A 44,480-nucleotide genomic window follows, 5' to 3' on the forward strand; every position below is an offset into this window, starting at 1 on the left:
GGAACATGCCGGCCTGCAGTATTATGGCGGTCCCACACAGGCCTGTGAGAGGTTCTTGTTGTCAGGCTGGACCGCCAGCATTCTCATGGGCGCGCGTGGTGAAAGAAGCCCACTGAGCCTGCCCTCTGAAGTCCGCATCCCCTGGTTTACTGTCCTGATAGCGGATTTTGACGGGCTGCTGATCCGTTCGGGCGATATCCTGATAGACGATTTGGGCCGCCGGTTTATCGCCGGGGGCACCGAACTGACCCACATGGGCTGGCGCATCACCGCCATGCTGGCGATGGTGTGATATGGCAGACGTTTCGGATGTCAGCCAGTTCATTGCGCAACGGGTCGCCGCATCACTGTACCCTGACGGTGAAAGCGAAACCTCGCTGGCAGGCGTTCCGGTAAAAATCTATCCGGGCTGGCCTGTGCCTGATGCGCTGCAGCGGGATATTGAAGCGGGTGCTGCCCATGTGACCGTCTGGCCATTGCCAAGCGAGCGCAAAGTCAGCACGGGTTTAGGCCGACCTTTTCGGACAGTGGCAAAGGGTAAGCCGACACTGCAGGTGAACGTGAATGGCAGCATCATTACTCTGTCAGGTGAGGTCACGGCTGACACCAATGTGCAGATAGCGCTGGGCAGTAAGGTATTCCGGTTCCATTTTCCAGCCGGCATCACACTTAGCAGCGTCAAAGCTCGTTTGTCGGAAACATTACCCCTGGCATCTGTTATTTTCGGCCGCGTCGTGGTCCTCAGCGCAGGACACATCACTGCCACCGTCACCACTGCCGGGACAGTCGTGCGCGAGCTTCGCAGGCAGGTAAAAGAATTTCAGGTAACCGTCTGGGCACCCATGCCTGTGCTGCGTAACCGCATCGGTACGCTGGTGGATGTGACACTATCCGAACAGCACCATATCGACCTGGGCGACCATGTCCCGGCTCAGATGCTGTATGCCCGGCAATCTGAATCCGATACGGGCGGCAACTTTCACGTCTACCGCCGCGACCTGATATTCAGCGTCAACTTCGCACTCACTCAGCATTCAACGGCATCCGAAGTCATCGCCACTGCGTTCAGCCTGAACAGCCACTGAATTTCCTTTCGAATAATCGTATCCGGAGTCTCTTATGCCCATTTATCAGGCGGGCAGCCTGAACACGGCCGCATTATCCGCGCCCGACCTGTATGTCCAGATTGTTCCGCCACGTACGCGGTACATTAACGGGGTGCCCACTGACGGTCTGGGTCTGGTTGGGGTCGCCAGCTGGGGGCCGGTCAACCGGCCGTTTCGTATCACTTCGGATACCGATATGGCGTTCTTTCTGGGCGCGCCGCAGAATCGCCGGTATGACCTTGCCACGGCTGTAGCGGTTTCCCTGCAGACGGGTGCTGCAAATCTTAATTGCGTCCGTGTGACCAATGGCAGTGAAAAAGCGGCCTGCGGTGAATTCAGCCACAAAAAGACGAAGAAAAAGCTCTGTCTGACAGCGCTCTACAGCGGAACACGCGGCAATTTAATCAAAGCAGGGCTTAGCAAGGGGGCTGCGGCGAAGTCGATCAAACTCACCATCAGTTTACCCGGCGTCATCGCGGAGGTATTTGATAATCTGAGCACGGAAGTGCCGGACATTTGCGCAGTCATCGCTGACGCTGTTAATCATGGACAGCATGCCTTCAGAGGGCCGAGTCAGATTATCCTTGCGGGTGTTGAAGCGGATGAATCAACGACGGCATCAGAGGCTGCAGTCATTGTAGACCACTTCACCCGCAATGAAATTGCTTTCGCCGGGGGTAACGACGGCATAGACCAATGTACAGTTAAGATCGTTGATAAAGATAAAAAAACTGTGGAAAAGGTACTTGGCCCGATTACTGATTCACAGGTAGTGGGTGAAGACAGCGCTGAAGGGCTTCGCTCGGGGATGTATGCCCTGAGGAGCACCGGTTCGCAGGTCATCAATCTGATTGATGTGTCCACAGCAGAACACTGGCCAGCTATGACGGCATTCTCTCAGTCTGAGGGCGCGTTCATGATCACGCAGGGCGCTGAATCCACCGATTTCAGAGCACTGTCTGATGCACTGAATAAGTCTGGCGTGGATGACTGGCACTTTAAACTTCTCATCGGCGACTGGCCTTACTGGAAAGATACGACCAACGGGATAAACCGGCTAGTTGCCCCCGCCACGTTTGAGGCAGCGAATATTGCAGCACGATCACCACATATCTCCACGCTCAATAAACGCATACCTGGCATCATCGCAACACAGCGTCAGCTGGATCGGCGCATCTACACCGGTACAGAAATTGGCCTGATCAACGCAGCCCGACTGGATGTCATCACGAATCCGTGTCCCGGTGGTAACTACTTTGGTATGCGATCGGGCCGTAACTGTTCATCGAACCCCACGCAGAATGACGACACCTATACGCGCATGACCAACTTCCTGTCACTGACCATCGCGGCCAGTTTCGGCAGCGTGGTGGGCGACAATCAGACAGTCGACCTGCGCCGGGAAACCAAAAGCACACTGGAATCCTTCCTGTCGAATCTTGAAACCCTGAAGATGATCGGTAATCCAAATGGCGGGCCGGCTTTTGCTGTGCGTCTCGATGAGACCAACAACCCGGACTCGCGTGTGGCGCTGGGGTACATGACCGCCGACATCCAGGTCAAATATCTGAACGTGGTGCGGTTCTTCCTGGTCAATCTGGAAGGCGGTGGCAGCGTGTCCATCTCCGTTTCAAATCACTGATGCTCTCGCGCTGCGGCAGCAGCACTATCCAATCCGGAGATAATCCATGCCAACCCTTGGCTACACCGTCGGCCGTGATATCGCCGTTGATATCAACACGCCCGCGGGCAAGCTGCGCATCCCTAAAATCATGAGCTTCGACTCAAAACCACAGGTCAGCACGCAGAAAATTACGCCGCTCAACGGCATTACCGACGAGTTGCAAATCCCCACTGGCTGGCACGGCACCATTACGGCAGAGCGAATGGACGCCACGCTGGATAACTTCTGGGCAAAGTGGGAAGACAACTACTACAACGGTATCGATCAGCCGCGCGGCACGATTACCGAGACTATTACCGAAGCGAACGGCACTGTCTCCGTTTTCCGCTATGAGGGGGTGTCATTTCATCTCACCGATGCTGGCAACAAGCAGGGCGAAAAGACCGTGAACCAGACACTGACATTCACCGCCAGTCGCCGTAAGAAAGTTAACTGAGGTTCATCATGGTAAAAGTCACAATACACGAACAGTCCGAAGCATTACCTGTCTCGCCGGACATGCCCGACCAGGTCACAGACTCTCGTGGCCGGACCATCCGATACCGCGAACTGGATCCGCTACAGGAGTCCAGGCTGATTCTGGCCATTGGCGCTGAAGCCGCCATGAATCCGGTGTATGTGAACGTTTATGCCATTCCCGCCGCGCGCGTCTCTGAGATTGACGGTGACGAATACGCCATTCCCCAGACGCAGGCGCAGGTCGATGCGATGATCAGCATACTCGGCCGCGAGGGGATGGATGCACTGGCGAAGCGATTTTTTCCGACCGCGGACGCCGCCGGAGCTGACTCTGCCAGCAGGGCCGCTACAAAAAACTCGCTCTGAACCCTGATTTTCGCAGCCGCTGCTGGCTGGTTAAAAACGGGGTTCCGTTCGGGATGGTGTTTAATGCCGGTGACCTGTCGGGACATGAGCGTCATGCCATGGCCATCGTCTTTACAGAACTCGAAGGCGCGACGTTCAACTGGCACACGTGGACCTGGGAAAAGCAGGAATGAAAGAGATTGAAGGGCTGTTAAACGCTGCGGTGACGTTTGCATCGATGGAGATTGCGGTCCATAAACGTCTCACCGAAGGGCTGGAAAAAGTCGCTGAACATATTGTTCAGACGGCCAAAGACGAAATCGGGTTTTACCAGCCAGCTATTGGTCCATTTCAGGACTGGGCAGAACTGGCAGAAAGTACCGAAGCTGATAAAACGCGCAAGGGTTTCCCCTCGGAAGCGCCGCTGCTACGCACCGGAGAGTTCCGTGATACGTGGGAGCACGAAACGCAGGGGTTCGAAGCCGTTATCGGCTCAAAAGACAAAAGGGCATTGTGGTTTGAGTTCGGTACAGTGAACATGCCACCCCGTCCGGTACTGGGGCCAGCCGTCGTTCACAATGAGCATAAAATTCGTAAGATTCTGGGCCGTGCTGCGGTCAGAGGTATCACCGAGGGAGTAGCCATCCATAAATCACTGGGATATCACCGCAGTATCTGAAATCTTGCAGAAACTTTATCGCGGAAATTTGTTCATATTTACGCCTGGCTTATCAGGCATATTTGTCGGATAAGCCGCTTACTTTGCGATGAAGAATGGAGAGGGTTACAATGCTGAAAATTCTGATTGCCTCAATGATGCTCATGACCGGAAGTCAGGCATATCCAAAACCGCCAGCCGACAGGCCGCATCATTTTTTACACGTTCCGCTCTCAGAGTTGGTGGCTTTCACGCCTGAAAGAGTGCCAGAGACGGAGGCTCTCATTCGTCGTAATCTTCTCAACGATCCGTGGTCACCTCGCACTGGTGCAAAGAATCCTGTACTCACTCTGGTGTGTTTTACCGATTACAACAGCCGGCCCTGCAGACAGTTAGATGTCAGCCTTAGTCGGCTTATCAGGTCAAACCCCCGAATCGCAGTCACCTATAAATTTGCCCCGTCACCCCGTCAGCCAACTGAAGCAGCACGGATGGCCCTGACGGTATGGCAATTCCAGCCTGAGAAGTTTGAAGCCTTCCACCACGCACTTATGGCTTATGAAGGGATGATTGATGGCTACAGTATCCGGGCGGCTATGCGAGCGGCGGATGTGCACATCTCAAGGGTCAGTCCCGATACGCTGTCCCCGCTGGCAGTTAACCGGTCATTAATCATGAAGCTCAGTCTGACAGAAATCCCGTCCTTGCTGATTGGCGATAAAGTCATGACCGGTTCTGCGAAATACAGCGAGCTGGAGGGGGCTGTTAATGCTGCACTCAAAAACTCTTAACCTGAGGAGCATCAGGGGAACACTGCAGTGAATATTTTCGCCTGCTTTCTGGCTGTAGCCATTGTTCTGGCCGGTATGTGCCGGATCCTGCTGTGGCGAAACCGTGCGGCTAGCAAAAGCCACAATGCACTGCCTCCAACTCCCACTCAAAAACGAAAGTTACCCCAGTCCAGGCTGGAAACAGGTGCATCTCTGTTGCCTCTGCTGTTGCTGATATTACTGATTCGCTCTTTTGGCTGGGAGTCGTTTCACATTCCGTCAGGCTCAATGACACCGACGCTGCTTAAAGGTGATTTTGTTCTCGCAGATAAATTTACGTACGGCTTTAAAAACCCTTTCAATCAGAGAACACTAATACAGCGAGGCCATCCGCAACGGGGCGATATCGCGATTTTCCATTATCCGGCAGACGACTCACAGCTTTTTATTAAGCGCGTCATCGGACTACCCGGGGATCATGTGAAGTTTGAACCGGAAAGTCAGACATTATCCATTCTCCCGGTATCAGCACGGGCGGGGGATGATCGCATGCCTCTCCCAATCAGCTACACACCTCCGGTACCGGCAGACCACTTAGGTTCATTTAATTACGGTCAGCACCTTGTTGAGCGGAATGAAACGCTGGGAGGCATCACCCATAAAATCCAGCAAGACGCTGCCAGAACGGCTGATACGGGTCAGTTCTTCCACCAGGAAGGGCTACCCGCAGGTGAGTGGTTGGTGCCTGAAGGTCAGTACTTTATGATGGGAGACAATCGCAACAACAGTTATGACAGTCGCTACTGGGGATTCGTGCCAGAGCGCAATCTGGTGGGTAAAGCTGTCGGCATCTGGCTCAGCCTTGTAAAGCAGGATTGGCCGTGGCCGACCGGCTTGAGACTCAGCCGTATCGGGCCTCTGAATTGACGCTGGCCGTCATCACCTCAGTTGAAACCGTCTGCACAGGGAAGTCATTTTGATTACAGAAAACCCCCGGTATTTACACGCTGGTCTGGAAGAGCCTGATGAGGACGGCGTCACCGCCCTTGTCGCGTACGGAATGACAACCACTGATGGTGAAGTGGTGTATCTCATCATTCGCTACTTCGACTATGAAAATAATTCGGTGCAGGGCGACCATTTATACATGTCATTTAATGAAGCGATGGATGATGTGTTTAAAGACTATGCCCTGACCAGAAGCAGCTGGCGTGAGCTTTCCACAGAGGAAATTTTACGCATAGATGCCCGGATTGGCTGAGCACTGAGCCAGTGAGGCGCGGTTTTCGATTTTTTAATACTCTGTCACAGCCTTTGAAAATTGCGGGAAACCGTATGCCATTAATGGCAGCGTTAAGCCTCAGCGTGATTTCGGGGGCGAAGGCTATGAAAACCTTAACGGTAATATCCCTCCTGGCACTGACGCTCGGGGCCGCAGAGAGAGATGGACGTGAATGACAGTGACACTTATTACGGTGACAGCTGGGATAACATCATGGCCAAAGTGCACGGAACATGCACGCGTTTCACCTGTCCGCCTGGCACCCGGGTCAAAGTGGATGCCGTTCCGGGTGATACCGGCATAGCGGAAACATGGGACCGGCAGGTCGTTGAACTGCTGGAGCTGGTCGGGATGAAATTCGTGGTCATGGGCACGGACGGGCATTCCTCTTCAGCCTGGGTTCTGGCACCCGGCGGGATCGCCTACAGCATTCAGTGGATGTTCCTGAAGAAAGTGGCAGAAAAAAAATGAAAGGCTAGAAAACAAAAAGCCCGGGAGTGGTGGCAACCGGGCTGGCACAATCCTGTGCCCAACATTTCCAACGAGAGATTGGTCTCATCACAGGGAAGTAGGAGACACATAGAGCATAGCTGATGTGATCGCAATTGCATGCGAAGCGGCAAGCGATGAGTGGCAATATGAGAGCAGGGCCCTAAAATCGGGCCCTGTAATTATGTTCTATTCACGATGATGTTTGAGGCAAATTCAATTGCTGAACGGTGATCGTTTGCAGGAATATGCGTAATTTTATGCTTATCAAGGCTTAGCTTAATAGAATCAAGTACCCTAACTTGAGCGAGTGTGGGTGATAATGGCTCTTCGATAGTGAACAAGACATCTTCCACTTTCAGTAGCTTTTCTTCTGCAGCCCGAGTAACCCTCATAACCCAAGTGTCACCATGCTCCATCATTTTACCCGGCTCAGATTGCTCAAACGCCAGGGGCTTTATAGCACGTGTTATTACGTCATTTCTTTTAGCGACAAGAGGCATCGAAAACTTAGACAATGTTCCATTAACTATTTGAGGTTTATAGAGGTTTTTGAGGGCATCTATTCTGTCAATGCTTCTTTTAAGCTCTTTGGCTAAAACTTCTTCTCTTCGCGCTTTAGTGTAATCGCTATGATTTACATATCGATCATATATTAGATTCATTTCTTCTTTAGGATTGTTTGTAAGCACAACCCTGGCCTGGCTGAAATGAAAAATTGATTCGCGTTTGGCTGTGAAATAGTGGAAAAACTGAGAAAGAGACTGCGCTCCGCTAATTTGGATAGCAGTGTTTTTGGCAAATCCAAGTTCTCTAAAAAATGCATCTTTAGCTAAAGGGAAAATGCAATCATCGTGAAAAAACTTCCTAACACGCGAGTCATTTCGATTTGTCATCATAAAATCGAAATAATTTTCCTTTGGAGCGCAGACGACAACACCTACGTTCGCAAACTCTTCAGTTTCCGGGTAGGGTGAATATCTAACGATGCTGTATAAGCAAGGCGTTGTCATATGATGCTGCTCCAAAATTCATCTGTTTCTGCTCTAGTGAGCGTAGTCTCAATGCTGTTGATGAAATCCTGATCAACACACCAGTCCTCTGGTACATCTTCCCAGAAGTGGGGCATACGGCAATAGGCGTTTAGAAGTTTTTCTTTCTGAACGACGCGATCGACCATGTCAAATGCCCACTCCCTCGATTTGTGGGAGTAAACGTGATAGTCAAAATCTCCTGCGTCAGCATTCTGATCAAAGGCCAGATTGTGGTCAATAAGGTAATACCTATCATGCTGAACGTCGTAGAGCATGTTTACATTGCCACCTTTTGCAGTGAGGCTCCTATCGCCATTCATGACCCATCGGTCAAAAAGGTAAATTCTCTTTTGCTCATCGACCGGGATAACTCGTTCATTCCTTGATTGGGCAAATGTCAAAGAAACGGCATTTTCAATGTAAAGTGTAGCGAACGCATAGCCTGATTTTATCTCGTCTTTCAATTCGGGAGAAAATTCCAGTAGCTCTTCAGGAATATAGACGACATTAAAATCTGGCAATGGCAGGCCAAGATCGCTAGCCAAGCAAGCAGAAATGAATTCAGCTAAAAGATGCTTAGGTGGCATCAATGGCATTGATTTTACGATGTATTTTTTTCCATCATCGCATCGGCAGAGGATTGGCTTGGTGCTGCCTTCTTTTATGCGTCGGATAAATTCGACGACGCTGATTTTTGGGGAATCCAACGTTGAGATCATCCATGCGTTGATTAGTTAGGCAAAGATACACGGATTGTTCTTAATGCCATATCCTGACAAATGAACAGTGCTTATCGATAAGGGGCAGTCGGCCACTTCTTGTAGGCAAAGACGTAAAGCATAATGAAATGGATACCTGGACAAGAGAGGAGAAGTGCCATTTTCCATCCGAATCCAGCCTTCTGAGCCATGCGAAAGCAGGGTATGAACATCAGAAACCAGATGATTAAGGACAGTGCTGCAAGAGGGTTTGGCTGTTCCATTAAAAGATCTCCGTGAATTGTTTGCGTTTAGTTATCGGCTAACAACTGTGAGAATTTAACTGGCATGCCATTCTGAGGATCTTCCCCCATCGTTATCTTAAGAAATAGCCCACCTGAGTGGGCCTTGTCTTTAGTTGCCGCCCGGACGAGCGTCTGCAGAACGATTCCCGCAACGTGACCCATCTGCAGCTGTATCGCCGTTATGCTGACAATTGCCCGCGAATGCACTCACTGAAGCACCCATAGATAGAATGAGGCAAAAAATAGCCATTACCTTTTTCATCATGTTTCTCGCTGTGTGATTGTGTTGCCAAATGGCGAAATCACATTACGACTAGGGTGCTAAATTATCAATAAAATTTATAGGAATATTCCTAGTTAATGCAATGGTTCTAATCTCCTCACTGACATCAAAAAACATTGTCTGGTTTATAAAGTCATATCTGACCTAGTCTCAGAAGAGTTTGCTGCATTTGCTTTAGGCTGCTGATCAAGATTAAGCATGAAATGGTTCTTTTTCACACGATTGCTTTGTGTCAGGTTGGTCTAGCTTGTCCCTCTAATCATAAGGAGGGATTCATGAAAACACGCAATATCAATATTTCAATGGCCATGGCCATCACTTTACTTTTTGTTGGCGCAGCAGAAGCGAAATCAACAAAACAGACCGACGACCAGATTCGTCAGTTGATCATCGAAGATTCAATTGCGTCTTACCCGGGTGTCTGCGCCTGCCCATTTAACTCTGCCCGCAACGGCAGCAGTTGTGGCAGGAGGAGCGCATGGAGCAAGCAGGGAGGGTTTGCGCCGATCTGCTATAAGAAAGAAGTGTCACGAGAAATGGTCGATGAATGGCGTAAAAACCATGCAGCATAACTGAACCCGCGAATGCGGGTTTTTTTATTGATTAAAACGGAGTGTGGATGGATTTCGAGGCTTATAAAGTCGCAGTCAGGCTCAGCCTGACTGAAAACATCTCCGCTGGCCTGCTCGCCGTATCCCGCAAGTTCGCGGACACCAATCAGCAGGCTGAGCTGTTTCAGCAGAGAATGAAGCAGATTGGCCGGATGACGATCGCAGGAGGAGCCTTCACCGCGGCAGGTCTGGTTATCACTAAGGGGCTGGATGCGACACTCCATGCTGCAAAAGACCTCGTTCGCGCGCAGAATGATTTCAGAACGCTGAACCTCAGCACTTATGAAAACGCATCAGTCACTGCACAGGCGCAGTCCCTGACCCATAAGACGCTGGGCACCACGATCGCCGGCAACATTCGCCTCATCCAGGACCTGCATACTGCTTTTGGTGACCTGCACCACGCCATCGAGGCCGCACCTTCCTTTGCGAAATACGAAGCCACTGTGCGCATGGCGCTGGGCAAGGGCGCAACGGATGGGCTGGTCAATGCCGCGGCTAAGGCGCTTGAACACCGTGGCGGCGGTGTCATCAACAATACCGCTATGTTCGAAAAAGAACTGGCCATGATGTCCCAAGTGCAGCTGGCATCCCGCGGTCGCGTCAGCCCCAAAGACTATCTCGCGGCATCACAGACCGGCAAAATTTCTTACATGATGCTTGCGCCTGACTATCTCTACGGCGCATTCGCCGGACTGATGAGCATGGACAAGGGGGGCAACAAATCCGGTACCGCCATGATGACAGGATTCAGTTCGCTGATTGGTGGTCATATGGACCGCAAAGCGAAAGGGTTCCTGACTGAAATTGGCATGCTGGATGAGGTAGTCAGCCTCGAGCGTCTGAAAATGATGCGCGAAGCGATGTCAAAGCTATCTCCAGCCGAACGCGACATTTACCGTCAGAGCCTGGGGAGTGAATCCGTCATCAGTGGGGGACTTAAGCCAGAATACGCCCGTCTGTTTTCCCATCCTGACCAGCTGGCCGCGGCGATGGCCGACCGCATTCGTCAGCGCTATGGAAGTCAGCTCACCGATGAGCAGGTGGGCAACATGCTGGGGGAATACCTCAACCGTAATGCCGGTCAGTTTTATGCCCAGCATGTTATTAACGCTACCAAATTGCGTAAGGATGCGGCTGTCTTTCACAATGCGATGAATTACAGCAATGCTTACGACATGTATCTCAACTCACCGGATGGGGCTGCACTGGCCCTGCACTCTGCCTGGACGAACGTGAAAGCGCTGCTTGGGCTGCAGCTTTTGCCCACGCTGACACGCGTCACGCTCGGACTGGCACATTTCATGAACAGGGTCAGTCAGTTTGCAGAAGACAACCCGTGGGCAGTGAAAATCGCAGCCTACTCTGCCACCGCGCTTGCCGGGTTAACTCTGTTAACCGGGGGCATCCTGTTGTTCGGCGCTACACTCGCCGCTGCTCGGCTGGTGGGCAGTCTGGGCGTTATCACTTCGGTAGCGGCCATGCTGGGCGGCCCGGTGACACTGGCCATTGCCGGTATCGCGGCAGCGGGATGGCTGATTTACCGTAACTGGACACAGATTAGTTCTTCACTGAAGGGCATGTGGTTTGAGATGAAGACGATCGCCTTCAATACCTGGGAAGTGGTCAGGGGAATGGGGCATCACTTCATTTCCTGGTGGGAGGGGATCGAATCCGCGTCTGACCGGTTTGGTGGAAAACTGACCTCAGGATTCAGCCGCCTGTTTGATTACATTGTCGGGCTGCTGAACAAGCTGCCCGGCGTGAATATCCTGACATCATCCGAGCTGGGCGTGAAACGGCAGGCGCTGTCTCTGCTGGCAGATATCAATGCGCTGACAGGGGGGCCGAAGGTGCCAGCCGCACTCTCCGGTTACGCAGCAGTTATGGCATCGCAGGGCCGAAGCACCGGTGCGCCCGATTTCGCATCCGGCATGCGCGGAATATACCGTCAGCACGAAGCTCCACCCATACCTGATCGCAACAACCAGCTGGTTCAGGTACACAGCGTTCTTCATCTTGACGGTAAAGCCGTTGGGGAAGTCGTCACTCGTCATCAGGTCAGGGAGGCCACGCGCGCGCCGTCCGGAGCCAGTGGCTTCGATCCTTCCATGTTGATGCTTCATCCGGGTCAGCTCAGCAGATAAGATCTCAGTAAGCCGCAGAGATAAATATCGGTGAACGAATGCAGGTACTTAAATCCGTTCGAAACCATATTAAATACAGAAATCACTTTTATGCCCGGGGAGAGTTCCAAATTAAGCTTCGCACAAGTTTTAGTGCCAGTCCCTGGCAAACGATCCCTTATCAAATCAGGCAGACGGATTAGACGGGCGGCGGCTGACGCTGCCTCCTTTTCTTCCGGCTTCTACGGCCCTTTCAGGGTCATTTTTGAAGTTGCCTCCACTGGCTCGGCCTCCGCGTTCACCAGCTTCTCTTGCTCGTTCAGGATCGTTGGCGAAGTTTCCTGCGCCACCTCTGCGTGTTGGTTCATTCATAGTCAGACCTCATTTCAGGGTTCCATAAGATTAAAGGGCCAGCCACTAACGAAAAAAATTTTAGCCAGGCATAACGGCTTTTCCACATGAAAAGCAGGCTAATTATTTGAATCAGAGCAAAGAATATGGCGAAATTTGGGTTAAGTGGAGCGTGCTCTGGCGAGGCAGAGCAAAAGGAGAAGTCAGAAAAAAATAAAGCCCGGGAGTGGTGGCAACCGGGCTGGCACAATCCTGTGCCCAACATTTCCAAACACAGCTTATCTCATCACAGGGCAGTAAGAGACTGTATTAGACTAGTTGGTATGGTGAGGATTGCATGCGAAGCGGTAAGGTTGAAATTGACAACGTTTAGCTGAAAACAACCATCGTTAAATAAAGGCCCGGAACCTGCGCGGTAGCCGGGCGGCAATGAAAAGGGGTGGGGGTATTGCCAAAAGTTTGACGGATGTCCCTGAAGAGGAAAGGACAACTTCAGCTTAACCTGGCCTCAGAACATTGCAAACTTATCCCAAATGTTTGTCTCGGCATTATCAAAGCAACGAGTCCGGGCTGGCTTTGGCAGCTCTCTTTTCCTCATCCATGGTTTTTATCGGCTCCGGTGAGGAGAGCCAACGGTCAAACTTTTCGTATGTCTCAAGAAAATTTTTGAAATAGGCCGTTGCCGCTGCGAGGTTCTCTTTATGCTCAAGGTAGGCAACCGTCATCTTGAATGCATCCTGATTTTCAAACTTCATCACGTTATCCCACATTAAACAGGTATTTCCCAGCGTAGCCTGGATAACGCTAGCTTGCTGCCGTATGGGGCGGACACAGGTAAAAAGCCACATGTCATTTCTTAATTCTTTGATGCACTTTGCACAAGGTATCGATCCGACCGTCACCCGACTGATGCTGGGTGAGTTTGAGTTCATAGAATTCGAAGTCCCCGAACGTGTGGCGATTACCGGCAGACAGAAAACGGTGCCGCACCAGATGATCGGCGGTCAGCGCGTCCTCGATGTCCTGGGAACGGAATATGATCCGCTGAGCTGGTCCGGTGTGATTACAGGTGCTCATGCAGGTGAACGCGTCAGTGCCCTTGAGCGTATGCGTGATGAGGGGAGGCCGCTGGTGTTGCTGCTGGACACTTACCGGTTCACCGTGGTCATTACAGCTTTTAACCCCGTCTATGAATTTGTCTGGCGCCGCCCCTATAGCCTTGAAGTGGCAATCGTCAGCAATGATGGTTCACCGCAGAAAACAGATGCGTTATCAGGTGCGCTGCAGCGACTGATCGACAGCGATATTGGTCGTGCGCTGGGGCTGGCCAGCGTCATTGATGTGGAAGCCGTGGCGGATGCGGTGAAAACACTTCACGACGCGGTGAAACAGGTCTCAGATTTCGCTCACGCCACGGTCGATCAGATTCAGACCGTCATCCGGCCACTCATTGCTGCACGCAATATTATTCAGCATGAACTGGCTTTGCTGGAGGCCGCTGCAGGCGAGATCACCTCACTGGGTGGGCTCATACCGGGAAACCCGATTGATCGAACGGTCAGGAACCTGCTGGCGCAGCTGGACCACGCCACGCGCATTCCGGCGCTGTACCGGTTGCAGGATGTGCTCGGCCGGCTCGATAAAAACGTGAATGCCGGCCAGACCGCGGAGGGAATAAAAACTATCACGCTCTCGGGTGGCAATCTGTATCAGGTTGCAGCAGAAGAATACGGCGATGCCACTCTCTGGCCAGACATTGCAGCCGTTAACGGACTGGATGACCCCCAGCTCACGGGTATTCAGACACTCACAGTTCCTCTTAAACCTGCAAATAAGCCATGATCAACCTCTCTCTTTCAAGCCCGCCAGCGGTTCGCCAGATTTCCGGCCGCTGCGTCCTGAATGGCCATCAGGTTCCGTTCGTGTCCTTCAGTGTGGAGGACACGGCCTACCGGGGTGCATCCGTTTTTGACCTGACGCTGGCCATTTCAGCGCTACCGGCAGAGATGTCGCTGCTGAGCTGGTGGGCAAAGCAAAAAGTCATCCGGACGGAGCTGACCGTGTGCGTAGGTGAAGCATCGGGTACCCGGGAGCGGAAACTGATTACGGGTGAAATTGATCAGTGGCATTACACCCCCGGACGCTTCGAAATCACGGCGGAAGGGCGAGACCTGACAGCTCGGCTCATCGATGCCAAAGTGACGGGAGAAAGCTTCCGTAACATGACCTGTTCGGAGATTGCCACGCAGATTGCGACACGTCGGGGGCTGATACCCAGAGTGACGCCAACCCGGCACCGGTACGGGGAGTTTTATCAGATCGATACGGCGCACCTGACCGGAGAACAGACCGAATGGGACATCCTGACGTCACTGGCCGGATTCGAAAACTTCATTGTCCGGATTGAAGGTGAGGAGCTTTATTTCGGTCCGGCTGAACAGGCTCAGAGTGGTGAGGATTATGTTATCCGCTGGCAGCCGCCAGGAGCACTGGCATATCCACGCTGCAATATGTCTGACGACCTGACCTTTTCGCGCGCGCTGACCATCTCTGGTGGCGTCACGGTGGAGGTGCTCAGCTGGAATGCTAAACGCAAAAACAGGCAATTTATGGTCACCTATCCGCAAAAGTCGCATCACCCTTCACCCGGAGGGGCCGTCACAAAAGGGAAAGTCTGGCGGGTTATCCGTAACGGACTGACACCTGAAACAGCACAGACGCTGGCGCGCAGTCTTTATCAGCAGATTATCCAGCATGAGATGAAGTTCACCGGGTCGGTAGCCGGCGATACGGTTCTTACTCCCCACACACGGGTTCGGATTGAGGGGACCAACAGCCCGTTCGATCAGCATTACCACTGCGACCGGGTGCGCCGGACGGTCAGTTGCGATACCGGCTACATCATGACACTTTCAGGACGTAATCACAGTCCGGCGTTAGAGGTCATGCCGTGAGGGCGCTGTTGCAGGTGATGGCTGCCACGGCGCAGTAGTCAGTTGCCGGAACCAGTCAGGCCCGGCAGGGGATCATTACCAGTTATGACCCGGCGAGTTATGCCGTGAAAGTCCAGCTGCAGCCCACCAGCGAAGAAACAGGGTGGATACCGCTGAGTTCGCCCTGGGTAGGCAACGGCTGGGGATTTGCCGCCGGGCCGATGATAGGCGCGGTGGCAGAAATTGATTTTGACGGAGGCCTGCCTGGCGCGGGTATGGTTACCGGACAGTTTTATAATGATGAAGACCGTTGTCCGGGCCCTCCATCCGGTGAGTTCTGGCTTGTCCATAAGAAAGGCGGGTTGCTCAAATTCCTGAACAGCGGGGAAGTGATCCTGAGCGCCCCGGAAAAGCTTATCTTTGACGCCCCATTGCATCACTTCACCGGGGGCGATGTGCTGATGGACCAAAACCTTAAGGTCAAAAAGAACATTTTTGACTGGAATGGCCAATTCGGTGCTATCGCAAAGATCCGTATCGTCTATGACGGGCATCGTCACATTGGCCATGGTAGCGGTGCTCTGTCAGAAGCACCGGATACACTCATGAGGAAGTAACCTTTCATGTATGACATCTGGCACTACGTCGGCGGTGACCTGAAAAGCTCATCCACGGGTGACCTGGGACAGGCGTCTGGTCCGGAAAGGGGCAAACAGCGCATTTTGCGTCGCCTGATGACCAACCCGGGTGACTATCTCTTTCATCCTGATTATGGCGCAGGGCTGGGGAGCAAAGTCGGTGCGGGACTGAATCTGGCCGAACTCAAAACGCTTATTTCCGGACAGATGTTACTGGAGGCGTGTGTCGCCCCGGTTCCGCCTCCGGTCGTGTCTCTTACGCTGGTTGAGCAGGGCGTAAGTGTTCAGATTCGCTATCACGATTCTGTCAGCGGCACCGCGCAGTCACTTTTGTTTGATCTCACCCGATAAATCACCTTCCTGATGAATATTAAATCCTTCCGTGACCTGGTCGGTGACCAGGTGATTGCGCTGCAGTCGCGTGCCCGCGGCCTGGTGGATGTATCAATCGGCAGCATCCTGCGATCGCTCGCTGAGTCCAATGCGGGTGTGGTCATGTGGCTGCAGCAACTTATTGTGAAACTGCTGGTCACCACGCGCGCGTCCACCTGCTCAGGTGAAGACCTCGACAGCTGGATGGCCGACTTTGGTTTCTACCGTGAGGCTGCGACAGCCGCTGTGGGCCAGGTCGTCTTCGGCAGATTTACTGCATCCGTTCAGGCAGTCATTACCATTGGCACCGAGGTGAAAACCCGCGACGGCTCTCAGCTATATTCCGTGGTGCCTGATACCGGGAATGCAGCATTTAATAATGAACTGAATGGTTATGTCATGAATCCTGGCGTTTCCACTTTGCTGGTGCCGGTCAGAGCGATACGTGCTGGTTCACCTGGCAACGCCCTTGCAGGGATGGTCACTGTCATTACAGGGGCGATTCCGTTCGTGGACACGGTGAACAATACCTCCCCGATGACCGGAGGCAATGATGCCGAAAGCGATCCTGACTTCCGGGCGCGCTTCGTTCGCTGGATCGCTTCCCTGGCACGTGGCACCAGAGCCGCCCTGGAATATGCAATCAGTACCGTACCGGGTTGCCGTTCCTGGACGCTGACGGAAAATCAGACCCTCGAAGGTCTGCATAAGCCTGGATATTTTTTTGCTGTGGTGGATAACGGCAGCGATCCGCCGTCCCGACAATTTATCGAACAGGTCATTCTGGCCATAGAAGGTTATAGGGCTTTCACCATCGTCTATGGGGTCTTCCCGCCCATAATCCACAGCATCAGTGTTACTGCAGCGATAAGCATCTCAGACGGTGCTGTAAAACAGGCCGTGATCGCATTGATTGAAGCTGCACTGCGGCAATACTTCGCGGCACTGCGGATTGGTCAGTCGCTTTCTTACACTCAGCTCATCAGAGTGACCTATGCGGCAAGTCCGGAAGTCACCAATGTGACACTGATGCAGGTTGGTGGAGGTAAAGCGGATGTGAATGTCAGTTTGATTCAGCTGATCAAACTTGGCGACCTCAGGGTGGAATGAATGGCGACTGGTGATAACGAAGACATGAAGGCAAGGTTGCTAAGACTGTTGCCGCCCGGCTGGTTTAGCGAAGATAGCCCTTTTCTTAACGCAGCTTTTGAACTGTGCGCGGCAGGACTCTCATGGTGTTATGCACTGTATGGGTATGCCCGGAAACAAACGCGCCTGCTGACTGCAAGCGATGGCTGGCTCGACCTCATAGCTCATGATTATTTTGGCCGCAGACTACGGCGCTGGGCTGGAGAAGAAGACGACGTCTACCGATTTCGCATTCAGAACCGCCTGTTCCGGGAAAGCGGTACACGCAAGTCCATTGAGGATGTTGTGATGGGGCTGACTGGCCATGCGCCTGATGTATTTGAGCCTCAGCGACCACTTGATACCGGTGGCTACAACATGCCGGTAAATGGTTACGGGCGTGCTGGCAGGTACGGCTCTGTCATGCATCCCTGCCAGGCGTTCATCAGGGTGACAATGCCCCCACTGGAAATTCACGCGTCGATCGCTGGCTATAAGGCTTCACCATCAGGTTACAGCGTTAAAGCCCGGGGTGCTTACATGCAGGCCAGTACGGTTAACCGGGGACCAGAGGATGCCAGCATGTTCAGTGCCATTGCCGACGCAAAGTCAGAAGGCACCATCATCTGGGTCAGACTGCATTAAATCCCTCTGCATATTTCAACACCATCCATCTTAGAACCTCAATCTCTTCCGGAGTATCAATGGATCGCAAAATTGTTTATCCAGGGCAAATCCCTTTGGAGACAGACCTGTTGCTGACGAACAAATTCGCCATGATCGGCATTGCCAGACTGGCTGAGGCCATACTGGGCAGCAGTACTTTTTTATACGGACTAGAGTGCCAGCCGTGTCGCCACAAATCGCTTAGCGTACATATTTCTGAAGGTCAGATTTATTCACTCGAAGACATCGATCGCACATCGTTCTCAACGCTTGGTGCTGATACAGATTCGAAAATACTCAAACAGGGTTTTGCCAAAGCTCAGGACATAGAGCTGGCACCACCAAAAGCTCCTGGCCATAGCATCTGTTATCTGCTGCAGGTTAAGTATTTTGATGAAGATACCGGGGAGATGGTACTGCCGTATTATAACGCGGCTAATCCCGCAGCCGGCTACAGTGGCCCTGGCAACAGTGGTAAAGCACAACGGACCGTGAGGGCGGGACGATGCATTATGGATCTTAAGCCTGGAGGCTCAGCACCGACAGGCACACAGAAAATGCCAGATGCGGATGCTGATTATTACCCTGCATGGATCATCACTGTTAAACACGGAGCCACTAGCCTGTCTGAACGTGATATATCCATGCATCCAGGCGCGCCTTTTATGCCGAAGGACGGTCTGATAACTGCGCTTCAGCATGCTCACTTCACGATCGGGACAGACCGGGGGAGTGCAAACACCTACGCAGTAACTTTCCAGCCGGCGATAAAATCGCTAAAAGATGGCATGCGACTCTATTTCCGCGCCACTAACGCAAACACTGAATCTTGCTCATTAACGGTTGATCGTCATCCCTCTCACGCCATTGTCACGTCCGAAGGTCAGACACTTCAGGCAGGAAGCATAATCAAAGGCAGCATCGTTGAGGTCATATGGAATGAGAGCCAGTCATCATGGGTTATTGACCAGGCGGGTTGTTCTGGAGGAGAACTGAGGAAAAATTTCCTCTCGTTAAAGGGCGGAGTAATTGATGGCAAACTCGCGATTACTGAAGAATTAACCGTTGGTAATTGCAAACTCTGCAGCGACGGAAATATCGAAGGTGAACGCTGGAGGAAAAAAGGAACGGAAAAAAATGATTTGTTTTCTTGGGTAAAAGGTCAGGCAAAAATATCCGGAAATGAAAGTGCGTGGATTTATTATGAAAAAAACTCAGGGTTGATCATTCAGGGCGGTTTGGCCGAGAGAAATAATCAGGAGACCATCGTAAAATTTCCCGTGAAATTCCCTATGTGTTGTCTGTCAGTCCAGATTGCTTTTCACGGTGATTCTCCTAAAAGCTCCTGGAACGGCATCATAAGTTACGTGACCGCAAGGCAATTTAAAATATTACTGGGTAATGATGAGAAAAAGTTTTACTGGCATGCGATAGGATTTTAGTCATGGGCATAGGATTCAGTGCAAAAGAAAATGTGTTTTTTATTTTAGACTTACAGGAACGCTATGAGGCTAATGGTAGCTGGGCAAAAGATGTAACTCCCGTGACGAATGACATCTGGGAAACATACTCAGGCTGCCCTCCTGCAGGCAAAAAAAGGGCTGTAGATAACAATGGCCTGCCGGTGTGGGAAAATTTACCAATGATGTGCGCGGCCGAACAATGTACTTATGATCTCAGCGAAAAGGAAAAACGACTCAGAAACGCGGAGCAGGAGATTTTTCGACTGAGTATTATCAAAGATCTGGGCAAGCTAAACAGTGCCGAGGAAATCAGGCTCAGGTTGTGGAAAGAGCATTTTGAGAAGATTTACAGAACAGACCCCAGTCTTGGTAAAGTGAAGAGTTGGCCTTCAGCACCAGAAATCTGAAAACAGATCATTCAGGATGCCAGATGACATCCTGTAATAAAAAATCCGCTAATGCAGACTAATTTGTGACACGGCGTTGAGATGGCCACTGAACAGTTTCATCGTTATGAAAGAACGATCCTGAAGAAAATCATTCATGCCCGGCGGATGACCGGCATGACGATCTGTCGACAAGAAATTCATTGTACTCATCAATGTCATCGCTTTTGTAGCCAAGAATCTTGCCGATACGTGTGTTGGCATCAAAATCCAGCGCAGACTTACTGCTTTTAATTTCAAAAAACAAATTTTCCGCCTCTTTCTCTTTTCCCTCTACATAATAGATAACACCCAGTCCGCAAGGGGTATCCCGTTGGCGTAAACTCAGGCCAAGAGGATTAGAATAAAATTCACTGGGAATTGAATGTAAGAAATAAGCCACCTTTTTTTGTTTTGTATACATCAGTAGATATTCGAGACCTGCATGAGGGTCAAGGCCTCCCTGGTTAGGAATTTTGCCTTTAAACGCTTCAAGAACACTCACCTCCTGTGAATCTGATGGTTTCGGCAGTGCGGAGCCCAATCCCCGGCACCTGCGCTGTGCTTCAACAAGCAGAGTTATAGCAAGATAAAGCTGGTAAGCATCATGCAATGCCTCAGGTTTATAAAATATCCCACCTCCACAGCCCTCCAGCGTAATCAACTGCATCTTTAAATTAAGTGGGTTTTTAATGAACGTCACCGGAAGATTGCCGGGAAAATAGACAAGGCGACCATCTTTACCTGACATCCTTTTGTAAAAATAATCTTTGTTTTTAGCTTCATCAATAAGTGAATTTGAGTGTGACATGCAAATTATCCTTTAGCGATATGAAAAGGGTTTCGTGTATTTCTGCGTAGCGTCTTTACCAGATGGTTACTGCCATGGATTTTTACGACGTAAAACACCCAGTATGAGATAGTTCATGATGATGTTTATCATAATGCCAGCATAAATAATGTAATGATGAGTTCCTCCCAGAGTTTTATAAATTTTAATAGTGACATCAAGACACGTATAAAATGTGGCTGCAAATACCCAGCCGAGTACAAAACTCCTCATGCTTCCTCCTGTATATTGACGATGCTAATAAGCGACAATTGTTATCAGGCTGAGGTGAAGTGAGCGGTGGTGTGCATCTTCGGGCCCGGTCTGGTTAACAGTACAGGCTCAAATTAAAGCAATCTGCGTGATGTTATTTCAGCGCTTTGTATAAAAAGTATGTCAGGATGTATTATTTCCGTTAATACATACCTTTTGCTTTGTCTCACCTATGAAACCCTTTCTTTCCTTTCATCATTTACAGGTAAGTGTTTCGAGAAATGAAGAAGAGAATGTCATGTTGAGTTCTGTGGCTTTTATTAAACAAAGCCCATCCGTGATGGGCTGTTTAGGCTAATGGTTAAAATCGATAGCCGACATCAATCATGAATGCGTTGAGAGGATGTTTTTTACCGTTGAAAGCAGCTGCGGATCCTTCGTAACCTACTTTTAGCAGGAGATTTTTAGTTACATTTGCCATGACACCTGCACTCCAGGCAAACGCATTAGATGAGGTCGTTGAATCGACGGTTACATTCTCAATTAACTTAACCCGTGTGTGCGAAATACCTGCCAGCGCATACAGGCTGACAACATCATTAACCCGGGTGGTGGGGCCGATCATGGCAGAGTAGTATTCCGCATTTCTTTTGGGCGGCTTCGTTTCTCCTGATTTAGGCGTACTGCTGTTTCTGTCATGAAAATCCCAGTCATTCTTCATGGCCGTCAGTGAACCCATTAAACCAACAGGGTAATCTGTTTCCAGATGAAAACTAAAATTAGGTCCGCGTAAAGTACCAAAGTCTTTTAACTTACCTTGCTCATATCCAAGAAACAGACTTGGCCTGAGCAAATCTTCAGGATGGTTAATATCTTTGGCAAACCCTGCAGAACTGAGAGTCAGTAATGCCAGCGTGAAAGTGAGCCTTCTGGTTAATGACATAAATTTTCCCGGTGTTAAATGATTTAAAATTGCATATTCAGGGATCAATCTCCTGAACCGGGGGATAATTTAGAATGAGAGCGATTCAGTTAACCGACTTTATTAACTGAAAATCAGGCCAGGGGGAGGAGTGCTGCTTGCTGGCAATAATGAGACGTATAGATTAAATCAAACCGAAAGGCAATTAGATCGCAGGAAAGCTAAAACCCGGCTCAATAGCCGGGATAGATCACGATTGTGGCTGTCCGACCGGACCCTGACCCTGTGGACCTCCGGGTACGGATTGCTGGCTAGGAGCATGAGGACGACCATCCGGGCCTACTGCAGGGCCGGGTTCCTGACAGCCTGCCAGCGTCATCAGACTCGCAATGATAAACATCCCACCTAAAAAGCTCTTCATAGCATCCCCTCAAGAATTCAGGCAACCCAACGTTGCTTACCAAGCCTGGTCATATCTTCGGGCATATGAAAGCGAAGCCGTAAAACTAAATACGCTTTAATGCCAATGAGTTCTGACAAAACGCCCTTAATGCACTTGCTCACTCTCAGAGTCTGCAATTACTGTATGTATATACAGTTTAATTTTGAGAGGGCACAGATATGCCCCGTGACTATGAAATCATGATTGCCTTCAGGCAGGCGGTTAAACGCGATGGTGCGGGCCGTTACACCATTAGCACACTCGATTTTGTGAAAGAACTCGATCGTCTGAACTGGCGCTACTCGTTACGTGCGGCTAACAAGTGGATTGAGATGCACACAACGACGTTCCGGGACATCACGACAAGTGAGGGGGAGGAACGCATGTTTCAGGTCTTTAATCCGAACGGAAGAAATTGACCAACGTGTGCCACGCTCAATTGGTACTCCACCTGGCAGGCAATTGATTATGAGTTATTCAATGGGACTAAATAATGAACAGCGAGACATTAGTTTCCCTATCTTGCTGAAATAAATGAAAAATACAGATCAATATAATTACAAAATTAAAAACCGTGATGCATGTCACAAAAAATCAAATCCAACGATTTTGTACAACTTGTTTTGATTTTGTACAACTTCGAAAATTTCCCTTTTAAAAGCAATCGAATATAAGCGTAACGGGTAACTTATTGTTTTAAAACAGAAACAAGCGAAGCGGTAAACATGCATTTTAAATGTGGTTTTATCGTAAATTTCAGCCATATTATTTCTTGCTGGGAACGTTAGCACGCTAAATATTCGACTGATAAATAAGGGGGAGACATGCCATCAAGAAGAGGTGGAACCGGTAATTTTGCTGAGGATGCAGACCGCGCGCGTGAGGCCGGACGTAAAGGAGGAAGCGCAAGCGGGGGGAATTTCAAAAATTGTCCTGATCGCGCTGTTGAAGCCGGCCGCAAGGGCGGACAAATCAGCCGCAGGCGCAAAGCGGCAACTGAGGAAAGTTAATTAGCCACACAGCCGGCCGGGTTGAGTTATACCGGCCTTGCTCTGATATACAGAAACAGGGGCACGTTATATGTTCTCCCCCACCCTAGCATTCAGACAATTAGCCGGGCAGGTTGATACGTTCCCGAGCAGAAGAGGCGGAACATATCACTGTGCAGATCCTTTTGCCACCCATGGCACACCTCAAAGTACTTGCGTAAATCTCTATAAAATTCTCTGTGTAGAGGATGACATGGTAAAAGCAACGGATTCACCAGAGGTCAGACACAAAAAGCGTTCAGGTAACCGACCTGTAAGATAAGTTGGTGGATGCCTGATTATTAAGCGGCTCAGATAACAATTCTGTTGAGTAACACCCAGACGTCCTGTCCTTTTAGGTCCTTTTGGCGCATGCTTTAATCTCTTTCCCGGTGCTATGCTTGGGCCATTCTCCCTCTGACAAGGGGCAAATATGAAATCTCAAAGGTCAAAGACCTGTCGCGCACCGAATTGCGCGGTGACAGACACTTCTGATCTGATGTCGCTTTCCGTCACCTCAATCTTCCCGTGCTCCCTTCGTGAATCATTCATCGATTCGCAGATGAAGCCTAATGTCTGTTTTTTCTGAGACTGGACGAACGCCAATTTCGTGGGGGTGAGCAAATGGAACAGGGTTTTTACTGGGTCCAGAAGGGCGAGACTCAACCTGAAGTCTGGTACTTCGCCGATGGTGAAGGGGGAGGATGGTTCAAGCCAAGCCGAAGTCTGCCCGTTCACCCTGATGATTTTGTCGAGCAGGGGTTCAATGTCATCAGCGATCGCCTCGAACCTCCGGCAGAGTGATGACATCACCTGTACGACATACCTCCCCCTGGCAGAGGAAGTCGTATGGAAACGAGGCATTGCCATTAAAAAAAGCCTGCACAGGACGGCCTACAAGCGGTAGCGATGAACGTATTTTTCCTGTAAACGCAACCCGAGTGCTTTAACCTGTTTCAGGTTCTGCTTTCGGCTACATGAAACAAGTCGCAGGTATTGAGGAAAAGCGGACCGGGATGCACCAAATAACTTTCAGGTATGGCTGTTGGGGGGATGAGGAATCTCTCAAGGTGTTCAATCCCAACGGGTGCTTAGAAATCATCCTGATCACTCTCGGTAGGGGTTCATCGCCAGCAAAAAAAAGCATGAACCAGACGTGAGTCCGGTTCATGCAGAGTGCTGACTACTCAGTTTTCTTTTTATTTGCCCGCTCTGATGCGTCGAGTCACCAGGGCGTGGGTCCCCACTGGGTTTGTACCAGAAACACAATCACCAGAACCAGTAAAGTGGTGACGGCCGGTATGATCAGGTATCGCATGTTCAATCTCCTGTCTGTCTGACCACGAGAATTTGAAACGATGAAAAACCCGCCCTTATTCATCACCGACCGTTCAATGGTATAGGCGGTTTAGCGATGGATACTTACGTCGTGTTATTGCCTGCAAAGCGCCGGGCTAAGCGCTTTAAAACCCGTTCAGATACTTCGGTAAACCTATCGCTAACACCGCAATGGCCACAATATTCAGTACAATAACGAATCTTGGTGAAACATCCATAAGTCACCTCAGGTAAACGAGCGGCATCCATCAAGACACGAGGTCGGGCTGCTGGCCAGTTGAACATCGCTGAAATCACCGACACTGCCGTGCTGATAATTCACTTGTTAGGCACGCAGCGTGTATCCCAGCGTTACCGCACAGGCATTTTGCTCATTAAGCGTAGTTCAGGTCTTCACAGACCAAAAGCGTAGCCGTATAGCGAAGTCAGGTTTTTTTTACAGGGTGCGGAAATTGACGGGCAGCCCCACAGCTAAACGCCACTCAAACGAGCTGCCGGTTTTCAACCGCGCGGTGCAGGTGAGAGGTTAAGCTAAAAAAAGCCCGCTCAGGGCGGGCAAAAAGCAGTGGCTAAGGAATGTCTCTCTCGTATGAAACGCATCCTGTGTGCTGTGCTGCCAGTCAACGACTGACCCACATAACTTAGACCATTAATTAATGAATGGTAGGATGTGTTAACAAAAGCGATAAAATTCCAGTAATTTCCAATAAGTTATTTGAATTAACGATTTATAAACGAAATTTCAGAGATTTAACCGAAGCGGCAAGAGATTGCTGCTAATTATCTCTGGTTTATGTCGGCCTGAATAATGCTCAAATTTAAAACTCCTGTGCTTATGGCAACCGGCCCGGTCAAACTGAAATGCCATGCCCACCTCAGATTAAATCCCCTTTGCCAACAACGCGTTTGGAAAAAGACTTCATGCCCGACTTGATCGATTGTGCTGTTTACGATTACTGTTTATATATACAGTATTTGTCGGGGCTATCATCATGGAGTTTTTCAGACCTGCGGAAATCCGCGCCATTCTTGAGTTACCGCTTTTCATTGCCAGAGTTCCGTGTGGCTTTCCTTCGCCGGCTCAGGACTATGTCGAACAGCGGCTGGACCTTAATAATCTGCTGGTCAGCCATCCCAGCTCAACCTACTTCATCCGGGTCAGCGGAGATTCGATGATTGAAGGCGGCATCAACGATGGCGACATGCTGGTGGTGGACAGCTCCGTCACTGCTGAGCATGGGGATATCATCGTGGCCGCCATCTCCGGCGAGTTTACGGTCAAGCAGCTGATGACAAGACCTTTCCTGCACCTGAAACCGATGAACGCTGCGCACGCCATTATCCCGATCCCCGATGCCGATCAGTTTGAAATCTTCGGCGTGGTCCGGCACTCCATTAAGACGATGGGCCGTTAATGTTTGCCCTGGTGGATGTGAACTCGTTTTACGCCAGTTGCGAGACAGTGTTCAGGCCTGATCTGCGTGGTAAGCCAGTAGTGGTGCTGTCAAACAACGATGGCTGTGTCATCGCACGATCGGCAGAAGCGAAAGCCCTGCAGCTGCCAATGGGGGCACCGTATTTCAAGCTCAAAGACGAGTTCAAGCGTCATAAGGTCCACGTATTCAGTTCCAATTACGCCTTGTACGCCGACATGAGTAACAGGGTGATGACCACGCTTGAGGATATGGCTCCCGCCGTTGAGATTTACTCGATCGACGAAGCCTTTATGAACCTGACGGGCGTGCGCAATTGTCGTGTGCTGGAAGAGTACGGGCGGGAAATTCGCGCGCGCGTGAAGCGCGATACGCACCTGACGGTCGGCGTCGGTATCGCACCGACCAAGACACTGGCCAAGCTGGCCAATCATGCCGCAAAAAAATGGACGAAGACCGGTGGCGTGCTGGATTTATCGAACGTCGATCGCCAGCGCAGGTTGATGGAGCTGGTGAAGGTTGAAGATGTCTGGGGTGTTGGCCGGCGCATCAGCAAAAAGCTCAATGCGATGGGCATCATCACCGCGAAAGACCTCTCAGAGCAGAGCACGTACATCATCCGCAAACATTTTAACGTGGTGCTGGAACGAACGGTACGGGAACTGCGCGGCGAACCCTGTCTCGAACTGGAGGAGTTCGCACCCACGAAACAACAGATTGTCTGCTCCCGTTCGTTCGGTTCCCGCATAACGGACTATCAGGATATGCGCCAGGCGGTGTGTGCCTATGCCGAGCGTGCGGCCGAAAAGCTCAGAAGTGAACGGCAGTACTGCCGGCAGATTGCTGTGTTTGTAAGAACCAGTCCTCACGCCGTGGGGGAGACGTTTTACGGTAATCAGGCTATGGGGACGCTGATGACCCCTTCCAACGACACGCGGGACATTATCCGGGTGGCCATGGAGTCACTGGATCGTATCTGGCTGGATGGATGCCGCTTTATGAAAGCCGGTGTGATGCTGGGGGATTTTTACAGTCAGGGCGTTTCGCAGCTCAATCTCTTTGACGAATTTAAGCCACAGGCCAACAGTGAAGCGCTGATGCGCGTTGTGGACGGCCTTAACCAGAGCGGGAAGGGGAAGTTATGGTTTGCTGGACAGGGGATGCAGAAAACATGGGCCATGAAGCGGGAAATGCTGTCACCAGCTTATACCACCCGTTTTTCGGACCTGCCCGTTGCGAGGTGACGTTTTTGCTGAGTCCGCTTCAGCAGTTGCTGCCGACGAGCGACACCTGCTATCTAGTCGAGTTAAGAGGGCGATGCTGCATTGTGGATGAACTCAGGCGGCCGGGTAACGGCAGCACCGTGCTTCTGAAGGTGGCGGGGATACTGGAATGGGGTGTGACGATGTTTCACCCCAACCGGATCCTGACGGAAGACGGACTGCTTTTAGAGGATGATTTGCTTGAGGATGTGACCGTTGTGGGGCTGGTGACGCATGAAGTGAGCGCTTTGAACGTGTCGGATTCTTCACCCGTTTGAACTTCATCGGGCAAAAAAAAGCCCGCATCGGCGGGCGAAATTCGTTACATGGGATAATCTCCATATAAGTTATGACGTTAGGGAAATTTGAAAGTTCATATTTTCCGACTAACTTTGTACTTAAACCAAACCGGCGTTTCCTTTACTTGATATGAAAGATATAAATTCACACCGAGCAGGAATGATTGGATGTGCCATCGGATCGGCTGTTGTCGAACTGGCGGCAAAAGGTGTACCGCTTAGCAGAGTGAGTATCATTATTGAACTTGAACGCATCGCTGCGGGGTCATCAGATCTGCAGGTAAAGGCGTTTGCGTTAGATGCCGCAAAGTTGCTAAGGGCGGGCGGCGATGAAGTTAACGCTTAGCCTGTGTCTTTTGAAGCCGTAATGAAATGAAAGCATTCTGGCCTCTGCAGAAACTATAGCGGAGGCCTTGAACTGACTATTATGGTTCGTCGATACGGGTAACTTTGAGATGCGCGTTTTCGCCCTTACCGTAGACTTTCCCGCTCACGCGTATTTTGTCTTCTGCACTGTACGTTTTGCCTTTGAAAGTGCTGGCCGGAGCATCGATGTTGACCGTGCCTGAGCTGTCACGGAACTGATATGTGTCGCCTTTGATCTTTTTGACGATATAGCCCTCAAGAGTGACATAGCCCCCCTGACGAAAATCTTTGATCAGCGTAACCGGCGTCTCTGCCGTATCTTCCGACCCCTTATACCCGGCATCTTCCTTACTCTGAGGAGGGGGCGTCTTACCTGCTTCATATCCACCCGTTTCGGCATACGCACCGACGCTCAGAGGTAACATCACTGCAATCCAGGCAACTTTATTCATTTTACTCTCCATTGATGAGGCATTCGAACTAAGCCTGGCACAGTCTGGGAAAAGTAACCGGAAGGGCAGGAATTATCGAGTGCTTAATGACCAATGTGAGGCGTTTTTGAGCATGTTGAATGGTGTTATTTCCCCAAAACACTTCCTAACATACTGATATTTATTGCTATTCGATGATGCCCGATTGTCGGGAAATACTTTGCTGAAATCAAGCTAACTGACTGATTAAATTAAGTTAGTTCCACATTTTCCAGTTATGCCGGACGAACAGGTGGCAGCCGTGGCAACCTACCTGCGGAACAGCTGGGGAAATGCGGCAAAACCGGTTCGTGCGGATGAGGTGGCAGACAAGCGAGCCCTGCTGCGCCTGCCTCCGCAGATGGCGGCGCATTAATCAGGTCTGAATCACAGGCCGTCCGGAAGGGCGGCCTGAATCCTTTCCTCAAAACTCCTCCAAAATTCTTCCCAAAGATGATTTTTACATTCAGGGGAAACTGGCAGGCTGTTATCCGTTCCAGACCTGCCAGCCAGTTAAGTTATGGGTTCATCAGACCGAAAATCTCCTCGTATTTGCCTTCTCTTTCCGCCCAGCGCCTTGCCTGATCGCGTTCAAGAAGTAACTCTCCTCGGGGCGTGTTCTGACTTTCCAGCATTGAGATGACCTGATTGATGTATTCATCAACGGGCATGGCGCGGGCATCATCAAGCTGATGATCACCGGTCAGCGCTGTCTGCAGGTAAGGGGGAAGCATTTCAAGCACTTCAACCGAGGTGGCAAGCAACTGATGGCGGATTGATGTAAGCCATGAGTGCAAAAACGCTTTGCTGGCACAGTAAGTGGGATAGGCCGCGAGCGGAATAAAGGCCAGTGCGGATCCGCTTGCCATGAACGTTGCCTGCTCCTGTCGCCGCAGTAAAGGCATAAAGGCGGTGGCGACTTTGATGACACCCAAAATATTGGTATTGACGATCGCTTCTGCGCTTTTAGCATCCCAGCTGTCTGAAGAGACATTCTCTGAGAGCGAAATACCGGCATTGGCAATCAGTACATTAAGCTCGGGAAATTGCTGAGAAACAGTTTCAGCAAAGCGGTGTAAGGCACCTGTATCGTTGATATCCAAAACAAAGCTAAAGATACCCGGGCGTAGAGTCGTTATCTCATCCAGCAGGGTATGGCGTCTGCCCGTTACGATAACGCGATTTCCAAGATCGTGCAGGGATTCAGCAAGCTTACGGCCAATACCACTGGTGCCGCCGGTAATCAGGATGGTGTTTTGAGAGAGGTTCATTTTTGAGCCTTATCAGTAAAGAATGATAAAGCCACGTCATTATCCGAAACATCAGTTCTGGCTGAAAGCCTTCCTGCTAATCAACAGGGGGAGGGTAGAACGAGATGAATGCCGTGGCGCTGTTCCGGCTTTCCTCTGCTGAGGCCCATTCCGGTTCAGGGCGCGTTGGATGACGGTAACGCCTACGGCAAATCAATGCGATTGCAAAGCGACTATATAATATCGCGAACAGCTTAAACAGTGCTTTTATTGATTCGGCTTCGTATCAGAAGTCACAGCAACAGAGGCCAGCTTCAGGTAGTACGCTTACGCAACTCTTTAATTCCTTTACCTGTTTTACGGCGCAATAAGGCCAGTAATGTAGAAGCATCTGCATAGCCGATGTCTGCCGCAATGCTCTCAATATCTTTACCTTCTGCGATGAGCTGTTTGGCTCGTTCAACACGCAAATCCTGGAAAAAAGCTAAGGGTGATTTACCCAGCACGGCCTCCGTTCTGCGTTGCAAAGTACGGGGATGAACACAGAGCGCGTCGGCGGCGGTTTGCAGGGAGAAACCTCGATCCAGATGTTGTCTCGACCATTTTTCAAATCTGTCGATCAAGGGATCGGCATGAGCAAGATAATCCGGGATGATATAGGGCGTTTGTGAAAGTCGGTCATCAACTAACATAAACTTAGCTATCAAACCGGCCAGTTGCGGGCTGGTGTGACGGACCAGCCACAGTGCCAGATCAATATGCCCCATCATTGCCCCGGCCGTCACATACGGCCCGGAATCAACAATGAGTCTGGCTTCATCCAACAGAACCTCAGGATAGCGCTGGCGAAAAAGGGGGGCCATAAGCCAGGTGGTGGTTGCTGCGTGTCCATTCAAAAGGCCGCTGTCTGCCAGCAGAAATGTCCCCAGGCAGGCAGCGGCGATCCTGACGTTATTGTTAGCCATGTTTTGCAGAAAGCGTTGAGCTTCCATGACATCCGGCCTGTTAAGCGATGCCAGCAGTTGCTCAGGTTGCTTGGTATTCAGAGCTGGCACCACGACCCAGTCGGGTCTGTCCTGTTGTGTTAATTTCAGAACAGGAAGGGTTAGCCCGTGAGCGGATTTAACCCGTTTTCTCATACCGACCATCTGCACCTGAAAGGGCGGAACATCCATCCCCTGAATCTGCGCCAGTTCATTGGCGGTAGAAAAAGTATCAAGCAACGCGGTTAAACCGGTATCAAAAACGCCTTCGAGGGTGAGAATGGAAATTTTCATGTCGTGAATGATGGCAATATTGTCATTTATGAACATGGTTGTATTGTGGCTTTCTTAATAGACTTTTTCCAACATGATTGCACTACGGAGAAGAAGTCGATGAATAACAGCCCCGAACTTTACACCCTTGCCTTAATTTGCCTGATCACCGCGCTGATGTGGTTGCCGTATGTTGCCGCCCGAACGCTAAAAATGGGCGTGAGGTCTGCACTGGGAAACTCAGGACCGGCCTTTGCTGATGTGGCGCCCTGGGCAAAGCGCTCCCGACAAGCACACGCCAACGCTGTGGAAAATCTGGTGGTTTTTGCGCCTTTGGTTCTGATAGCAGCATTCCTCAATATCAGCACTCCTGCTACCCTCCTGGCTGCAAAAATCTATCTGGTGGCGAGAGTGGTGCATTATGCGGTCTATACCGCTGGTATCCCGGTGTTTCGCACGCTCGCTTTTCTGACCGGGTTTGCCTCAACATTGACGACTGCCATCTCAATTTTGTCTGCCCGTTAATCAGTTGTCAGAATGGACGCCTCAATATCTCTTTTGCTGGATATTCCCGTCTGGCAGCTGTTAACCCTGTGTGGGAGATAATTTATCGGATGTGACTTCCTTTGCCGTTCAACTGTCAGTTGGGCTGGTGGCCAGTCGCTGATACCGGCTGGCCATGCAGTAGTGACTTCAGGGGCGGTTTCAATTCATCAGCAGCCTAGGTTTCATGCGGCAAAAATACTGACTTACAACCCCAGATCTGACAGGCTAGGATGATCGTCCGGACGACGGCCCAGCGGCCAGAAGTATTTACGCTCGCTCTCTTTGATTGGCATGTCGTTGATGCAGGCGAAGCGACGCTCCATCAGGCCATCAGCGCCAAACTCCCAGTTTTCGTTTCCGTAGGAGCGGAACCAATTGCCGGAGTCATCGTGCCATTCGTAAGCGTAGCGGACGGCGATGCGGTTACCGCCAAATGCCCACAGTTCCTTAATCAGGCGATATTCGTGCTCTTTCTTCCATTTACGGTCGAGGAAGCTCTGCGCTTCTTCACGATTGTTGGCGAACTCGGCGCGGTTACGCCATTTGGTGTCCAGTGAGTAAGCCAGAGCCACTTTTGCAGCATCGCGGCTATTCCAGCCGTCTTCAGCCAGACGGACTTTCTCGATGGCCGTTTCCAGAGTGAAAGGCGGGAGCGGTGGACGAACTTGTGAATCAGTCATGGTAAAACTCCTGTCAATTTAGTTTCAGTCTAAAGATCGTTCTCGTGACTTAGGACTCAGTGAAAGACCTGTTCCAGCAAAAACTTCGCTACTTTTGATGCCTTGACCAGAAGGCTCACATCGGTGGCATCAATACCGTTCTGATAAGAAACCGTTCAACAGATTCCGGGATTCCCCTTTGGTATCGCGCGGCGTCCTGTCTGTGGCCTAAAGGTAGAATGATCGTTCTACCTCGTCAATGATTTTTTCTGAAATGAATGCCGGGAGCAGAGAATGTTCGGGATTAAAATCGAAATAAGATATTGTTTTTTAATTGGTTTTAAATTAACTGAGATTCGCCCGTTTCAGGTCTGAACAGGGAAGGGTAAGGGAACAAAATGTCGCATTATGAATCCGCAAGGGAAGTGCCCAATAGACTCAAACGGCGATAAGAAGAAACACCATCGAGCTGTGGGTTATCCGTAGAAAATTAACTATCCCGTTGCAGAAGATGACTTTGTCTGTTGATTGTCTGTGCGGCGCGAACGTCCGGGCAGGCGGTGTGGTGACATCGCTGTTGTGTATGATGATGGCTGCGGGTATGCGCACAGGTTGAAGGCGAGCCCGTTTATCGGTCCCGCCTGTCTGAGGATAAAACGAATTTAAAAACTCATGTAAATCTTAATTCAAGGTAAAGCGTTCTCGATCCTCAGGGCGCGGAAGAGGCTCGTTCCAGCATGAGTTTCGCGATGTCCTGAGCGTTGTCGGCAACACTCCCATCGCCCATGACGTATGACATGGTGATCGCGCCTTCTAGCAGGATCAGCAACTGTCGAGCCAAATCCTCCGGATGCTCAACGTTCAACTGTTCGGCAAGCTCCAGAGCGTAATCCAGCAACTTCTGTTTATGCATCTTGGCTATCTGACGCACAGGGTCTTCAGGATCGCCAACCTCACCCGCCGTGTTGATAAACGCGCAACCCCGGAATCCGTCAGACTCGAACCAGCTCTTCAGAACAGTGAACATGTTCAGGATACGCTCCTGAGGGGTCTTGCCTTTGTCAGACTCTGTTCTGAACCATTGCATCCACCGTTCGTCGCGCTCTGTTAACGCGGCGGATGCCACGTCTTCCTTGTTTGCGAAATGACGGTAAATACTCTTTCTGGCGACACCAGAGGTCTTGACCAAAAGGTCCATGCCCATAGCGTGGATACCGTTTTGGTAGATGAGCTCTTCGGCGGTTTTCAGGATTTTATCCCGTGTATCAGTTGTTTTTTTGATCATGGGTTAAAAGTAGAATTATCGTTCTACCACGTCAACGCTTTTTATCAAAGAGCCTGTAAAAATGTCATTCGATTCTTGCGATAGCTGGAAGGACCCGAAGGAAAGGACGTTGATCGGAAGGCTTTGCAGATACCCGTCAGGAAGCATGAGGGGGCGAAAGGGTTTGTCAGAGCGTCGCCATTGCGCCTACCCCCGACGCATTCTTGACGATGTGAACATTGGCCTTGCCACTAATCGAGCCAAAGCTGGCTGAAATCGGGCCATCCCAGAGTATTCACATCTCGCCATCCAAACGATTTTTCACTCTTGAGTTCCAGCCAGTGATGAAACAACGGAATAACCCAGCGTTGTGAGGTGAGGGCTTTAAAGAACGACTCCACGCAGGCTTTGCTTTCACCTAATTCAACGTTCATCAGTTCAAACTGCAACTGCTGCCAGGCTGCAATATACGACTGTGGAAGTCTTTTGAATACCGGATCTGGAGCAAGCCAGTCGAACAAGGCGTGGGGCGATAAGTCATTGATCATAAAATTGGTCAGCCATAAATCGGCTTGTTGATTCTGTGCAGTCGAAAACGCGTCAAAGGGCAGTACGTCTACCACGGCGTCGAAGTGTTGGCGTTTGAGTATTCTGGCGATAGCGTGGCCTAACTGAACCAACTCGGGTTGTTGGTAAGTAGCAATGATGACTTTTCGCCGGGCGGCGTAAGTCGGAGGCTGTGCTCCAAAATCAACACAGCGATGATTCCACTCCGGTAGCAGTCCCAGCGCCTGTGATAACGCTGTACCGTACTCTATCGGTAATTCGCTGTTATCCAGTATCTCAACCGGCTGCAGAATTTTATTCAGAAAGCGGCGGGCTTCAGGTGCAGCAAAAACGCCGGCTTCATCAATCATCAGAAAACAACTGCCATGCTCCAGTCTGCGCTCTTCAATGAGATTGTCATTGCCCGGTTCATCACCATGTAACACCGGGATAAAGCTCATGCTGATACTTTTAGGTGCCCAGGTAAACACCGTGATTTCACTGAGCATAGGGCGCGCCTGATGATAGTGATTATTGCGGCGCAGAGTGATGAAACCTTCCTGTTTATGCGTCAAAGCGAAAGCACCGCTGCATTTCATCACTTGCTGCTGCTCAAAGATCAACGCAGGCTGGGTCGCCAGCAGATAATTCATATGCTTAACCGGTGTTTTGGTGGTGATTAACAGTCGATAATCGCCAATGGTGTCTATCCGGGCAATCAAGCGCGACAGTGATGAAAACCAGGGAGCAGCACAAGCGCGGTCAAGGCAGCGTTTGACCTCTGATGCCCGTATCGGCGTGCCATCTGAAAACATGGCGGTGGGTTTCAGGTAGATTTCCCATGCGGTGTAGCTGGGATCATGGCTCCAGTAATGAGCGATATCCGGCACAATCTCCATCCTTACCGGGTCGTAACGTGTCAGGCCGCTCAGGCACTGTCGCAGAAGATGACGCTCGGTGCGACGTAAGGGGCGCAATGGGTTAAGCGTATCCAGATCGCGGTAATAGGGGATCCTGACGCGAGTTTCACTCCCTTCACCGCTGGCACCAAACTGGTACTGAATCATCTGTTCCAACAGGTGTTTTTCCTGCCCAATGAATTTCAGCATCTTGCCGACATCCTGATTTGCCAGCATCTCATTGACGTTCTTGTTAAACAGCATATCGGGTGTCATCAACAGCCGCAGCGATGAGTGCCGCCCACGTCCCGCCCTGGCTTGCCAAACCAGCCATTCATTTTCACTCATGCGATTTAGCATGTTACGGGTATTGCGAATGGAGCAGCCAAACAGCTCGGCAATCTCAGACATCTGAGCTTGTGACACGTAATTCACGCCATAACGGGCATGCAGCTTACGGAAGTAATTTTCCAGAATGGTCATGGCTTGATGTGGCTCAGCGGTAAAAATTTTCCTGTTTTTAACAATTAATGGCCTATCAGAGTGTGATGGCGCTCAAAAATATTCCTGTTTTTGCTTAAAACAGGAAGTTTATTTTCTCCTTTCCTGCTGTTTTTACGCGTTTTCTGGCCACTTATTGTAATCGCATAGCCTGATTTTGCCTCCACAGGCTAATCACCTCTGTTCCTTACATCAGCCAGATTATCCTGGCCTGGCTGCATAAAATAACAACTCAGATGCAGGAAATACGCTATGTCCAGATTCAATATTCTACAGAAATTACAAAGTATTGGGCGTTCGTTAATGATTCCAATCGCTATTCTGCCCGCGGCAGGGATTTTACTGGCGTTTGGCACCAGTTTTCAGGACCCCAACATCGTCGCTTCGCTGCCGTTTCTGGAAACGCCGTGGCTGATCCACACACTTAAGCTCATGTCAGAAGCGGGCGGCATCATTTTTGCCAACCTTCCGCTTTTGTTTGCCGTGGGGGTTGCTGTCGGCCTGTCCAACGATCAGGGCATTGCAGGGTTGTCCGCTATCGTGGGTTTTCTGATTATGAACGTGACGATCGGCCAGTTCCTCGGCATCACGCCGGAATCAATTGGCACCAGTCGTGATTACACCATGGTACTAGGTATTCCTTCGCTGCAGACCGGCGTGTTTGGTGGCATCGTCATGGGGATTGTGGCCGCCGCGATGTACAAAAAGTACTACCGAATCTCTCTGCCTTCATGGCTGGAATTCTTCTCCGGTAAACGTTTTGTACCGATCGTCACCTCGTTCATTGCGCTGTTTATCGGCATCATCATGGCGCTGGTATGGCCTTCAGTGCAGCACGCCATCAATAGCTTATCAACGTTGATGCTTGGTCAGGGACAGGCATTTTCAGCCTTCCTGTTTGGCTTCGTTGAACGACTGTTGATTCCCTTCGGCTTGAACCACGTGTGGTGGCCAACTTTCTGGTTGCAGTTTGGCGAGTATGTCAACAAAGCCGGACAGATCGTCCATGGAGACCAGTTAATCTTCTTTGCTCAGCTCAAGGATCAAGTCCCCATTACTGCAGGCACATTTATGGCGGGTCTGACACCGATCAAGCTGTTCTGCGTACCCGCCATCGCTCTTGCCATATACCGCTGTGCCGATGAGAAAAACAAAAGTCGTGTTAAGGGCATCATGCTTTCCGGTGCGATCACCTCAATAGTCTGCGGGATCACCGAGCCAGTTGAGTTCTCATTCCTGTTTGTCGCACCGGTGCTCTACGGCATTCATGCTGTCCTCGCCGGGATTGTATTCCTGCTGATGCAGCAACTGCAGGTGCATATCGGGCTCTCTTTCTCCGGCGGTCTTATCGACTTTCTGTTCTTTGGCATCATGCCGAAAGAGACCAACTGGCTGAGGGTCTTCCCGGTAGGTATTGCCATGGCGGTGGTTTACTACCTGCTGTTTAGCTTTGCGATTCGCCGCTGGAATCTGCTGACCCCGGGGCGGGGCAAAGACGAAAGTGAAGAGGTCAGCCAAAACGCGGAGGGTGCCAGTGAACTGGTTAACGGCATCATTCGCGCTTACGGCGGGTTAGCCAATATGACAGCGATTGAAGCCTGTATGTCCCGACTGCGCATCGACGTTTTGGATAAAAACGTGGTGGAAAAAGAAACCCTGAAACGCCTGGGGGCGGCGGGGATTGTGGAAGTGGGCAGCAACATTCAGAGCGTGTTTGGCATGAAATCCGATCTCCTTAAAGAAGAGATTCGGGCGTTGAAAGCGCAGCAGGCTGGCGCGTAAACCATCTTAAATCCGATGAGTAAAATGACAGAGGAAACCATGATGCATCAGAAACTGCGTGTAGGCGTATTGGGTTGTGGCCCCATTTCACAGGCTGCCCATTTTGAATCCTGTACCAAAGCCAGTAATGCTGAGCTTTATGCTATTTGCGATAGCGCTGACGATTTGCGCCAACGCATGACCGCCATGTGGGCTCCGAAAGTGGCTTATAGCGATTATCAGGCGATGCTGGATGACGAAAACGTCGATGCCATTATCATTGCCACCACGGATGCCTTCCATGTACAACTGGCCATGAAAGCACTTCATGCGGGCAAACATGTGCTGTGCGAAAAGCCGCTGGGCATTGCGGTGGAGGAGTGTGAAGAACTGGCGCAGGCAGTCAAGCATTCAGGGCGACTGTTTCAGGTTGCCCATATGAAACGCTTTGATGGCGGTATTCAGGCTGCACACGACTTTATTCAACAGGAAATGGGGAATTTGGTTGCTTACAAAGGGTGGTACGGTGACAACAGCCATCGCTATACCGTGACGGATGCGGTGCAGCCTAAAATTATCACCAGTGCCGCTAAACGTAAGCCAGCGGTCGACCCAAAATCCGATCTGCAACGTTATTACATGCTGGCACACGGCAGCCATTTGGTTGATACCGCACGCTATCTGGCGGGAGACATTAACGAAGTCGAGGCACGATTCACCCATCGGGGTGGTGTGCACTGCTGGTTTGTGGATATCGCCTTTGCCAATGGCACGCTGGGGCATCTGGATCTCAGCGTCGGTGTTCGCATGGACTGGCATGAAGGTTTCCAGATTTATGGAGAGAACGGCAGCATCCTGGGTAAAACTTACAATCCCTGGTTATTCAAATCGAGCGACGTCGATATTTTTCATGAAAATGGCGCTTTCTGGCGTCGTCCGCTGGCAGCAGATGGGCACTTCTATCGCCGACAGATAGAAGCTTTTGCCCATGCGATTCTTACTGATAGTCCACAAACCGGGACCAGCGTGGAAGAGGGGTTGGCGATAGTGAAGACCATGGCTGCAATCGGTGAATCGGTACGCACAGGGCGTTCAGTATGCGTGGCTTCAGCACAGGGAGCGGTGTGATGGATAAAGGCATCTTTTCAAAAACGTTTGCCACAGCCAATGTTGATGAGAACTTCAGGGTAATGCGTTCGCTAGGTTACACCTGCACGCAATTCAATTTCGCCAGTGCAGACCTCCCGTCGCTCCCTGACACGGTTGCTCGCAGCAAAATTGAAGAAATCAGCGCAGCCGTGCAAACACAGGGTGTGCGCATCGCCGCTGTCTCTGCCACCTTCAATATGGTGCATCCCCAGCAATCGGTGATTGATGCGGGTATGGCTTCACTGGAAGTGATTTGCCAGGCCGCTGCCGACCTTAAGTGCCCGTTAGTGACGCTGTGCACCGGAACCTGTGATGCGGAAGATCAGTGGCGCTTTCACCCCGATAACGATACGCCCGAGGCATGGCAGCGGCTTTGTGTCTCAATGACGCAGGCACTGGAGATTGCGGATCGTTATCAGGTCGCGTTGGGTATCGAGCCTGAGCTGGCGAATATCGTCAGCAGTGCGGTAAAAGCGAGACAACTCATCGATGAGATGCGCAGTGAACGGCTGAAGGTGATCTTCGATCCAGCGAATCTGTTTGAAATCGCCACACTGAGTGAGCAACACCGAATCGTGGCGCACGGTCTTGATCTTTTAGGAGCCGAAATTGCCATCGCCCATGCAAAGGACCGCTATGCTGACGGCGCCTTTGCCACTGCGGGAAAGGGGCTTCTGGATTATCCGTTCTACTTACAACGGCTGAGCGCTTCTGGTTTTAACGGCAGTATTGTGACGCACGGGTTGGATGCCAGTGAAGCAGGGTGGGTTTCAACCATGTTGGATCAGCAACTGCAAAAACTGGAGGCTTATTCATGCTGAAGACCTTTGCGAGAGAAGGGCTGCAATTAAGCTATTTTGATAGCGGGGGTTCGGGGCCGATGCTGATTTTTCAGCATGGTCTGACTGGCGATCACCAGCAAACCACCAGTACTTTTACCGCTTCAGGCTATCGTCTGATTACGCTGGAGTGTCGCGGCCATGGCCGCTCATCGTTGGGGGCGCCAGAAGCCCTCAGTATCCGCACATTTGCGGATGACCTGCTGGCGCTGATGGATCATTTAGCCATAACGCAGGCACCCTTAGCCGGAATCTCAATGGGGGCTGCGCTGTGTGCAAACATAGCCAGCCGCCACCCACAACGCGTTAAGTGCCTGACGTTAATTCGCCCGGCGTGGCATCAGACGCGCAGCCCACTCAATATGAACGTTTACAATGTGTTGGCCGATTACTGGCAGTTGTATGGTGGAGAAGAGGGGAAGCTTGCTTTCGCTCAGTCTGAAACTTATCAGTTAATTCAGCAGCACTCCCCGGATAACGCTAATTCACTGTTGAATACATTTTCCCTGCCGAGCGAATCAACGCTGCATTTGTTACGGCGCATCGCCTGCTGCGATCCGGGCTATCACGCGAGCGCCATCAAAGCGGCGCAGATCCCTGTAGCCGTGGCTGGCACTGCCATGGATGTTGTTCATCCGATGAATACCGCTGAGGTTATTGCCAGAGAGTTGACGGGTAAGGCAGCTGTGATGACCTTTGCGAAGTCAAAGGACAAAACGCGACATTGCGAGGAGGTGACTGAGTTAATCGTGAGCAACATTAAGCGATTAACCTAAGAAGCATTGAGGATGACGGATTAACGCTCAAAAAAAGAATGTCCGTGGAGATGCTTGAACGCCGAGTCTGAAGGTCATATGGCTGCTATTTCTCAAAGAATAGCAGCCTTTTTTGTTACCAGAGGTTCCTCTGGACCGCGAGTCACAACATGGCAATTGCGTTTTGGGCAAGCCAACTCCAGCTTTTGTAATTAACTTAATCATGTTCAGTTTTAATTTTTCTGAAAGTGTACAACTTGAGATTACATGTACAAATATGTTGGTTAATTCGTGTTTGGTTATTAATTCCAGGATCTAAATTGATCATTAATATATATAGGAAAATTTCTGTATAAGCGAAGCGGCAAATGAGGCGCGATTGATCAAGAAATGATCGATTTTTTGTTGTTTGCGATGGGAATAACCCTCCTGACGTAGCGAATTTTGCATTTAAGCGAAGCGCTAATACACGTCAGGAGAGTGTTGTGATGAAGGCTAGCGAACGTAACCCAGTGTTGAATTATTGATAGTGTTATTTCCGGCGGCTGATCTTTCCTCCCTTCCGGCCTGCTTCAACGGCGCGGTTCGGATCGTTTTTAAAATTGCCGCCACTTACCTGACCGCCTTTGCGGCCTGCTTCAGCCGCACGCTCCTTGTCCTCGGCGAAGTTCCCTGTGCCCCCACGACGTTGCGTCTTTTTCTCTTCCTCTTCAGGATGCTTGTTAGGGTCCGTCATGCGTTCTCCTCATTATATTTGTACCAACATAAAGCAAAAATAAATGTAGCGTTGTTTTTACCATAATCAAGTCAGGATTAATCTTAAGTTTTATTATTTTGCGGACTGTTTGTTTAAGGATAAGTCGATTTTTGTTTATAAGCGGATGAAACTCACTTGAATGATGATTGTTAGCGCACTTTAGATGTTGAGTAAAGAGTGTCGTGAGGGTAAATATAAGCGAAGCGGCAAGGTGGTGATATTAATCCCCCCTCTCAGTTTTGCGTCGATTGGCTTGCGCAGAAGGGCTTACTTGCTACGTTTAATAAAGATGATTGTTAATCCGTTAATTAACGCTTCGCTTATTTCCAGATAATTCCATCAGCGACGGTGTTGAATCGGTTAGCTTGCTAAGCAACTGCATACCATCCCCAAAGGTAGTTCATTAAAAGCACATCAACCAGGAGTGAATGAATGAAGAGGGAATCTGTTTATCTGGATTGGCTACGTGATGCACACGCGATGGAGAAGCACGGTGAAACGTTATTAAAACAAGCGATGGAGCGTCTCGACAGTGATTCTTCCATCGGGAGTCGCATCGTGCATTATCTTGCGCAATCACGCGCACAGCAGTTGCAGGTGAAAGAGGTTCTGAAATGCCATGACGATAGTTGGTCGGCATTGAAAGAGGCATTAGGCCGCCTGTCTGTGGTGGGGCAGGCAGCGAGCGATATGCTGCGTGTTGAGCAGGACGCGCGGATGGCCGTCAGCGTCTATGTCTTTTGTAGTTATAAAGTTGCGACTTACACCACGTTAATTGCCGCCGCCAGACAGGCTGATGACAGTGAAGGCGCGGACATTTTTCAGCGGATCTTGCAACAGGAAGCGCAAATGGCTGCCAAACTGCTTGGGGACTTGCCTGACGCAGCGAATCAATCGATAGACTCGCTGGCTGAAAGTGAAGCATCAAGCGCGGTGTAGTGTTTTCTGCGGGCAGCTTGCTGGCTGCCCGCAGAGAAAATAGCCAGCATTATTAATGATTACAGGTTAACGGCAATTGCATAAACTGCAGTAAAAAGCCGCTACGTTTATCTAAACGGAGGATCAAGCGCTACACACTCAGTTTAATAAGTAAAGCACACTGATCACTCAGGTGACTATTATTGCCAACAATTTAATATAACTGATCAAATTGTTTAATTGCGCAATTCCACAGGAAGTGAATTGTTTTGCACGAGTAAGTTATATTTAAGTAAAAGCATTAAGGTTAGTGAGCATGCTGACGATAACAGCAGGGATGCTGCCGATGAGAACGCGGAGCGTCTCCATTTCTTTGTTTTAATAACACCTGGATTTCATGACTCACTAATAAAAATCATTGAGGTTTCTAAATGGACATAGTTCAAGGATTTTCACGCAATATTAAATTGCGCAGCAAACTCATTATTTCTTCTCTCATCAATATCGGTATGCTGCTTTTGGTCGCGGTACTGGGTTTAAATTCGCTGTTTATGGCACAAACCGGCGTCAACGGCATGATGAAAGATGATTACCCAACCATTGCGTTGGGCAATCAGTTAATCAATGAGATTAACACTACCATTCAGCGACAGGCTTTGTTGCTCAGCCCAATCAATGCGGAGCGCCGCAGCGCCATCATGAATGAGCTTCAGGGGGCAACCGGGCAAATTACGGAGATTTATCGTCAACTCCATGCACTGTCAACAGATGAAGATTCCATTGCTTATCTCAAAATTTTGGATGATAAACGCAAAGCTTATTTAGAAGGCCGTAATCAATTTTTGCAACTCGCTAGTCAGGATCCTAATAAAGCGCTGGATTATTATCTGACAGCATTGGCGAGTAAACAAAAGGATTATACGGTTGAAGTGCAGCGTTTTATTGCACTGCAAGAGCAGCAGATGAATGGTTCCTACACACACTTTATGGATTCCTATCACACCACTAAAATTTCAATGGTGGTGATATTTATTGCGGCGGTTATTCTCTCTGCGTTGATTGGCTGGATTATTATCCAATCCATTACTGTGCCATTAAAAAACGTGATTGCGTTTCTTGGCCGTGTTGCTGATGGCGATCTCAGCACGAGCTTCTATGAAAAACGTAAAGACGAAATGGGCCAGTTAATAAACGCCATTCAGCAGATGCAGGATAAAATGTCGACTATTGTCAGTCATATTCGTATCAGCGCAGAGCAAATCTCAGGAGGTGCCAGCGAAATTATGTCGGGTACACATGATTTGGCCGCGCGTACTGAAGAACAAGCCAGTTCGGTTGAACAAACAGCAGCATCGGTTGAAGAATTCACCGCCACCATTAGCAACACGCGCAATAACACCCACTTTGCTGCCGATCTGTCTGAAAAGGCGGAAAGCGCCGTGGGGCAGAACGCCACCATGATGAACAACGTGTCGACCAAAATGGCTGAGATCCATGATTCAGCCGGTCGCATGGCAGACATTATCAATCTGATTGATTCGATTGCTTTCCAGACCAATATCCTGGCGCTCAATGCGGCTGTTGAGGCGGCACGAGCAGGGGAGCACGGTCGCGGTTTTGCGGTAGTCGCGCAGGAAGTGCGCGCGCTGGCGCAAAAAACCGCCACCTCATCGCATGAGATTCGCCATCTGATTGAGGAGTCTTCCACGCGCATCGTTGATGGCCGTGACATGGTAGCGGATGCCAACAAACTGATGTCGGAAATGATGAACAACGTGGTGAACATGAAGGAAGTGCTGTCACAGATTAACCAGGCCAGCACCGAACAGGCCGATGGGATCAGTCAGATCAACACTGCTATCAGCCAAATTGACATCACGACACAACAAAATGCCTCGCTGGTGGAGCAATCCCTGGCTGCTTCCGCCATGCTCAGCGAGCAAGCGGCAAACATGGTGAACAGCGTCAGTGTGTTTACCCTGCGTCAGAGCGCATAACCATAAGTGACAGGCGGTGTTAAGGCCGCCATTACTCCAAATTCTTGCTATTTAACACGGGCACCTGATCAAGCAACCATTGAAGCAATAGCTTGATGTTGGGCGCTTCCAGCCGGCTTTTCGGCCACACCAGATAATAACCGTCTCCTGTCGCCACCGGCTGGTTAAATGGCAGCACCAGTAAGCCGTTATTAATCGCCTCCTGGCTGAGCAGCAAGTCACCAATTGAAACGCCGTGTCCACTGATCGCCGCCATCGTGCCCTGTTCCAGCGTATCGAACAGTTTGCCTTGCCACAGATTGATAGCCGGTGCATCAGCTGCCCCCTGTGACCACCTCAGCCAGTCGCGGCGATCGTGTGAAGGGTGAATCAATTCACAACTTGCCAATTGCGTTTGTGCCTGTCGTTCCAGTGCGGGGGCGCAAATCGGAATTAACCACTCCTGAAACAGCAAATGGCATTCAGTGTCTGCACCAAAATGGCCGTCGCCCAACAAGATGGCGCAGTCAAAAGGTTCACGGGCAAAATCGACGTTGTCGGTGTCCATCCAAACGCTGGTAATCTGCACTTCAGGTGTTGAGTTTTGCTCGCGATAGAGTTGGAGTGCATCCAGCAGCCACCGCATGGTCAGTGTCGAAGGGGCCTTGAGACGGAGTTGATGACCCTGCTGCGTGAAGGCGGCGCAAGCTTGCTCTAAAGAGGCAAATCCGGCCTGTAATTGTGCCGCTAATACGCTACCGGCAGCGCTGATTTCGACCCTGGGGCCTTTACGGACAAACAGTTGGCAATCGAACCACGCTTCAAGGGTGCGGATGTGGCGGCTAATCGCACCAGGGGTGACGTTGAGTGCCGCAGCGGCCTGGCTAAAAGCGAGCGGACGAGCGTCGTGGAGGGCAAGAGGGGAGGTCCGGGAGTAGATCTCGCGGGCGGCCGTACAATCTCAAAACAAAGAGCC

Annotated in this window: 47 protein-coding genes and 1 pseudogene; 32 read left to right on the forward strand and 16 right to left on the reverse strand. The window is 50.5% G+C overall.

Annotated elements, in window-relative coordinates; genetic code table 11:
* The 10 genes and pseudogenes from H7A81_RS07260 to H7A81_RS07305 all read left to right on the forward strand — a co-directional run.
* Positions 1-292 (forward strand): annotated as a pseudogene (locus H7A81_RS07260) (hypothetical protein); the annotation flags it as partial.
* 1 nt (position 293) lies between these two features.
* A complete protein-coding gene (locus H7A81_RS07265) occupies positions 294-1,085 on the forward strand; it encodes a hypothetical protein (protein WP_182057114.1) in 792 nt (263 codons plus the stop codon).
* 34 nt (positions 1,086-1,119) lie between these two features.
* Positions 1,120-2,748: a phage tail protein gene (locus H7A81_RS07270; RefSeq protein ID WP_182057115.1), complete on the forward strand. Its 1,629-nt coding sequence runs from the start codon at positions 1,120-1,122 to the stop codon at positions 2,746-2,748.
* A gap of 46 nt (positions 2,749-2,794) precedes the next feature.
* Positions 2,795-3,226 (forward strand): hypothetical protein, encoded by a 432-nt coding sequence (locus H7A81_RS07275; RefSeq protein WP_182057116.1) that lies wholly within the window; start codon positions 2,795-2,797, stop codon positions 3,224-3,226.
* Between the two features lie 8 nt (positions 3,227-3,234).
* The gene (locus H7A81_RS07280; RefSeq protein ID WP_182057117.1) at positions 3,235-3,615 is read left to right on the forward strand and encodes a hypothetical protein; all 381 of its coding nucleotides are present in this window, start codon (positions 3,235-3,237) and stop codon (positions 3,613-3,615) included.
* 169 nt (positions 3,616-3,784) lie between these two features.
* On the forward strand, positions 3,785-4,273 hold the full coding sequence (locus H7A81_RS07285) for a hypothetical protein (RefSeq protein ID WP_220458101.1): 489 nt from the start codon (positions 3,785-3,787) through the stop codon (positions 4,271-4,273).
* Positions 4,274-4,383: 110 nt separating this feature from the next.
* Positions 4,384-5,043 carry a thioredoxin domain-containing protein gene (locus H7A81_RS07290; protein ID WP_182057118.1) on the forward strand — a complete coding sequence of 220 codons (660 nt, stop codon included), beginning with the start codon at positions 4,384-4,386 and terminating at the stop codon, positions 5,041-5,043.
* Positions 5,044-5,070: 27 nt separating this feature from the next.
* Entirely contained in the window at positions 5,071-5,949 is an 879-nt protein-coding gene (gene lepB, locus H7A81_RS07295) for a signal peptidase I (protein WP_255478907.1), read from the forward strand.
* Positions 5,950-5,998: 49 nt separating this feature from the next.
* Positions 5,999-6,283, forward strand: a complete 285-nt coding sequence (locus tag H7A81_RS07300) for a hypothetical protein (RefSeq protein WP_182057119.1) — start codon at positions 5,999-6,001, stop codon at positions 6,281-6,283.
* A 183-nt stretch (positions 6,284-6,466) separates the two neighbouring features.
* Entirely contained in the window at positions 6,467-6,775 is a 309-nt protein-coding gene (locus H7A81_RS07305) for a hypothetical protein (protein ID WP_182057120.1), read from the forward strand.
* 200 nt (positions 6,776-6,975) lie between these two features.
* Here H7A81_RS07305 and H7A81_RS07310 read toward each other — a convergent pair whose 3' ends face one another.
* Both H7A81_RS07310 and H7A81_RS07315 read right to left on the reverse strand, forming a co-directional pair.
* Positions 6,976-7,806, reverse strand: coding sequence for a DUF3037 domain-containing protein (locus H7A81_RS07310; protein WP_182057121.1), 831 nt, complete (start codon positions 7,804-7,806; stop codon positions 6,976-6,978).
* Positions 7,803-8,534, reverse strand: coding sequence for a HipA family kinase (locus H7A81_RS07315; protein ID WP_255478908.1), 732 nt, complete (start codon positions 8,532-8,534; stop codon positions 7,803-7,805). Before H7A81_RS07315 ends, H7A81_RS07310 begins: the two co-directional genes overlap by 4 nt.
* An 881-nt stretch (positions 8,535-9,415) precedes the next feature.
* On the opposite strand from H7A81_RS07315, the gene H7A81_RS07320 reads away from it, so the two are divergent.
* Together H7A81_RS07320 and H7A81_RS07325 are read left to right on the forward strand one after the other, a co-directional pair.
* Positions 9,416-9,685, forward strand: coding sequence for a hypothetical protein (locus tag H7A81_RS07320; RefSeq protein WP_182057154.1), 270 nt, complete (start codon positions 9,416-9,418; stop codon positions 9,683-9,685).
* A gap of 173 nt (positions 9,686-9,858) precedes the next feature.
* On the forward strand, positions 9,859-11,871 hold the full coding sequence (locus H7A81_RS07325) for a hypothetical protein (RefSeq protein WP_182057123.1): 2,013 nt from the start codon (positions 9,859-9,861) through the stop codon (positions 11,869-11,871).
* Positions 11,872-12,036: 165 nt separating this feature from the next.
* On the opposite strand, the gene H7A81_RS07330 is transcribed toward H7A81_RS07325, so the two are convergent.
* Positions 12,037-12,222, reverse strand: a complete 186-nt coding sequence (locus tag H7A81_RS07330) for a general stress protein (protein WP_182057124.1) — start codon at positions 12,220-12,222, stop codon at positions 12,037-12,039.
* 530 nt (positions 12,223-12,752) lie between these two features.
* Positions 12,753-12,956, reverse strand: coding sequence for a hypothetical protein (locus H7A81_RS07335; protein ID WP_182057125.1), 204 nt, complete (start codon positions 12,954-12,956; stop codon positions 12,753-12,755).
* 91 nt (positions 12,957-13,047) lie between these two features.
* Between H7A81_RS07335 and H7A81_RS07340 the strand changes: the two genes are divergently transcribed.
* The 8 genes from H7A81_RS07340 (at position 13,048) to H7A81_RS07375 (ending at position 19,808) form a co-directional block, all read left to right on the forward strand.
* On the forward strand, positions 13,048-14,043 hold the full coding sequence (locus H7A81_RS07340) for a hypothetical protein (RefSeq protein WP_182057126.1): 996 nt from the start codon (positions 13,048-13,050) through the stop codon (positions 14,041-14,043).
* Entirely contained in the window at positions 14,040-15,155 is a 1,116-nt protein-coding gene (locus H7A81_RS07345) for a phage late control D family protein (RefSeq protein ID WP_182057127.1), read from the forward strand. The genes H7A81_RS07340 and H7A81_RS07345 overlap by 4 nt, the downstream gene beginning before the upstream one ends.
* Positions 15,156-15,229: 74 nt before the next feature.
* Positions 15,230-15,751: a baseplate assembly protein gene (locus H7A81_RS07350; RefSeq protein ID WP_255478913.1), complete on the forward strand. Its 522-nt coding sequence runs from the start codon at positions 15,230-15,232 to the stop codon at positions 15,749-15,751.
* Positions 15,752-15,757: 6 nt separating this feature from the next.
* A complete protein-coding gene (locus H7A81_RS07355; RefSeq protein WP_182057128.1) occupies positions 15,758-16,123 on the forward strand; it encodes a phage tail protein in 366 nt (121 codons plus the stop codon).
* A gap of 12 nt (positions 16,124-16,135) precedes the next feature.
* Positions 16,136-17,254, forward strand: a complete 1,119-nt coding sequence (locus tag H7A81_RS07360) for a baseplate J/gp47 family protein (protein ID WP_182057129.1) — start codon at positions 16,136-16,138, stop codon at positions 17,252-17,254.
* Positions 17,255-17,917 carry a hypothetical protein gene (locus tag H7A81_RS07365; RefSeq protein ID WP_182057130.1) on the forward strand — a complete coding sequence of 221 codons (663 nt, stop codon included), beginning with the start codon at positions 17,255-17,257 and terminating at the stop codon, positions 17,915-17,917.
* Positions 17,918-17,976: 59 nt separating this feature from the next.
* The gene (locus H7A81_RS07370) at positions 17,977-19,380 is read left to right on the forward strand and encodes a hypothetical protein (RefSeq protein ID WP_182057131.1); all 1,404 of its coding nucleotides are present in this window, start codon (positions 17,977-17,979) and stop codon (positions 19,378-19,380) included.
* A gap of 2 nt (positions 19,381-19,382) precedes the next feature.
* Complete coding sequence (locus H7A81_RS07375) at positions 19,383-19,808, forward strand: tail fiber assembly protein (protein ID WP_182057132.1); 426 nt, start codon at positions 19,383-19,385, stop codon at positions 19,806-19,808.
* Positions 19,809-19,938: 130 nt separating this feature from the next.
* On the opposite strand, the gene H7A81_RS07380 is transcribed toward H7A81_RS07375, so the two are convergent.
* From H7A81_RS07380 to H7A81_RS07390, 3 genes are all read right to left on the reverse strand, one after another.
* A complete protein-coding gene (locus tag H7A81_RS07380) occupies positions 19,939-20,637 on the reverse strand; it encodes a hypothetical protein (RefSeq protein ID WP_182057133.1) in 699 nt (232 codons plus the stop codon).
* Positions 20,638-21,229: 592 nt separating this feature from the next.
* A complete protein-coding gene (locus H7A81_RS07385; RefSeq protein ID WP_182057134.1) occupies positions 21,230-21,811 on the reverse strand; it encodes an Ail/Lom family outer membrane beta-barrel protein in 582 nt (193 codons plus the stop codon).
* A gap of 229 nt (positions 21,812-22,040) precedes the next feature.
* On the reverse strand, positions 22,041-22,211 hold the full coding sequence (locus H7A81_RS07390) for a hypothetical protein (protein ID WP_182057135.1): 171 nt from the start codon (positions 22,209-22,211) through the stop codon (positions 22,041-22,043).
* A 200-nt stretch (positions 22,212-22,411) separates the two neighbouring features.
* Between H7A81_RS07390 and H7A81_RS07395 the strand changes: the two genes are divergently transcribed.
* A complete protein-coding gene (locus tag H7A81_RS07395) occupies positions 22,412-22,651 on the forward strand; it encodes a DNA polymerase V (RefSeq protein WP_182057136.1) in 240 nt (79 codons plus the stop codon).
* 405 nt (positions 22,652-23,056) lie between these two features.
* Complete coding sequence (locus tag H7A81_RS07400; protein ID WP_182057137.1) at positions 23,057-23,242, forward strand: general stress protein; 186 nt, start codon at positions 23,057-23,059, stop codon at positions 23,240-23,242.
* 459 nt (positions 23,243-23,701) lie between these two features.
* On the opposite strand, the gene H7A81_RS07405 is transcribed toward H7A81_RS07400, so the two are convergent.
* Positions 23,702-24,130, reverse strand: coding sequence for a hypothetical protein (locus tag H7A81_RS07405; RefSeq protein ID WP_182057138.1), 429 nt, complete (start codon positions 24,128-24,130; stop codon positions 23,702-23,704).
* Positions 24,131-25,590: 1,460 nt separating this feature from the next.
* Here H7A81_RS07405 and umuD point away from each other — a divergent pair.
* From umuD to H7A81_RS07420, 3 genes are read left to right on the forward strand one after another with little or no spacing between them, the layout of a single operon-like run.
* A complete protein-coding gene (gene umuD / locus H7A81_RS07410; RefSeq protein WP_058961188.1) occupies positions 25,591-26,013 on the forward strand; it encodes a translesion error-prone DNA polymerase V autoproteolytic subunit in 423 nt (140 codons plus the stop codon).
* Positions 26,013-27,275 carry a translesion error-prone DNA polymerase V subunit UmuC gene (gene umuC / locus H7A81_RS07415; protein WP_182057139.1) on the forward strand — a complete coding sequence of 421 codons (1,263 nt, stop codon included), beginning with the start codon at positions 26,013-26,015 and terminating at the stop codon, positions 27,273-27,275. Before umuD ends, umuC begins: the two co-directional genes overlap by 1 nt.
* A 5-nt stretch (positions 27,276-27,280) precedes the next feature.
* On the forward strand, positions 27,281-27,571 hold the full coding sequence (locus H7A81_RS07420) for a hypothetical protein (RefSeq protein WP_182057140.1): 291 nt from the start codon (positions 27,281-27,283) through the stop codon (positions 27,569-27,571).
* A 446-nt stretch (positions 27,572-28,017) separates the two neighbouring features.
* On the opposite strand, the gene H7A81_RS07425 is transcribed toward H7A81_RS07420, so the two are convergent.
* From H7A81_RS07425 to H7A81_RS07435, 3 genes are all read right to left on the reverse strand, one after another.
* Positions 28,018-28,410: a YgiW/YdeI family stress tolerance OB fold protein gene (locus H7A81_RS07425; RefSeq protein WP_182057141.1), complete on the reverse strand. Its 393-nt coding sequence runs from the start codon at positions 28,408-28,410 to the stop codon at positions 28,018-28,020.
* Positions 28,411-28,946: 536 nt separating this feature from the next.
* Entirely contained in the window at positions 28,947-29,699 is a 753-nt protein-coding gene (locus tag H7A81_RS07430; RefSeq protein WP_182057142.1) for an SDR family oxidoreductase, read from the reverse strand.
* Positions 29,700-29,992: 293 nt separating this feature from the next.
* Positions 29,993-30,991, reverse strand: coding sequence for a GlxA family transcriptional regulator (locus H7A81_RS07435; RefSeq protein ID WP_255478909.1), 999 nt, complete (start codon positions 30,989-30,991; stop codon positions 29,993-29,995).
* A gap of 63 nt (positions 30,992-31,054) precedes the next feature.
* Here H7A81_RS07435 and H7A81_RS07440 point away from each other — a divergent pair, with 63 nt between their 5' ends.
* A complete protein-coding gene (locus tag H7A81_RS07440) occupies positions 31,055-31,459 on the forward strand; it encodes an MAPEG family protein (RefSeq protein WP_182057143.1) in 405 nt (134 codons plus the stop codon).
* A 224-nt stretch (positions 31,460-31,683) separates the two neighbouring features.
* Here H7A81_RS07440 and H7A81_RS07445 read toward each other — a convergent pair whose 3' ends face one another.
* From H7A81_RS07445 to H7A81_RS07455, 3 genes are all read right to left on the reverse strand, one after another.
* Entirely contained in the window at positions 31,684-32,160 is a 477-nt protein-coding gene (locus tag H7A81_RS07445; protein ID WP_182057144.1) for a DUF1348 family protein, read from the reverse strand.
* A gap of 688 nt (positions 32,161-32,848) precedes the next feature.
* The gene (locus H7A81_RS07450; protein ID WP_182057145.1) at positions 32,849-33,424 is read right to left on the reverse strand and encodes a TetR/AcrR family transcriptional regulator; all 576 of its coding nucleotides are present in this window, start codon (positions 33,422-33,424) and stop codon (positions 32,849-32,851) included.
* A gap of 230 nt (positions 33,425-33,654) precedes the next feature.
* Positions 33,655-35,331, reverse strand: a complete 1,677-nt coding sequence (locus H7A81_RS07455; protein ID WP_182057146.1) for an SgrR family transcriptional regulator — start codon at positions 35,329-35,331, stop codon at positions 33,655-33,657.
* Positions 35,332-35,601: 270 nt separating this feature from the next.
* On the opposite strand from H7A81_RS07455, the gene ptsG reads away from it, so the two are divergent.
* The 4 genes from ptsG to H7A81_RS07475 are packed head-to-tail and all read left to right on the forward strand — an operon-like array spanning position 35,602 to position 39,874.
* Positions 35,602-37,131 (forward strand): glucose-specific PTS transporter subunit IIBC, encoded by a 1,530-nt coding sequence (ptsG, locus tag H7A81_RS07460; protein WP_182057147.1) that lies wholly within the window; start codon positions 35,602-35,604, stop codon positions 37,129-37,131.
* Positions 37,132-37,173: 42 nt separating this feature from the next.
* The gene (locus H7A81_RS07465; RefSeq protein ID WP_255478910.1) at positions 37,174-38,238 is read left to right on the forward strand and encodes a Gfo/Idh/MocA family protein; all 1,065 of its coding nucleotides are present in this window, start codon (positions 37,174-37,176) and stop codon (positions 38,236-38,238) included.
* Complete coding sequence (locus H7A81_RS07470; protein WP_182057148.1) at positions 38,238-39,080, forward strand: sugar phosphate isomerase/epimerase; 843 nt, start codon at positions 38,238-38,240, stop codon at positions 39,078-39,080. The genes H7A81_RS07465 and H7A81_RS07470 overlap by 1 nt, the downstream gene beginning before the upstream one ends.
* A complete protein-coding gene (locus H7A81_RS07475; protein WP_182057149.1) occupies positions 39,074-39,874 on the forward strand; it encodes an alpha/beta hydrolase in 801 nt (266 codons plus the stop codon). The genes H7A81_RS07470 and H7A81_RS07475 overlap by 7 nt, the downstream gene beginning before the upstream one ends.
* A 511-nt stretch (positions 39,875-40,385) precedes the next feature.
* On the opposite strand, the gene H7A81_RS07480 is transcribed toward H7A81_RS07475, so the two are convergent.
* Positions 40,386-40,589 carry a general stress protein gene (locus H7A81_RS07480; protein ID WP_034822638.1) on the reverse strand — a complete coding sequence of 68 codons (204 nt, stop codon included), beginning with the start codon at positions 40,587-40,589 and terminating at the stop codon, positions 40,386-40,388.
* 453 nt (positions 40,590-41,042) lie between these two features.
* Between H7A81_RS07480 and H7A81_RS07485 the strand changes: the two genes are divergently transcribed.
* Positions 41,043-41,549: a ferritin-like domain-containing protein gene (locus H7A81_RS07485; protein ID WP_182057150.1), complete on the forward strand. Its 507-nt coding sequence runs from the start codon at positions 41,043-41,045 to the stop codon at positions 41,547-41,549.
* A gap of 410 nt (positions 41,550-41,959) precedes the next feature.
* On the forward strand, positions 41,960-43,525 hold the full coding sequence (locus H7A81_RS07490) for a methyl-accepting chemotaxis protein (RefSeq protein WP_182057151.1): 1,566 nt from the start codon (positions 41,960-41,962) through the stop codon (positions 43,523-43,525).
* A 31-nt stretch (positions 43,526-43,556) separates the two neighbouring features.
* Here H7A81_RS07490 and H7A81_RS07495 read toward each other — a convergent pair whose 3' ends face one another.
* A complete protein-coding gene (locus H7A81_RS07495) occupies positions 43,557-44,444 on the reverse strand; it encodes a LysR substrate-binding domain-containing protein (protein WP_182057157.1) in 888 nt (295 codons plus the stop codon).
* Between the last annotated feature and the right edge of the window lie 36 nt (positions 44,445-44,480).

This window comes from Pantoea sp. ME81, from assembly GCF_903970985.1.
Classification (GTDB): domain Bacteria; phylum Pseudomonadota; class Gammaproteobacteria; order Enterobacterales; family Enterobacteriaceae; genus Pantoea; species Pantoea communis.

Bases quoted from the DNA above. Each gene is read 5' to 3' on its own strand.
- H7A81_RS07330 (WP_182057124.1), bottom strand. From the start codon at position 12,222: ATGAATGAACCAACACGCAGAGGTGGCGCAGGAAACTTCGCCAACGAT.
- H7A81_RS07425 (WP_182057141.1), bottom strand. From the start codon at position 28,410: ATGAATAAAGTTGCCTGGATTGCAGTGATGTTACCTCTGAGCGTCGGT.
- H7A81_RS07370 (WP_182057131.1), top strand. From the start codon at position 17,977: ATGGATCGCAAAATTGTTTATCCAGGGCAAATCCCTTTGGAGACAGAC.
- H7A81_RS07310 (WP_182057121.1), bottom strand. From the start codon at position 7,806: ATGACAACGCCTTGCTTATACAGCATCGTTAGATATTCACCCTACCCG.
- H7A81_RS07305 (WP_182057120.1), top strand. From the start codon at position 6,467: ATGGACGTGAATGACAGTGACACTTATTACGGTGACAGCTGGGATAAC.
- H7A81_RS07450 (WP_182057145.1), bottom strand. From the start codon at position 33,424: ATGATCAAAAAAACAACTGATACACGGGATAAAATCCTGAAAACCGCC.
- H7A81_RS07400 (WP_182057137.1), top strand. From the start codon at position 23,057: ATGCCATCAAGAAGAGGTGGAACCGGTAATTTTGCTGAGGATGCAGAC.
- H7A81_RS07340 (WP_182057126.1), top strand. From the start codon at position 13,048: ATGTCATTTCTTAATTCTTTGATGCACTTTGCACAAGGTATCGATCCG.
- H7A81_RS07275 (WP_182057116.1), top strand. From the start codon at position 2,795: ATGCCAACCCTTGGCTACACCGTCGGCCGTGATATCGCCGTTGATATC.
- H7A81_RS07445 (WP_182057144.1), bottom strand. From the start codon at position 32,160: ATGACTGATTCACAAGTTCGTCCACCGCTCCCGCCTTTCACTCTGGAA.
- H7A81_RS07485 (WP_182057150.1), top strand. From the start codon at position 41,043: ATGAAGAGGGAATCTGTTTATCTGGATTGGCTACGTGATGCACACGCG.
- H7A81_RS07270 (WP_182057115.1), top strand. From the start codon at position 1,120: ATGCCCATTTATCAGGCGGGCAGCCTGAACACGGCCGCATTATCCGCG.
- H7A81_RS07475 (WP_182057149.1), top strand. From the start codon at position 39,074: ATGCTGAAGACCTTTGCGAGAGAAGGGCTGCAATTAAGCTATTTTGAT.
- H7A81_RS07465 (WP_255478910.1), top strand. From the start codon at position 37,174: ATGCATCAGAAACTGCGTGTAGGCGTATTGGGTTGTGGCCCCATTTCA.
- H7A81_RS07385 (WP_182057134.1), bottom strand. From the start codon at position 21,811: ATGTCATTAACCAGAAGGCTCACTTTCACGCTGGCATTACTGACTCTC.
- H7A81_RS07470 (WP_182057148.1), top strand. From the start codon at position 38,238: ATGGATAAAGGCATCTTTTCAAAAACGTTTGCCACAGCCAATGTTGAT.
- H7A81_RS07405 (WP_182057138.1), bottom strand. From the start codon at position 24,130: ATGGCAATGCCTCGTTTCCATACGACTTCCTCTGCCAGGGGGAGGTAT.
- H7A81_RS07435 (WP_255478909.1), bottom strand. From the start codon at position 30,991: ATGTTCATAAATGACAATATTGCCATCATTCACGACATGAAAATTTCC.
- H7A81_RS07365 (WP_182057130.1), top strand. From the start codon at position 17,255: ATGGCGACTGGTGATAACGAAGACATGAAGGCAAGGTTGCTAAGACTG.
- umuD (WP_058961188.1), top strand. From the start codon at position 25,591: ATGGAGTTTTTCAGACCTGCGGAAATCCGCGCCATTCTTGAGTTACCG.
- H7A81_RS07325 (WP_182057123.1), top strand. From the start codon at position 9,859: ATGAAGCAGATTGGCCGGATGACGATCGCAGGAGGAGCCTTCACCGCG.
- H7A81_RS07440 (WP_182057143.1), top strand. From the start codon at position 31,055: ATGAATAACAGCCCCGAACTTTACACCCTTGCCTTAATTTGCCTGATC.
- H7A81_RS07320 (WP_182057154.1), top strand. From the start codon at position 9,416: ATGGCCATGGCCATCACTTTACTTTTTGTTGGCGCAGCAGAAGCGAAA.
- H7A81_RS07375 (WP_182057132.1), top strand. From the start codon at position 19,383: ATGGGCATAGGATTCAGTGCAAAAGAAAATGTGTTTTTTATTTTAGAC.
- H7A81_RS07265 (WP_182057114.1), top strand. From the start codon at position 294: ATGGCAGACGTTTCGGATGTCAGCCAGTTCATTGCGCAACGGGTCGCC.
- H7A81_RS07430 (WP_182057142.1), bottom strand. From the start codon at position 29,699: ATGAACCTCTCTCAAAACACCATCCTGATTACCGGCGGCACCAGTGGT.
- H7A81_RS07490 (WP_182057151.1), top strand. From the start codon at position 41,960: ATGGACATAGTTCAAGGATTTTCACGCAATATTAAATTGCGCAGCAAA.
- ptsG (WP_182057147.1), top strand. From the start codon at position 35,602: ATGTCCAGATTCAATATTCTACAGAAATTACAAAGTATTGGGCGTTCG.
- H7A81_RS07335 (WP_182057125.1), bottom strand. From the start codon at position 12,956: ATGAAGTTTGAAAATCAGGATGCATTCAAGATGACGGTTGCCTACCTT.
- H7A81_RS07280 (WP_182057117.1), top strand. From the start codon at position 3,235: ATGGTAAAAGTCACAATACACGAACAGTCCGAAGCATTACCTGTCTCG.
- H7A81_RS07390 (WP_182057135.1), bottom strand. From the start codon at position 22,211: ATGAAGAGCTTTTTAGGTGGGATGTTTATCATTGCGAGTCTGATGACG.
- H7A81_RS07380 (WP_182057133.1), bottom strand. From the start codon at position 20,637: ATGTCACACTCAAATTCACTTATTGATGAAGCTAAAAACAAAGATTAT.
- H7A81_RS07290 (WP_182057118.1), top strand. From the start codon at position 4,384: ATGCTGAAAATTCTGATTGCCTCAATGATGCTCATGACCGGAAGTCAG.
- H7A81_RS07395 (WP_182057136.1), top strand. From the start codon at position 22,412: ATGCCCCGTGACTATGAAATCATGATTGCCTTCAGGCAGGCGGTTAAA.
- umuC (WP_182057139.1), top strand. From the start codon at position 26,013: ATGTTTGCCCTGGTGGATGTGAACTCGTTTTACGCCAGTTGCGAGACA.
- H7A81_RS07455 (WP_182057146.1), bottom strand. From the start codon at position 35,331: ATGACCATTCTGGAAAATTACTTCCGTAAGCTGCATGCCCGTTATGGC.
- H7A81_RS07360 (WP_182057129.1), top strand. From the start codon at position 16,136: ATGAATATTAAATCCTTCCGTGACCTGGTCGGTGACCAGGTGATTGCG.
- H7A81_RS07480 (WP_034822638.1), bottom strand. From the start codon at position 40,589: ATGACGGACCCTAACAAGCATCCTGAAGAGGAAGAGAAAAAGACGCAA.
- H7A81_RS07285 (WP_220458101.1), top strand. From the start codon at position 3,785: ATGAAAGAGATTGAAGGGCTGTTAAACGCTGCGGTGACGTTTGCATCG.
- H7A81_RS07345 (WP_182057127.1), top strand. From the start codon at position 14,040: ATGATCAACCTCTCTCTTTCAAGCCCGCCAGCGGTTCGCCAGATTTCC.
- H7A81_RS07355 (WP_182057128.1), top strand. From the start codon at position 15,758: ATGTATGACATCTGGCACTACGTCGGCGGTGACCTGAAAAGCTCATCC.